The 55,954-nt window shown below is 68.9% G+C and carries 54 protein-coding genes and 1 riboswitch (2 of these 55 running past the window's edge); of the genes, 27 read left to right on the top strand and 27 right to left on the bottom strand.

What is annotated here, in order from left to right; translation table 11 throughout:
• Positions 1-105: the end of a hypothetical protein gene (locus DEJ48_RS19745; RefSeq protein WP_150217466.1), read on the top strand. The gene continues 789 nt to the left of window position 1, outside the view; 105 of the gene's 894 nt are visible here — the last part of the coding sequence; the start codon falls outside the window, past its left edge; the stop codon is at positions 103-105.
• Positions 106-222: 117 nt separating this feature from the next.
• Here DEJ48_RS19745 and thiC read toward each other — a convergent pair whose 3' ends face one another.
• Positions 223-2,010 (bottom strand): phosphomethylpyrimidine synthase ThiC, encoded by a 1,788-nt coding sequence (thiC, locus tag DEJ48_RS19740; protein WP_055565764.1) that lies wholly within the window; start codon positions 2,008-2,010, stop codon positions 223-225.
• A riboswitch (TPP riboswitch) is annotated at positions 2,003-2,158 on the bottom strand. Its footprint overlaps the gene before it by 8 nt.
• A 71-nt stretch (positions 2,159-2,229) precedes the next feature.
• On the opposite strand from thiC, the gene DEJ48_RS19735 reads away from it, so the two are divergent.
• A complete protein-coding gene (locus DEJ48_RS19735; RefSeq protein WP_150217465.1) occupies positions 2,230-3,624 on the top strand; it encodes a YibE/F family protein in 1,395 nt (464 codons plus the stop codon).
• 57 nt (positions 3,625-3,681) lie between these two features.
• On the opposite strand, the gene DEJ48_RS19730 is transcribed toward DEJ48_RS19735, so the two are convergent.
• From DEJ48_RS19730 to DEJ48_RS19715, 4 genes are all read right to left on the bottom strand, one after another.
• Positions 3,682-4,119: an SsgA family sporulation/cell division regulator gene (locus tag DEJ48_RS19730; protein WP_150217464.1), complete on the bottom strand. Its 438-nt coding sequence runs from the start codon at positions 4,117-4,119 to the stop codon at positions 3,682-3,684.
• Positions 4,120-4,231: 112 nt separating this feature from the next.
• Complete coding sequence (locus tag DEJ48_RS19725; RefSeq protein ID WP_190538018.1) at positions 4,232-4,945, bottom strand: IclR family transcriptional regulator; 714 nt, start codon at positions 4,943-4,945, stop codon at positions 4,232-4,234.
• Between the two features lie 274 nt (positions 4,946-5,219).
• Complete coding sequence (locus tag DEJ48_RS19720) at positions 5,220-5,441, bottom strand: DUF5326 family protein (protein WP_150169850.1); 222 nt, start codon at positions 5,439-5,441, stop codon at positions 5,220-5,222.
• A 231-nt stretch (positions 5,442-5,672) separates the two neighbouring features.
• Positions 5,673-5,990, bottom strand: a complete 318-nt coding sequence (locus DEJ48_RS19715) for a cupin domain-containing protein (protein ID WP_055565768.1) — start codon at positions 5,988-5,990, stop codon at positions 5,673-5,675.
• 133 nt (positions 5,991-6,123) lie between these two features.
• Here DEJ48_RS19715 and DEJ48_RS19710 point away from each other — a divergent pair, with 133 nt between their 5' ends.
• The 4 genes from DEJ48_RS19710 (at position 6,124) to DEJ48_RS19695 (ending at position 9,519) form a co-directional block, all read left to right on the top strand.
• Positions 6,124-6,501, top strand: a complete 378-nt coding sequence (locus DEJ48_RS19710; RefSeq protein ID WP_150217463.1) for a phage holin family protein — start codon at positions 6,124-6,126, stop codon at positions 6,499-6,501.
• A 91-nt stretch (positions 6,502-6,592) separates the two neighbouring features.
• Positions 6,593-7,810: a cystathionine gamma-lyase gene (locus DEJ48_RS19705; RefSeq protein ID WP_150217462.1), complete on the top strand. Its 1,218-nt coding sequence runs from the start codon at positions 6,593-6,595 to the stop codon at positions 7,808-7,810.
• A 249-nt stretch (positions 7,811-8,059) separates the two neighbouring features.
• Positions 8,060-8,977 carry a LysR family transcriptional regulator gene (locus tag DEJ48_RS19700; RefSeq protein WP_150217461.1) on the top strand — a complete coding sequence of 306 codons (918 nt, stop codon included), beginning with the start codon at positions 8,060-8,062 and terminating at the stop codon, positions 8,975-8,977.
• A gap of 59 nt (positions 8,978-9,036) precedes the next feature.
• Complete coding sequence (locus tag DEJ48_RS19695) at positions 9,037-9,519, top strand: NUDIX domain-containing protein (protein ID WP_150217460.1); 483 nt, start codon at positions 9,037-9,039, stop codon at positions 9,517-9,519.
• 6 nt (positions 9,520-9,525) lie between these two features.
• Here DEJ48_RS19695 and DEJ48_RS19690 read toward each other — a convergent pair whose 3' ends face one another.
• Both DEJ48_RS19690 and DEJ48_RS19685 read right to left on the bottom strand, forming a co-directional pair.
• Positions 9,526-10,836, bottom strand: coding sequence for a globin domain-containing protein (locus DEJ48_RS19690; RefSeq protein WP_223832106.1), 1,311 nt, complete (start codon positions 10,834-10,836; stop codon positions 9,526-9,528).
• A gap of 427 nt (positions 10,837-11,263) precedes the next feature.
• Positions 11,264-11,896, bottom strand: coding sequence for an HAD family hydrolase (locus DEJ48_RS19685; RefSeq protein WP_150217458.1), 633 nt, complete (start codon positions 11,894-11,896; stop codon positions 11,264-11,266).
• 140 nt (positions 11,897-12,036) lie between these two features.
• Between DEJ48_RS19685 and DEJ48_RS19680 the strand changes: the two genes are divergently transcribed.
• Positions 12,037-12,915: a GNAT family N-acetyltransferase gene (locus DEJ48_RS19680; protein WP_150217457.1), complete on the top strand. Its 879-nt coding sequence runs from the start codon at positions 12,037-12,039 to the stop codon at positions 12,913-12,915.
• 120 nt (positions 12,916-13,035) lie between these two features.
• Here the strand turns inward: DEJ48_RS19680 and DEJ48_RS19675 are convergent, their stop codons facing one another.
• Positions 13,036-13,464: a GlcG/HbpS family heme-binding protein gene (locus DEJ48_RS19675; RefSeq protein WP_150217456.1), complete on the bottom strand. Its 429-nt coding sequence runs from the start codon at positions 13,462-13,464 to the stop codon at positions 13,036-13,038.
• A gap of 125 nt (positions 13,465-13,589) precedes the next feature.
• Positions 13,590-14,798 carry an MFS transporter gene (locus tag DEJ48_RS19670; protein ID WP_150217455.1) on the bottom strand — a complete coding sequence of 403 codons (1,209 nt, stop codon included), beginning with the start codon at positions 14,796-14,798 and terminating at the stop codon, positions 13,590-13,592.
• A 139-nt stretch (positions 14,799-14,937) separates the two neighbouring features.
• Here DEJ48_RS19670 and DEJ48_RS19665 point away from each other — a divergent pair, with 139 nt between their 5' ends.
• Together DEJ48_RS19665 and DEJ48_RS19660 are read left to right on the top strand one after the other, a co-directional pair.
• Positions 14,938-15,390, top strand: a complete 453-nt coding sequence (locus tag DEJ48_RS19665) for a MarR family winged helix-turn-helix transcriptional regulator (protein WP_150217454.1) — start codon at positions 14,938-14,940, stop codon at positions 15,388-15,390.
• Positions 15,391-15,444: 54 nt separating this feature from the next.
• The gene (locus DEJ48_RS19660) at positions 15,445-15,897 is read left to right on the top strand and encodes a GNAT family N-acetyltransferase (RefSeq protein WP_150217453.1); all 453 of its coding nucleotides are present in this window, start codon (positions 15,445-15,447) and stop codon (positions 15,895-15,897) included.
• Positions 15,898-16,020: 123 nt separating this feature from the next.
• On the opposite strand, the gene DEJ48_RS19655 is transcribed toward DEJ48_RS19660, so the two are convergent.
• The 3 genes from DEJ48_RS19655 to DEJ48_RS19645 all read right to left on the bottom strand — a co-directional run bounded on the left by DEJ48_RS19655 (position 16,021) and on the right by DEJ48_RS19645 (position 18,456).
• Positions 16,021-17,397, bottom strand: a complete 1,377-nt coding sequence (locus DEJ48_RS19655; protein ID WP_150217452.1) for a serine hydrolase domain-containing protein — start codon at positions 17,395-17,397, stop codon at positions 16,021-16,023.
• A gap of 51 nt (positions 17,398-17,448) precedes the next feature.
• A complete protein-coding gene (locus DEJ48_RS19650) occupies positions 17,449-17,913 on the bottom strand; it encodes a carboxymuconolactone decarboxylase family protein (protein WP_150217451.1) in 465 nt (154 codons plus the stop codon).
• A gap of 63 nt (positions 17,914-17,976) precedes the next feature.
• Positions 17,977-18,456 (bottom strand): MerR family transcriptional regulator, encoded by a 480-nt coding sequence (locus DEJ48_RS19645; protein ID WP_150217450.1) that lies wholly within the window; start codon positions 18,454-18,456, stop codon positions 17,977-17,979.
• Between the two features lie 70 nt (positions 18,457-18,526).
• On the opposite strand from DEJ48_RS19645, the gene DEJ48_RS19640 reads away from it, so the two are divergent.
• Positions 18,527-19,480 (top strand): SDR family NAD(P)-dependent oxidoreductase, encoded by a 954-nt coding sequence (locus DEJ48_RS19640; RefSeq protein ID WP_150217449.1) that lies wholly within the window; start codon positions 18,527-18,529, stop codon positions 19,478-19,480.
• Between the two features lie 35 nt (positions 19,481-19,515).
• Here the strand turns inward: DEJ48_RS19640 and DEJ48_RS19635 are convergent, their stop codons facing one another.
• Entirely contained in the window at positions 19,516-20,148 is a 633-nt protein-coding gene (locus DEJ48_RS19635) for a TetR/AcrR family transcriptional regulator (RefSeq protein ID WP_150217448.1), read from the bottom strand.
• A gap of 71 nt (positions 20,149-20,219) precedes the next feature.
• Between DEJ48_RS19635 and DEJ48_RS19630 the strand changes: the two genes are divergently transcribed.
• Both DEJ48_RS19630 and DEJ48_RS19625 read left to right on the top strand, forming a co-directional pair.
• Positions 20,220-21,131 carry an NADP-dependent oxidoreductase gene (locus DEJ48_RS19630; RefSeq protein ID WP_150217447.1) on the top strand — a complete coding sequence of 304 codons (912 nt, stop codon included), beginning with the start codon at positions 20,220-20,222 and terminating at the stop codon, positions 21,129-21,131.
• Positions 21,132-21,183: 52 nt separating this feature from the next.
• On the top strand, positions 21,184-22,110 hold the full coding sequence (locus tag DEJ48_RS19625) for an NADP-dependent oxidoreductase (RefSeq protein ID WP_362822106.1): 927 nt from the start codon (positions 21,184-21,186) through the stop codon (positions 22,108-22,110).
• A 51-nt stretch (positions 22,111-22,161) separates the two neighbouring features.
• On the opposite strand, the gene dnaB is transcribed toward DEJ48_RS19625, so the two are convergent.
• On the bottom strand, positions 22,162-23,643 hold the full coding sequence (gene dnaB, locus DEJ48_RS19620) for a replicative DNA helicase (protein WP_150217445.1): 1,482 nt from the start codon (positions 23,641-23,643) through the stop codon (positions 22,162-22,164).
• 460 nt (positions 23,644-24,103) lie between these two features.
• Between dnaB and DEJ48_RS19615 the strand changes: the two genes are divergently transcribed.
• Positions 24,104-25,441, top strand: a complete 1,338-nt coding sequence (locus DEJ48_RS19615) for an MATE family efflux transporter (protein ID WP_150217444.1) — start codon at positions 24,104-24,106, stop codon at positions 25,439-25,441.
• A 190-nt stretch (positions 25,442-25,631) separates the two neighbouring features.
• Here DEJ48_RS19615 and rplI read toward each other — a convergent pair whose 3' ends face one another.
• The 4 genes from rplI to rpsF all read right to left on the bottom strand — a co-directional run bounded on the left by rplI (position 25,632) and on the right by rpsF (position 27,373).
• Complete coding sequence (gene rplI, locus DEJ48_RS19610) at positions 25,632-26,078, bottom strand: 50S ribosomal protein L9 (RefSeq protein ID WP_150217443.1); 447 nt, start codon at positions 26,076-26,078, stop codon at positions 25,632-25,634.
• An 18-nt stretch (positions 26,079-26,096) separates the two neighbouring features.
• Positions 26,097-26,333 (bottom strand): 30S ribosomal protein S18, encoded by a 237-nt coding sequence (gene rpsR / locus DEJ48_RS19605; RefSeq protein WP_003949403.1) that lies wholly within the window; start codon positions 26,331-26,333, stop codon positions 26,097-26,099.
• 74 nt (positions 26,334-26,407) lie between these two features.
• Positions 26,408-27,004, bottom strand: a complete 597-nt coding sequence (locus DEJ48_RS19600) for a single-stranded DNA-binding protein (protein WP_150217442.1) — start codon at positions 27,002-27,004, stop codon at positions 26,408-26,410.
• A gap of 78 nt (positions 27,005-27,082) precedes the next feature.
• Positions 27,083-27,373: a 30S ribosomal protein S6 gene (gene rpsF, locus DEJ48_RS19595; protein ID WP_016644628.1), complete on the bottom strand. Its 291-nt coding sequence runs from the start codon at positions 27,371-27,373 to the stop codon at positions 27,083-27,085.
• Between the two features lie 266 nt (positions 27,374-27,639).
• Here rpsF and DEJ48_RS19590 point away from each other — a divergent pair, with 266 nt between their 5' ends.
• From DEJ48_RS19590 to DEJ48_RS19580, 3 genes are all read left to right on the top strand, one after another.
• Positions 27,640-27,954, top strand: a complete 315-nt coding sequence (locus tag DEJ48_RS19590) for a hypothetical protein (protein ID WP_150217441.1) — start codon at positions 27,640-27,642, stop codon at positions 27,952-27,954.
• 147 nt (positions 27,955-28,101) lie between these two features.
• Positions 28,102-29,223, top strand: a complete 1,122-nt coding sequence (locus DEJ48_RS19585) for a lipid II:glycine glycyltransferase FemX (protein WP_055565790.1) — start codon at positions 28,102-28,104, stop codon at positions 29,221-29,223.
• Between the two features lie 66 nt (positions 29,224-29,289).
• On the top strand, positions 29,290-30,321 hold the full coding sequence (locus tag DEJ48_RS19580; protein WP_150217440.1) for an alanine racemase: 1,032 nt from the start codon (positions 29,290-29,292) through the stop codon (positions 30,319-30,321).
• An 89-nt stretch (positions 30,322-30,410) separates the two neighbouring features.
• Here the strand turns inward: DEJ48_RS19580 and DEJ48_RS19575 are convergent, their stop codons facing one another.
• Together DEJ48_RS19575 and DEJ48_RS19570 are read right to left on the bottom strand one after the other, a co-directional pair.
• Complete coding sequence (locus DEJ48_RS19575) at positions 30,411-31,937, bottom strand: glycosyltransferase family 87 protein (protein ID WP_150217439.1); 1,527 nt, start codon at positions 31,935-31,937, stop codon at positions 30,411-30,413.
• 137 nt (positions 31,938-32,074) lie between these two features.
• Entirely contained in the window at positions 32,075-34,840 is a 2,766-nt protein-coding gene (locus DEJ48_RS19570) for a transglycosylase domain-containing protein (protein WP_150217438.1), read from the bottom strand.
• Positions 34,841-35,213: 373 nt separating this feature from the next.
• Here DEJ48_RS19570 and DEJ48_RS19565 point away from each other — a divergent pair, with 373 nt between their 5' ends.
• The 4 genes from DEJ48_RS19565 (at position 35,214) to DEJ48_RS19550 (ending at position 39,017) form a co-directional block, all read left to right on the top strand.
• Complete coding sequence (locus tag DEJ48_RS19565) at positions 35,214-35,900, top strand: PadR family transcriptional regulator (protein WP_150217437.1); 687 nt, start codon at positions 35,214-35,216, stop codon at positions 35,898-35,900.
• 59 nt (positions 35,901-35,959) lie between these two features.
• The gene (locus DEJ48_RS19560; RefSeq protein ID WP_150217436.1) at positions 35,960-37,042 is read left to right on the top strand and encodes an inositol-3-phosphate synthase; all 1,083 of its coding nucleotides are present in this window, start codon (positions 35,960-35,962) and stop codon (positions 37,040-37,042) included.
• 79 nt (positions 37,043-37,121) lie between these two features.
• A complete protein-coding gene (locus tag DEJ48_RS19555) occupies positions 37,122-38,378 on the top strand; it encodes an MFS transporter (protein ID WP_150217435.1) in 1,257 nt (418 codons plus the stop codon).
• A gap of 114 nt (positions 38,379-38,492) precedes the next feature.
• A complete protein-coding gene (locus tag DEJ48_RS19550) occupies positions 38,493-39,017 on the top strand; it encodes a hypothetical protein (RefSeq protein ID WP_150217434.1) in 525 nt (174 codons plus the stop codon).
• Positions 39,018-39,126: 109 nt separating this feature from the next.
• Here the strand turns inward: DEJ48_RS19550 and DEJ48_RS19545 are convergent, their stop codons facing one another.
• Complete coding sequence (locus tag DEJ48_RS19545; protein WP_150217433.1) at positions 39,127-40,569, bottom strand: CCA tRNA nucleotidyltransferase; 1,443 nt, start codon at positions 40,567-40,569, stop codon at positions 39,127-39,129.
• Positions 40,570-40,759: 190 nt separating this feature from the next.
• Between DEJ48_RS19545 and DEJ48_RS19540 the strand changes: the two genes are divergently transcribed.
• The 7 genes from DEJ48_RS19540 (at position 40,760) to trxA (ending at position 50,798) form a co-directional block, all read left to right on the top strand.
• Positions 40,760-43,168: a DUF6049 family protein gene (locus DEJ48_RS19540; RefSeq protein ID WP_150217432.1), complete on the top strand. Its 2,409-nt coding sequence runs from the start codon at positions 40,760-40,762 to the stop codon at positions 43,166-43,168.
• A gap of 46 nt (positions 43,169-43,214) precedes the next feature.
• Positions 43,215-45,668: a murein biosynthesis integral membrane protein MurJ gene (gene murJ / locus DEJ48_RS19535; protein ID WP_150217431.1), complete on the top strand. Its 2,454-nt coding sequence runs from the start codon at positions 43,215-43,217 to the stop codon at positions 45,666-45,668.
• 118 nt (positions 45,669-45,786) lie between these two features.
• The gene (locus tag DEJ48_RS19530; RefSeq protein WP_150217430.1) at positions 45,787-47,499 is read left to right on the top strand and encodes a protein kinase family protein; all 1,713 of its coding nucleotides are present in this window, start codon (positions 45,787-45,789) and stop codon (positions 47,497-47,499) included.
• Between the two features lie 42 nt (positions 47,500-47,541).
• Complete coding sequence (sigM, locus tag DEJ48_RS19525) at positions 47,542-48,288, top strand: RNA polymerase sigma factor SigM (RefSeq protein ID WP_150217429.1); 747 nt, start codon at positions 47,542-47,544, stop codon at positions 48,286-48,288.
• The gene (locus DEJ48_RS19520) at positions 48,285-49,295 is read left to right on the top strand and encodes an anti-sigma factor family protein (RefSeq protein WP_150217428.1); all 1,011 of its coding nucleotides are present in this window, start codon (positions 48,285-48,287) and stop codon (positions 49,293-49,295) included. Before sigM ends, DEJ48_RS19520 begins: the two co-directional genes overlap by 4 nt.
• Before the next feature lie 171 nt (positions 49,296-49,466).
• Complete coding sequence (gene trxB, locus DEJ48_RS19515) at positions 49,467-50,426, top strand: thioredoxin-disulfide reductase (RefSeq protein ID WP_150217427.1); 960 nt, start codon at positions 49,467-49,469, stop codon at positions 50,424-50,426.
• A gap of 42 nt (positions 50,427-50,468) precedes the next feature.
• Entirely contained in the window at positions 50,469-50,798 is a 330-nt protein-coding gene (trxA, locus tag DEJ48_RS19510) for a thioredoxin (RefSeq protein WP_150217426.1), read from the top strand.
• Between the two features lie 67 nt (positions 50,799-50,865).
• On the opposite strand, the gene DEJ48_RS19505 is transcribed toward trxA, so the two are convergent.
• From DEJ48_RS19505 to yidC, 6 genes are all read right to left on the bottom strand, one after another.
• Positions 50,866-51,483 carry a GNAT family N-acetyltransferase gene (locus DEJ48_RS19505; protein WP_150217425.1) on the bottom strand — a complete coding sequence of 206 codons (618 nt, stop codon included), beginning with the start codon at positions 51,481-51,483 and terminating at the stop codon, positions 50,866-50,868.
• A 306-nt stretch (positions 51,484-51,789) separates the two neighbouring features.
• Positions 51,790-52,908, bottom strand: coding sequence for a ParB/RepB/Spo0J family partition protein (locus DEJ48_RS19500; RefSeq protein WP_150217424.1), 1,119 nt, complete (start codon positions 52,906-52,908; stop codon positions 51,790-51,792).
• A complete protein-coding gene (locus tag DEJ48_RS19495) occupies positions 52,905-53,981 on the bottom strand; it encodes a ParA family protein (protein ID WP_150217423.1) in 1,077 nt (358 codons plus the stop codon). The genes DEJ48_RS19500 and DEJ48_RS19495 overlap by 4 nt, the downstream gene beginning before the upstream one ends.
• 262 nt (positions 53,982-54,243) lie before the next feature.
• A complete protein-coding gene (gene rsmG / locus DEJ48_RS19490; RefSeq protein WP_150217422.1) occupies positions 54,244-54,960 on the bottom strand; it encodes a 16S rRNA (guanine(527)-N(7))-methyltransferase RsmG in 717 nt (238 codons plus the stop codon).
• A 99-nt stretch (positions 54,961-55,059) separates the two neighbouring features.
• Complete coding sequence (locus DEJ48_RS19485; RefSeq protein WP_150169934.1) at positions 55,060-55,575, bottom strand: protein jag; 516 nt, start codon at positions 55,573-55,575, stop codon at positions 55,060-55,062.
• A gap of 14 nt (positions 55,576-55,589) precedes the next feature.
• Positions 55,590-55,954, bottom strand: the final stretch of a protein-coding gene (gene yidC, locus DEJ48_RS19480; protein ID WP_150217421.1) for a membrane protein insertase YidC. The gene runs 958 nt beyond the window's last position; the window shows 365 of its 1,323 coding nt (coding positions 959-1,323); its start codon lies beyond the right edge, outside the window; it ends in the stop codon at positions 55,590-55,592.

Below are 55,954 nucleotides of genomic sequence, written 5' to 3'. Positions count from 1 at the left end.
GGGTTCAGCAGCCCGGACGGCGGCCCGGCGGGACCGCGCCCGAGCTACTCGAGCCCCGACTTCTCCAGCCCCGACTTCGGCGGTCCCGACCACAAGCCGGAGTAGCGGACCGGCCGAACCGAACCGCTTCGGGGCTGTACCACCGCTTCGGGGCTGTACCACCGCTTCGTGGCCCCGCCGCCCATCAGGGGCGGGACCACGGAGCCATGGGTCACGGGTGCCTCAGTCGGCGATCGGCAGGTAGACCCGGTTGCCCGCGGCTGCGAACTCCTTGGACTTCTGCTCCATGCCCGCCTCGATGTCCTCGGAGCCGAGGTCGCCGCCGTGCTGGCGCCGGATGTCCTGCGAGATCTTCATCGAGCAGAACTTCGGCCCGCACATCGAGCAGAAGTGCGCCGTCTTCGCGGGCTCGGCCGGCAGCGTCTCGTCGTGGAACTCCCGCGCCGTGACCGGGTCGAGGGCCAGGTTGAACTGGTCCTCCCACCGGAACTCGAAGCGCGCGTCCGAGAGTGCGTCGTCCCAGTCCTGTGCGCCGGGGTGACCCTTGGCGAGGTCCGCCGCGTGCGCCGCGATCTTGTACGTGATGACGCCGGTCTTCACGTCGTCGCGGTTGGGCAGGCCCAGGTGCTCCTTCGGCGTGACGTAGCAGAGCATGGCCGTGCCCCACCAACCGATCATCGCGGCGCCGATGCCGGAGGTGATGTGGTCGTAGGCGGGCGCGATGTCCGTGGTCAGCGGGCCGAGCGTGTAGAACGGCGCCTCCTCGCAGATCTCCTGCTGGAGGTCGATGTTCTCCTTGATCTTGTGCATCGGGACGTGACCGGGGCCCTCGATCATCGTCTGTACGTTGTGACGCTTGGCGATCGTGTTGAGTTCCCCGAGCGTCCTGAGCTCCGCGAACTGCGCCTCGTCGTTGGCGTCCGCGATCGAGCCGGGGCGCAGGCCGTCACCGAGCGAGTACGTCACGTCGTACGCCGCGAGGATCTCGCAGAGCTCCTCGAAGTGCTCGTAGAGGAAGCTCTCCTTGTGGTGCGCGAGGCACCAGGCGGCCATGATCGAACCGCCGCGCGAGACGATGCCGGTCTTGCGGCGCGCGGTGAGCGGTACGTACGGCAGGCGCACGCCCGCGTGGACTGTCATGTAGTCCACGCCCTGCTCGGCCTGCTCGATGACCGTGTCCTTGTAGATCTCCCAGGTCAGTTCCTCGGCCTTGCCGTCGACCTTCTCCAGTGCCTGGTAGAGCGGGACGGTACCGATCGGCACGGGAGAGTTGCGCAGGACCCACTCGCGGGTGGTGTGGATGTTGCGGCCGGTGGAGAGGTCCATGACCGTGTCGGCGCCCCACTGGGTCGCCCAGGTCATCTTGTCCACCTCCTCCTCGATGGAGGAGGTGACCGCGGAGTTGCCGATGTTCGCGTTCACCTTCACCAGGAACTTCTTGCCGATGATCATCGGCTCGATCTCCGGGTGGTTCACGTTGGCGGGGATCACCGCGCGGCCCGCGGCGACCTCTTCCCGCACGATCTCCGGGTCCATGCCCTCGCGGATCCCGATGAACTCCATCTCGGGCGTGATCTCGCCGCGCCTGGCGTACGCGAGCTGCGTCACCGCCTGTCCGTCGCGGCCGCGTCGCGGCTGGCGGGGGCGGCCGGGGAAGACCGCGTCGAGGTTCTTGAGCCCGCCGCGGGGCGAGGTGTGCTTGATGCCGTCGTCCTCGGGGCGCGGCGGGCGGCCCACGTACTCCTCCGTGTCGCCGCGGGCGATGATCCAGTTCTCCCGCAGCGGCGCCAGTCCGCGGCGGACGTCGGTCTCGGCCGACGGGTCGGTGTACGGGCCCGAAGTGTCGTACAGGGTGACGGCCTTGCCATTGGTGAGGTGCACCTGGCGGACCGGCACACGCAGGTCGGGGCGCGAACCCTCGACATACGCCTTGTGCCAGCCGATGGACTTCCCGGCCTCGTCGCTCTGGTTCTGCGTCGAGGCAGGCGTGCGTGCGTCCGATGTGGTCATGAGACCTACTCCCTACGCCGGCATTACCCGGTAACAGGTTCGGCGGTCGACGCAGCGAATCCCGTACGGCTCGTGCACTTTTTGTGCCGCTTCGTACGGAGGTCAGCGCCCTCTCAGCCCGGTGCTCCGAGCTCCCGCGATTGCAAAGGTGGCTCCACGCTAGCGTCATGTCGGGCGCGCTGAACAGAGGGCCCCTCCCGTTCTTGCGATGATCGGGCAGTGACCACCACAGAGCCGCCGCCCCCGCAGCCCCCGCAGCCGCCCGTCTCCGGGACGCCTCCGGAGGGTCATGGACACGGCCACGGACACGGGCATTCGCACAGCCACGGCCCGGCCGCACCGGTCTCCCGGCACCTGCGCAAGGTCATCGCCGCCGTACTGATTCCCTTCGCCACCGCGGTCGTCGTCGGCCTGGTGGTGCTCTGGCCCGGTGGCACGCCGAGCCACGAACGCACCGGCGTCGGCTTCGACCGGCAGACCCAGTCGGCGAAGGTCACGAAGGTGCAGGAGCTGCCTTGCAAGGACCTCAGCCCCTCGCAGACCCCGCCCAACGGCGACACCTCCACCGCCGAGGGCCAGTCCGCGCAGTCCACGGCGACGGGCACCTGCAAGAAGGCGACGGTCGAGGTCGCGAGCGGCGAGGACAAGGGCCGCACCTTCACGGAGATCATCCAGCCGGACTCGCCGCGCCAGCTGAAGCAGGGCCAGGAGGTGGTGGTCGCCTACGAGCCCAAGGCCCCCGAAGGGCTGCAGTACTCCGTCACCGACGTGAACCGCAAGATCCCGATGGCGCTGCTCGCCGGCATCTTCGCGCTCGCCGTCGTCGTCGTGGGCCGGCTCCGCGGCGTGATGGCTCTGGTCGCCCTCGCCATCAGCTTCATGGTGCTCACGTTCTTCATCCTGCCGGCGATCCTCCAGGGCTCGAATCCCCTGGTCGTGGCGGTCGTCGGGGCGAGCGCCATCATGCTGATCGCGCTCTATCTCTGCCACGGCCTGACAGCCAGGACCTCGGTCGCGGTACTCGGCACGCTCATCTCCCTCCTCCTCATCGGCCTGCTCGGCTCGCTCTTCATCGGCTGGGCCGCACTGACCGGCAACACGGACGACAACACCGGTCTCATCCATGGCCTGTATCCGTCCATCGACATGAGCGGTCTGCTCCTCGCGGGCGTCATCATCGGCTCGCTCGGTGTCCTCGACGACGTGACGGTCACCCAGACCTCGGCGGTCTGGGAGCTGCATCAGGCCAACCCGACGATGGGCTGGCGCGGCCTGTACCGCGCGGGCATCCGCATCGGCCGCGACCACATCGCCTCGGTCGTCAACACCCTCGTCCTCGCCTACGCGGGTGCCGCCCTGCCCCTGCTGCTCCTCTTCTCCATCGCCCAGTCCAGTGTGGGCACGGTGGCCAACAGCGAGCTGGTCGCCGAGGAGATCGTGCGCACCCTGATCGGCTCCATCGGCCTGGTCGCCTCGGTACCGGTGACGACCGCGCTGGCCGCCCTGGTCGTCTCCGCGGACCGCTCCAGCTCGCCCGTGGGCGCCGCGGCGGGCGGTGCGGGCGGGGCGACCCGGGCTTCCCGCGGCGGGAAGGGCCGACGCCGCAAGCGTTAGCGTCGGCTCGCGAAATGCACCAAAATGCCGTCAACCCTGGCCCGTTGAGCCAGCGGGTCAACCCGCGTTCTGCTCCTCCGCGAGGATGCGGTCGAGCGTCTCGTCGAGGTGCGCCTCGAAGTCGGCGAGCGCCCGCTCCTGCCCCAGCGGCACCAACTTGTCCGTACGGTCGAGGAAGGCGAGCAGCGGCGGGATGCCCACCCTGAACAGCGCCTGATCAGCGCCGACCTGAAGCCTGATCAGGGCCTCGTCCAGCATCAGGGAATCGGTGGGCTCGACGCGCACATCCCCGTCCCCACATGGCCTGCCCACCCCGTCGATCAACAGCTCCCGCCCGAAGGCCCAGGTCACCGGGGCGTCCCCCGGCAAGTGAAACGTCAGCCGCACGGCATAGGGATCCCCGAGCTCGTAGCGCAGCTCCACCGGGATGCGAAACGACAGCTCCTCGGAAACAAGGAAGCTCATCATGACCTCTGCCTGAACCGTCTCGCCCATCGCGCCCTACCCCGTCACTTGGCCCCTGGGGCCATCGAGTCGCCAGGAACCAGCTCCCTGACACCCCTCGCATCTTGCTTAACGTGAGCACCAGATCACAAGGAGTGAGTTTTCAGATGCTGATAGAGAAAGCGAGTGTCCCTAGTAGCTTTCCGATCTCCCGCTGCAACTTCTCGGCTGCCGGAAGCAGTCGGTCGGCCTGCGCGGAGGGGACGGAAATGGCCATGGTCGCCGCGGTGTCGCCGGCCATGATCGGGACGGCCGCGCACAGGGTCCCGAGCGCGTACTCCTGACGCTCCACGACGGGCCGCATGCGCTCCATCGAGTCGAGCCGCCGCAGGAGCGTGCGGTCGTCCCGGACCGAGTAGCGCGTGATCGACTGGACCGGGTAGCGATCGAGGTGGTCCTGTCGTGCCTCGTCGTCGAGCTGGCCCAACAGGCACTGCCCGATGGCGTGGGCGTGTCCGGTCTCGCGGAAGTCCGCCCACTCCTCGACGGCGGGGTTGCCCGGGGTGTCCGCGACGGACACGACGTCGATCTCCCCCTCTCGATAGACGGCGAAGTACACGGGGACGCCCAGGGTGTCGCGCAGGTGGGCCAGGGACTCGTTGATGCGTGCGCGCCGATTCTGCTGTGCTCCGCTGCTGCTCAGCCGCTCGGCTGCCTCGCCGAGCACGAACAGACCCTTGTCCCTGCGCAGATATCCCTCGTGGGTCAGGGTGCGGAGCAGGTGGTAGGCGGTGGGGAGCGCGAGGCCCGCTTCCCTCGCCAACTGCTTTGCGGGTGCCCCGCTCTGGTGCGAAGCGGCGGCTTCCAGGAGCCGCATCGCCCGCTGCACGGAACCGATGAGGGTGGGGCCGACGGCGGGGTCGGTGCTGGTGTCGACCGATGAGCTGGTGGTGTCGACCGCGGCCAAGGTTCACTCCCGAAGCGCGTGGAAGCCCGCCCGTGCCCGGGTAGCGAGGGAAGAGCGGTGCACGTACGTACGCCCGTCCGCGGGGATCGACCCCCACGTCGGATTCCGGACTCTAATCCTCGGCAACCGTCCTACGGCGCCCCACCGGGAAACTTCCCCCGCCCGAGGGAACTCTCACGAAAATTCACCAGTCCGTGCGCGACGAGGACGAGCCGGATATGAACTTCCGTACGACATAGATGAGTCCGCCGACCAAGGCCACAAATATGAGCGCCTTGAAGAGCAACCCGACCACGAATCCGACCACGGTCGCAATCAAGCTGCCGAACACGACGAGTGCGACGACCGGAACGGCCACCCACTTCACCCACCACGGCATTCCCGCAAAGATCTCCTTGGTTGCCATCGTCCTTACCTCACTCCGCTCTGTTTCCTGAATCTCCGCAGGTTCCCGGCTTCTTGCATTCGATGCTAGAGCGCCGAAGGGCTCCGCGGGGGCCTCGGAGCCCTTGTCCCCCCCTGATCCGACCCCTAGGGAACCCCGAGGTCGCAGCCCTGATGAGGTCAGCCTGCGGGGGGAGGGGAACGGGCTGGGGAGGGGGAGGAGGAACGGGCTGCGGTGGGCGCGGCAGAGCGGTCAGGACTCCGGGGGAGAGAACACCACGAGCACCCGCAAGTCCTCGCTGATGTGGTGGAACTTGTGGGCGACACCGGCCGGCACATAGACGACGCTGCCCCGCGCCACCTGCGTCGTCTCCATGCCGACGGTGATCGCCGCACGGCCGCTGACGACCATGTACACCTCGTCCTGCCCGTGCGGCTGCTGCGGATCGGTGTCCCCGGCATTGAGCGCGTACAGCCCGACCGACATGTTTCTCTCGCGCAGGAACTGCAGATACGCGCCGTCGTTCGCGGCACGCTCCGCCTCCAGCTCGTCCAGTCGGAAAGCCTTCATCGCCTTCGTACACCCCTTGCTGGTGACCGTGTTGCCGCTGCTCGCCCGGGCTGCCCGCCCGTGGCTTCTCGCGGTCCTTGGTGGGTCTTCGCGGGCCGACCGTTCCCGGCCCGTGTCTGCCACGATCAGACACATGAAGAATTTCGTAGTCAAGACGATCGCCAACGCCGCGGCCCTGGCCGTCGCCGTATGGCTGCTCGACAAGATCACTCTGACCGGGGACAGCACGGGCAAGAAGGTCGGCACGCTCATCGTCGTCGCCCTGCTCTTCGGACTGGTGAACTTCCTGGTCAAGCCGTTGGTGAAGGTCCTCACCTTCCCGCTGTTCATCCTGACCCTCGGCCTGATCACCCTCGTGGTCAACGCCCTGATGCTGCTGCTCACCTCGTGGCTCGCCGACAAGCTCGACGTCAGCTTCCACGTCGAGGGCTTCTGGACCGCCGTTCTGGGCGGCCTGATCATCTCGATCGTGTCCTGGGCCATGAACGTCGTCCTGCCCGACGACGACTGATCGAGCAGCCCGGGGCGTGTCCGAGAATGGTGGAGGCGTCGAGCGAAGGCCTGCTCGACGCTGTACGTGCAGCAGTGGAAAGGCGGGCGGCATGACGGAATCGGGACGCGTGGACGGCAGCGGAGCCGGTATCGGTGACGGCGGCGGAGCCGGCGTCGGCCACGTCAGCGGAGCCGGTATCGGTGACGGCACGCGGGCCGTCCGGGTCGGGCTGCCCGAGCCGGTGAAACACGAGCCGACGCTTCCGGGACCGGTCTTCGCCGCGCACTTCCACCTGCCGGGTGACCCCACGGGCGGCTACGCGTACGGGCGCGACGAGAACCCCACCTGGACGCATCTGGAGCGGGCCATCGGCGAGCTCGAGGCTCCGGACTCGGAGTCGGACGTCGAGACTCTCGTCTTCGCCTCCGGCATGGCGGCGATCTCGGCGGTCCTGTTCTCCCAGCTGCGCGCGGGAGACGTGGTGGTGCTGCCGGACGACGGCTACCAGGTCCTTCCGCTGGTCCGCGAACAGCTCACGGCGTACGGCATCGAGGTGCGCACCGCCCCGACGGGCGACGACGCGCAGCTCGACATCCTGGACGGCGCCAAGCTGCTGTGGATCGAGACGCCGTCCAACCCCGGCCTCGACGTGTGCGACGTGCGGCGGCTCGCCGAAGCGGCGCACGCGCGTGGCGTGCTGGTGGCGGTCGACAACACCCTGGCGACGCCACTCGGCCAGCGCCCTCTCGAGCTCGGCGCGGACTTCGCGGTGGCCAGCGGCACCAAGATGCTCACCGGTCACGGCGACATCCTCCTGGGGTACGTCGCCTGCCGTGACGCGGAACTGACGGCGTCGGTGCGGCGCTGGCGCAAGATCGTCGGGGCGATTCCGGGCCCGATGGAGGCCTGGCTCGCGCACCGCTCGCTGGCCACGCTGCAACTGCGTGCCGACCGGCAGAACGCGAACGCCCTCGTCCTCGCCGAGGCCCTGCGCGGGCGCGCCGAGGTGACGGGGCTGCGTTATCCCGGGCTGCCCGACGACCCCTCGCACCAGGTGGCCTCGCGGCAGATGCGCCGCTTCGGGTGCGTGCTCTCGTTCACACTGCCCACGCGCGCGCGTGCCGAGCGCTTCCTCGAAGCGCTGCGACTGGTCGACGACGCGACGAGCTTCGGCGGTGTGCGGTCGACGGCCGAGCGCCGTGGACGCTGGGGCGGCGACGCCGTTCCGGAGGGCTTCATCCGCTTCTCCGCGGGCGCCGAGGACCCCGACGACCTCGTGGCGGACGTGCTGCGCGCGCTGGACGAGGCGGCCGCAGCGGACGGCTGACCGGCAGCGGCGTCCTCGCGCCGTCCGGCGAGGTTGCCGATCGGCGCGGGGCACCCGCCCCGGCTACGTACAACGAACGGCCCGAGCCTCCCCCCTCGTGGCTCGGGCCGTTCCGGTTCTGCGCGCGAAGAACCGCGCCAACTAGGCTAGTTGACTCTGTGTCAGTGTCCAATCACAGTAACGACAGAAAGCTATCGGCATATTTATAGTTGGGCGCACCCTGTGGGCACGAAGGGGAGGCGCGTCGCCATGGACCTGGCCCTGCTGCGCACTTTCGTGACGGTGCACCGGGCCGGGTCCTTCACGCGTGCCGCAGCTCTTCTGGGGCTCTCCCAGCCCGCGGTCACGTCACAGATACGCACGCTGGAGCGGCAGTTGGGGCGGCCCCTTTTCCTGCGACAGGCCCGTGGGGTGACTCCCACGACCATCGGCGACGAACTCGCGCACAAAGCCGCGCCCCATCTGGACGCCCTGGTCGAGATCGCCGAGACCGGACTCGACGAGGACTCGTCCGTACGCACCCTCCACCTCGCGGGCCCCCCGGAGTTCACCGCCGAGCGTGCCCTGCCCGCGCTCACCGCCCTGACCGGCCAGGACGGCCACAGCCACGCCCTGCGCGCCTCGTTCGGCAATGCGGAGGAGGTCCTGGAAGGACTGGCCGCCGGCCACCACGACCTGGCCATCGCCACGGTCCGGCCCCGCGGTCCGCTGCTCACCACGACACCGCTCTGCGACGAGGAGCACGTCCTGGTCGCGGAGGAGCGGTGGGCGGCCCGTGTCGCGGCCCGTGCCGAAGGCGGCGGGCTGCGACACCGGACAGCGGCGTCGTTACGGGACATCCCCGTGGTCGAAGTCCACGAGTCACTGCCGTTCGTCTCCCGCTACTGGACCGCCGTCTTCGACGCCCGGCCCACGGCGTCGGGCGCCGTCATCGTGCCGGATCTGCGAGCTGTCCTCGCCTGCGTGACCGCTGGTGCCGGTCTCGCCGTTCTGCCCCGCTACCTGTGCGCACCAGCCCTGGCACGCGGCGACATCGTGACTCTGCTCGACCCCGCCGTACCCCCTTTGCGTACGTACTTCTTGGCAGTGCGCACCGGGACACTCGTCATGCCGCACATTGCGCGGGCGCACGAGTGGTTGGTGCGTGCCGCCGTCGACTGGGCTTGATGGGGGGCGCGGCTGGTTCACGATGTTTCACGTGGAACAGTCCGGGCCACATTTCCCCCATGACCGTCCGACCCGTGGTCAAGCGCACCGCACGCGCCGTCCTGCTGGACGGCGACGACCTGATTCTGATCAAGCGCAGCAAGCCGGGCGTCGATCCGTACTGGATCACACCGGGAGGCGGGGTGGAGGCAGAGGACGACTCCGTCGTCGACGCACTCCATCGTGAGGTGCACGAAGAACTCGGTGCCAAGATCACCGACGTCGTACCGTGCTTCGTCGACACCGTCGAGCACATCGGCGAGGACGGCGGCGCGACCGGCGTCAAGGTGCAGCACTTCTTCGTCTGCCGCCTGGAGTCCATGGACCTCGACCAGCGGCACGGCCCCGAGGTCGAGGAGCCGTGCGGCGAGTACGAGATCGTGCACGTGCCGTTCACCAGAGTCGGCATCGCATCGGTCCACCTCGTGCCGCTGTCCCTGCGGCACTACTTGGACGGCAACATCGAGGGCGTCCGCGCGATGCACGCCCCCGATCTGGGCTAGGACCGCCTAGTCCGAGGCCACCAGTTCCTCTACCGAGTCGTGACGGATCCGGCCCTCCGGGATGCCGATGTCCCGCAGGGCGTCCACTCCGTTCCGGATCATGCCGGGCGGTCCCGAGAGGTACGCGTCGTACTCGTTCCACGGTCCGTACTCACGTACGGCGTCCGGCAGTTGTGCCCGCTGGTCGACGATCGGCCGGACGGCGAGCCAGGGGTGGGACTGCTGAAGGCGGAGCATCGTGTCGATGTCGTACAGGTCGTGGTCGGTGCGTGCTCCGTAGAAGACCTCCATGGGGCGCCGTCTGCCGTGCTCGGCGACGTCCTCGACGAGGGCCTTGATGGGGGCGATGCCCGTGCCGCCGCCCAGGCAGAGAAGGCCGCTGTCGGTGGTGTGGTCGACGGTCATCGAACCGGTAGGCGGGCCCAGCCGCAGGATGTCGCCGGGGCGGGCGTGGTGAACCAGGGCGTTGGAGACCCAGCCGGCCGACACGGCCTTGACGTGGAAGGAGAGCAGCCCGTCCGGGCGCGGGGCAGAGGCGAAGGAGTAGTGGCGCCAGACCCGGGGCCACCAGGGGGTCTCCAGGCTGGTGTACTGCCCCGCGAGGAACGGGTACGGCTGGTCGGGCCGGACCGTGACGACAGCGATGTCAGGCGTCCTGAGGTCGTGCGAGACGACTTCGGCGAACCACCAGGCGGGGGCGCGCATCTCGTCCTCGGCAGCCGCGTCGATCATGGTCTGGGAGATCGTCGTGTACGTCCGGACCCAGGCGGCCTCGGTCTCCTCGTCCCACGTCGTACTCGCGTACCGGCTCAACGAGCCGATCAGGCATTCGCCGACGGCCGGGTAGTGCTCGGCCTGGGTGCCGTACTTGCGGTGTCCGCGCCCGAGGTTCTTCAGGTAGGCGACGAGCACGTCGGTGTGGTCGATGTGCTCGGCCGCGGTCAGCAGCGCCTTGAGGATGCGGTCCCGCTGGGTGTCCATCGCCGCGGGGAACAGGGCGCGGAGCTCCGGGTGACGGGTGAAGAGCAACGCGTAGAAGTACGACGTGACCTTGTCGGCGACAGGCGCGATCTCGGCCATCGTGCGCTGCACCAGCAGGGCATCGGCGGAGGCCTTCCGTGCCGGCTTCGCCTGCTCGACGGATATCGGGGGCGCGGTGGACTGCGCGTGCGGGGGCGGCGCCTGGTGCTGAGACGCTTCCGGACCGGTGGGTATTCGCTCGTCCTCCGGCCCCTTCGGCGGCTTGCGCGGAGTGAACCAGCCGCTTCCGTCTCCGGACGTGCCGTCATCGGCCGACGTGGTGGTCGGAGCGTCCATGTTGTGCCTCGCCTCGAACATCTCTCGGTCGGTCTGGGCACTCCCTGACGGAAGCTGCCTGCTGTCCCCGCTCTGCGCCAGTTGCCGCTCTGCGCCTGTCCTCGCTCTTCTGCCTCGATGGCCGATATGGCCACATTGAACCCCGGCTCCCCGGACCCTACGGACAAGTAGGTGGAGAATGTGACATTGGCCGCAGTCCCCTCATCGCAGCATCCCATTGCTCGCAGCCGCGTCAGCCGCATAACAGGAAGTACGGGTTCTGGATCTCTCTGCCCCGTTAGGCTTCATTCACCTGCGCGCCGCGCTCCGGAGTGTGGAGGGACCCACCCGGCGCGGACCTTGATCGACCATACCGGCAGCCGCCGAACGCACAAGTCCCTCTCCCCTGGGCCCCGAATTCGCGGGGCTCGCCTGCCAATTGCCTCAATTACCGGTCGTGCCGGACCAATTCGTACGCCTTACGCAGATCACGCCCGACATAAGAGTGGGTGGCCAGGCTCACCAGCCGTTGATCCGCATTGACGGCCACCGATAGCGGCACCGCTCCGAACAACTCCAGGTCGGAAAGCGAGTCCCCGTACGCGACGCAGTCGCTCCTGTCCACCCCGAACTCTTCACAGAGACGGTCCGCGATCTTCACCTTGGCCGCGGCGTCGAGAATGCCCGTCGGATTCACGGGTTCGGTGAACGGCACGGCCGGGAAGAGCGACCCGTGCGCGGCGTGCGCACCCCACCCGGCGAGCCGCTCCACGAAGAAGGACGGCGAGAGGGAGATCACCGCGCAGTAGTCTCCGCCGTCACGGATCTCGGCCCAAGTCTCCTGGATGCCGTCGAGCCAGGGTGCCCCCTCGAAGGCCGCCGTCACGTGCGCCTCCGTGAGCTCCGCCCACAAGGCGTGCACCCGCTCCGCGTACTCGGGCGATCCCAGATGCCCCGCCACGAACTCGCGCTCGAGTTCGGCGATCTCCGTGTCCAGACCGAGTTGTCGCGATATCTCCACCGGGGCTGCCGTGCCGTGCAGCAGCGTCCCGTCCAGGTCGAAGAGGTGTAGGCGTGCCATGTGGCCGAGGCTAGTGCCCGTGGCTACCGCTCGTCGGCGTGTTTCACGTGAAACGAGAAGCTGAACCGTGGCCGAAAGCTACGTGCTTCTGCCCACAAACGGCTGGACGCCGAGGATGTACGTCAGACAGCCTGGCCCGCGTGTCGACACCTTCCCTCTCCGCACCGCCCATCCGCCGACTGACCCCCCGCGATCTGCAGGTCTGCGCCGATCTGTCCGAGGACCGGGGCTGGCCGCGTGAAGAACACAAGTGGGGCCTGTTGCTGTCGGCCGGAACGGGCTACGGCATCGACGCCCCTGACGGCAACGGCCTCATGGGTGCCTACGTAGTGACCCAGTACGGCCCTCCCGGGCGCCCCGCCCTCGCGGCGATCGGCATGGTCCTCGTAGCCGAGCGGTACGCCCGCCAGGGCATCGGACGCAGACTGATGCGGAACGCCGTCGACGAGGCGGGCTCCACCCCTCTGACCCTCCACGCGACCCCGAACGGCCGGCCTCTCTACGAACAGCTCGGCTTCAAGGTGATCGGTCGGGCCGAGATGGTCATGGGGCGCTTCACCCCGGCGGGCGGTCCAGGAGCTCTGCCCGCTGTCGCCACCCGTCCGGCCACCGCGGAAGACCTGACTTCCATCCTTCGGCTCGACACCGAGGTCTTCGGCCACGACCGCATGCATGTGATCACCAGACTCCCCGCCTTCACGGACCAGCTGCGGGTCGCGGAGGCCGACGGAGAAGTCATCGGATACGCGGGGGCCTGGCCCAACATGGCAACTCACGTCGTGGGCCCGCTCGTCGCACGGGACACCGAGACCGCGAAGGCCCTCATCGCCTCCCTCGGCGCCGGTACCGACCGGCCGCTGCGCACCGACATCGACGTACGGCACGAGGAGCTGCTGGCCTGGGTGAAGGAGAGCGGCCTGGAGACCGTCGCCTTCAACGCCGTGATGGCATACGGCGTGCCGGAGCTGCCGGGTGACTGGACGCGCCGTTTCGCACCGCTGACCGTCGCGGCGGGTTGACCCACCGCGGACCGCGAACCACTGCAGACCGCGAACCACGGACCACCGCAGAAAGGCCCGCTCCCGGCGTTGCCGGGAGCGGGCCTTCTCGTACGCCCGTACGCGTACGCCTCGGACCGACTACACGAGGGTCTCGACGGCCGCCGTCGCGAAGCCGTGGTCCTGCTCGGGCGCGCCGCCGCCGACGCCGACCGCACCGATCAGACGGCCGTCACGGTGGACGGGGACGCCGCCCGCGATGAAGAGCAGGGGGCGGTCGAGCGCGGTGGGCAGGGTGTGGAAGAGGCCACCGGGCTGAACCGCGTCGACCAGATCGGCGGTCGGGGCGTTCAGCTGGAGGGCGGTGTACGCCTTGCGGGTGCTGGTCTCACCGGAGATCAGGACGGCCCGGTCGTCGCGCCGGAAGGCGAGGAGGTGGCCGCCCGCGTCAAGAACGGTGACGCTGACCGTGACACCGGCTTCCTCGGCTGCCCGGCGGGCCGCGGTGACGAGGGCCTCGGCGTCCCCGATGGTCAGGGGGGCGACGGCGGTGGGGTTGGTGGTGCTCATGAGGGGGTTCTCCTTGCGGGGTTGTGCTTGGGGGCTTGAAGGGGGATGGGGGATGGGCGCCCAGGGGATTGGGGGTAGGCGCCCAGGAGGTTGGAGGCAGGCGCCCAGGGGGCTGGGTGCCTGGGTCAGTGGTGGACGGGTGTCCGCTGCTCGACAGGGGCCACGCTCGCCACAGCCGGGGCGGGGGGCGCCGGGCGACGCTCCAGGGCGGCCGACACGAAGGCCAGGACGAGGGCGGAAGCGGCGAGCACCGCGCCGACCCAGTTGGGGGCGGTGTAGCCGAGGCCCGCGGAGATGACGAGGCCACCGAGCCAGGCCGACAGCGCGTTGCCCAGGTTGAAGGCGCCGATGTTGACGGCCGAGGCGAGCGTCGGGGCGCCCGATGCGTGGTCCAGGACGCGCTTCTGCAGCGGCGGCACCGTGGCGAAGCCCAGCGCTCCGATCAGCAGCACCGTCACGGCGGCCGCGACCTTGTTGTGCGCGGTGAGGGTGAACAGGGCGAGGACCAAGGCGAGGGAGCCGAGCGTCACGTACAGCATCGGCATCAGCGCACGGTCCGCGAACCGGCCCGCGACGAGATTCCCGCCGACCATGCCGAGCCCGAAGAGAACGAGCAGCCAGGTGACGGAGGAGTCCGCGTAACCGGCGACGTCCGTCATCATCGGCGTGATGTAGGTGATGGCCGCGAAGACGCCGCCGAAGCCGAGCACGGTCATCGCCATGGCGAGCAGCACCTGTACGTTGCGGAAGGCGCCGATCTCGTCGCGCAGCCGTACGCCTTCGGGCTTGGGCAGGTCCGGTACGAGCCGGGCGACGCCGAACAGGCCGACCACGCCGAGGGCGGCGACGATCACGAAGGTGATCCGCCAGCCGATGGCCTGGCCCACGAGCGTGCCGAGCGGCACGCCGACGACGTTGGCGACCGTGAGGCCGGAGAACATCATGGCGATCGCTCCGGCCTTCTTCTCGGGTGCCACCAGCTCGGCCGCGACGACCGAGCCGATGCCGAAGAAAGCGCCGTGGGCGAGGGAGGCGACGACGCGGCCTGCCAGCATCACGCCGAAGACGGGAGCCACGGCGGAGAGCAGGTTGCCGACGACGAAGAGGCCCATCAACAGCATGAGCATCCGCTTGCGCGGGATCCGCGTGCCGAGGGCGGTCATCAGGGGGGCGCCGAGCACGACGCCGAGGGCATAGCCGGTCACGAGGAAGCCGGCCGTCGGGATGGAGACACCGAAGTCACCCGCGACCTCGGGAAGCAGCCCCATGATCACGAACTCGGTGGTTCCGATTCCGAAAGCCCCGATCGCGAGGGCCAGAAGCGCGAGAGGCATGGATCTACCTTCCAGACGATTGCAGGTGCGCTTAACGTGCGTCCACAATAGTTGCAGACGCGGGCTATATGCAACCGCCGGATATTGCACCGGTGGACTACCCTGGGTGCAGCCGCTCCGGGACGGAGGACCAAGAGCCATGACAGCGACAGACCCCGCACTGACCGCGCTCGCCCAAAGCTGGTGCGCCCTCTCCCTGCTCCACGGGAAGATCGAGGCCCACGTCGAGCGCGCCCTGCAGGCCAAGCACGGCCTGAGCGTGCGGGAGTACGGCCTTCTGGACGTGCTCAACCGCCAGCACGACGGCGAAGGGGGCCATCTGCAGATGAAGCAGGTCGCCGACGCCGTGGTGCTGAGCCAGAGCGCGACCACGCGCCTAGTGACCCGGCTCGAGGAGCGCGGTCTGCTGGCCCGGTATCTGTGCCCCACGGACCGTCGCGGCATCTACACCGACGTCAGCGAGGCCGGTGCCGCGCTTCTCGCCGAGGCGCGTCCCACGAACGACGCGGCCCTGCGCGAGGCGCTCGACGAGGCGGCACGGAACCCGGAGCTCGCCCCGCTGGTCAACGCCGTCGAAACGCTGCGCGCGTAGAGGGCGCGCTGTGCGCGCACAGGGTCCGTACTGTGCGCGCATAGGCTGGGTCGCATGGGAGATCTTGAGATACGCCCCGCCATCGCCGCGGATCTGCCCGCCATCGTGGGCATGCTCGCCGACGATCCTCTGGGCGCGACACGTGAGTCGCCGGACGACCTCGCTCCGTACGTCACGGCGTTCGAGCGCCTTGACGACGACCCCAACCAGCACCTGGTCGTCGCCGAACGCGAGGGCCGCGTCGTGGGCACGCTCCAGCTCACGATCATTCCGGGGCTCTCCCGGAAGGGCGCCACGCGCTCGATCATCGAAGGCGTGCGCGTGCATGCCGACGAGCGGGGCAGCGGGCTCGGCACGCAGTTCATCGAGTGGGCCGTAGCGGAATCCCGGCGTCAGAACTGCCAGTTGGTGCAGCTGACGTCCGACGCCACGCGTATCGATGCCCACCGCTTCTACGAGCGACTCGGGTTCCAGGCATCGCACGTGGGCTTCAAGTTGCCCCTCTGAGGCTGCGATCCACCGCGATCGGCTTATGGCCGGGGCCTGTTTCACGTGAAACAGGCCCCGGCCTCCGGTCCCTAGCCCTCAGCCCTTATCTCTCAACCCTCTTCCGCGAGTCGATCGAGAGAACTAGAAGCCGCGCCATCCCTGCGGGTCCACGCCGCCCGGGATCGGCGCTCCTTCGTCGTACGGCTTGCGGGTGAAGACGAACGACCCCAGGTCAAGGTGGCTCACCGATCCGTCGGGGCGCCGCACTGCCTTCAACAGCTCCCCCGCGTAGTACCCGTTGAGCCCCGTCCAGGTGCCGTCACCGTTGGGCCGGAACCGGGCCTGCCGCCCCCACCCGGACAACGGCCCCAGCTCCACACCGCCATCGGCCGTCAGGCGCAGCACGAGCACCTGAGTCCCCCAGTACCAAGGGCCTGCCAGCTCCAGCACCTTCTGGTCGACTTCGGGCAGCGGCCGCCACGGCTCGGGAATCCGGGGCTCGGCCTCGGAGAGGATCTTCACCAGGTCGATGGCCAGCGCCGCCACCGGCGGCCCGGACGTGCAGTTGGCGAGCGCGACCGCGGCCACCCCGTCCGCCTCACTCACCCACAGGGCGGCCAGGAAGCCCGGCAACGACCCGCCGTGCCCCGCCAGGCTGCCCTTGTCCCACCGCAGCAGGTCCACCCCCAGGCCGTACGCCCTGTCCCATTCACCCGTCGGCAGCGGCGCCGACGGAGTCCGCATCTCCCGTACGGAATCCGCACCGAGAACCCGGTCGTCACCCACGACCAGGAAGTGCCCGAACCGCACCAGGTCGGCCGTCGTGGACCACAGCTGTCCGGCCGGAGCCATCAGGCCCAGGTCCTCGGCGGGCTCCGGCATCATCACGTCCGCCCACGGGTGCACGGCCCAGCCGCCGGCGTGCGGAGCCTGCGGCTGCGCACTGGTACGGGTCAGCCCCAGCGGTTCGAGCACTTCGCGGCGCAGCACGTCCTCCCAAGGGGCGCCCCGCAACGTCTCGACGAGTGAACCCAGGAGCGTATAGCCGGGGTTGGAGTAGTGGTGGCGCCTGCCGACGGGGTGCTTGAAGGGCTCCTCACCGAGGACATCCGAAAGCTCCGGGCGGGTCGTCCCCGGTGTGCGCTCCCACCACTCCCCGGGTGTCTCCGCCGCCAGCCCACCGGTGTGGGCGAGGAGTTCGGCGATCGTGGCCTCGCCCGCTCCGGTGCCCGGCAGGTGCTTCTCCAGCGGGTCGTTGAGATCCAGTACGCCCTCGTCGCGCAGCCGCATCACGAGTACGGCCGTGAAGGTCTTGGTGATCGAACCGATGCGGTACTGGACGTTCTCGTCCGGCTCGTGCCCGTCCACCATGCTGCGGCCGCCGGCCCAGACCAGTTCGCCGTCCCGGGCCACCGCGGCCACCAGCGAGGGGGACCGGCCTTCCGTCTGAGCGGTGGCGAGGCGGTGCAGCAGGGCGCGGCGGGTGGAGGGGAGCAGCTCTTCACGAGGTGTTGTCATGGGTCCAGTTCACCTGGGAGGCGCCCGTGCGTCGAGTGAATTCGACCCCTGTCAGCACTCCCAGGGCTGCGAGCCCGCGTGGCGCCGCGTGATGATGTTGATCCTGTTGAGCATGTTCGCCACGCCGATGGCGAGAACGAGTGCCGCCAGTTCCTGCTCGGTGAAGTGCCGCGCGGCCTCGTCCCAGATCTCCGCCGGCACCGGATCGGGCCGGTCGGCGAGCCGGGTGGCCGCCTCGGCGAGGGCGAGGGCGGAGCGTTCCGCGGCCGTGAAGCAGGAGAGGTGCCGCCAGGCGGCCACCGACGCACACTGCTCGTCCGTGGCACCCGCCGCCACGGCACTGCGTACGTTCCCCTCCACGCAGACGCTGCTTCCGTTGATCTGGCTTACGCGCAGTTGCACCAGCTCGATCGTCGCCTGAGGCAGTCCCTGCCTCCTGGAGACCCCGGACAGGCTGAGGACGGCCTTCATGGCCTCAGGGAAGATCGTGGCGGGGTTCTGCATACGAGCCTGCATGAGTGTTCTCCTCAAGCGTCTGCCCGACGCCGCTGTTGGCCGCAGCGGCGTCGTTTTGGTCCGTCATTCCACCGACGAATCGCGGCGCGGAGTTGTGAGCGGACGCGGCGACCAGAGGCCGGCGGCCGTCCCGTCGCGCAGGTGCTGCTCGTAGGTGGTGACCTTGCCGTGGATGACCTCCAGGCAGGCGTTCAGGTCGTCGATCTTCGCGCGTACGTCGCGCTCGTGCTCCTGGAGCAGCGCCAGCCGCTCCCGCTCGTTGCCGGGTCCGGATCGTACGAGCGCCGCGAACCTCTTGATCGTGGCGATCGGCATGCCCGAGACACGCAGCCGCCCGCACAGCAGGAGCCAGTCCACATCCGCCTGTTCGTAGAGCCGCTGTCCTCCACCGGTCCGCGGGATCTCGCGCAGGAAGAGCTCTTCCCGCTCGAAGAACCGCAGGGCGTGCACGCTCAGGCCGGTCGCCTCGGCGACCTTCCCTATGGACAGCCCGCCCCCGTTACCGCCGCTCTCCTCGGGCACAGCGCCCGGACGCTCACTCATGACGAGACCGTACGCCGCGTGGCAATCGAGGCTTGACCTAGCGCACGCTCTAGGTTTTAGCGTCGAAATCATGATCACCGAACAGCGGAAGCTCGGCACGGGCTTCGGCGCCCACAGCACGGCCGACGACGTCCTCGCAGGCATGGATCTGGCGGGCACAACGGCCCTCGTGACCGGCGGCTACTCCGGTCTCGGGCTCGCCACGACCCGCGCTCTCGTCCACGCAGGCGCCCACGTCGTCGTGCCGGCCCGACGCCCGGAAACCGCCGAGAACGCTCTGCGCGATCTCCCCCGGACCGAGGTGCACGCCCTCGACCTCGCTGACCTGGTGAGCGTTCGTGTTTTCTCGGAAGGCTTCCTCGCCACCGGCCGTTCGCTCGGCATCCTCATCAACGGCGCGGGGGTGATGGCCTGCCCGGAGACACGTGTCGGCCGTGGCTGGGAGGCGCACTTCGCCATCAACCATCTCGGGCACTTCGCGCTGGCCCACCGCCTGCGTCCCGCCTTCGCGCCGGAGGGCGCCCGCGTCGTCGCCGTCGCCTCCTCCGGACACTTCCTCTCCGACATCCGCTGGAGCGACCCGCACTTCGACACCGGCTATGACCGTTGGCTGGCCTACGCCCAGTCCAAAACCGCCAACGCCCTCTTCGCCCTGCACCTGAACGGCCTCGGCGCCGACCACAACCTGCGCGCCTTCGCCGTACACCCCGGCAGCATCCTCACTCCGCTGCAGCGCCACATCCCGCGGGACGAGTGGCTCGCGCAGGGTTGGATGACTCCGGACGGAACACCTGCCGTCGGTTTCAAGAGCCCCGAACAGGGCGCGGCCACGGCTGTGTGGGCGGCGACCTCGCCGCTGCTGGAGGGCCGGGGAGGGGCCTACTGCCAGGACTGCGACATCGCAGAGCCGGCCACCAGCGACGACATGCTGGTCGGCGGCGTCAAGCCCTGGGCCGTCGACCCCGACGCGGCGGCGCGACTCTGGGACCTCTCCTGCGAACTCACCGGGCTCAGCGCGTTCTGAGCCCTCAACGGCGTCTCCAGGACTGAACACCCAGGTCAGGCGGCGTCCCAGGCCGCCTCGATCATCCGGAAGATCTCGTCCACGGCGGCCTGCGGGTCGGACGCCTCGCGAGCCAGGGCGTAGGCGTCGACCACGAATCGCGCGATCGTGCGGCATGCCGTCGTGGTCCGGGCGAACTCGGGATCGGCGGCGATGGCTGTCGCCAGGGATTCCGCGTAGCGCAGCCGCATCGACTCCTCGTACTCCCGCAGGGCACGGGTCTCGTCGATCATGCGATAGATCGCGGCGGAGCCGTCCGCCGTGCAGTGCCGGACCATCGCGTGGACCTCGTCGCGCAGCGCGGGGATGAGCGGCTCGTGCGGCGTCCTGCCGGTGACCGTCTGCGTGAGGCGCTGCTCGAAGTGGTCGTCCTGCTCGAAGACCAGGGCCTCTTTCGAGGCGAAGTGGGAGAAGAGCGTGGTGACGGCGACGTCGGCCTCGGCCGCCACGTCCCGGATGCCCACCGAGTCGTACCCCCGCTCCAGGAAGAGCCGCATGGCGGTGTCGGCGATCCTCTGACGGGTCGCGGCCTTCTTGCGTTCCCGGCGCCCGGGCGGCGTGCTCGGGCCGGGGGGCGTGGCTGATCCGGTCGGCGAGTTCGGTTCGGTCGGCGTCGTCGGGACGGTCATGAGGCTGACGCTATCAAATCCAAAGGTGTAACGGTTCCAAAAAGCTAACCGTTAGTGTTAAGTTCGGCGGCATGAAGAGAGTGAGCTTCGCCGAGTACGGCGGCCCTGACGTCCTGCACCTCACCGAGGCCGAGGAGCCCCACGCGGGCCCCGGCCAGATACGTGTCGCCGTACGCGCGGCGGGCGTGAACCCCGTCGACTGGCGGATCCGCGAAGGCCAGTTCCGTCAGGCCCAACAGTTCCCGCAGACCCATTTCTCCGAGCTGCCCTCCGGGACAGGGCAGGACGCCGCCGGCGTGGTGGACGAAGTCGGCCCGGACGTCACCACGGTCGAGGTCGGCGACCGTGTGTTCGGGCGAGGATCCAGCACGTACGCCGAGTTCGCCGTGCTGTCGGCCTGGGCCCGGATACCCGAAAGCCTGACCTTCGAGGAAGCAGCCGGTTACCCCTCCGTGGTGGAGACCGCGCTGCGCATCATCCGCCAGTCCGGCGTGCAGTCCGGGCAGACGCTGCTGGTCAGTGGCGCGTCCGGAGGTGTCGGGTCGGCGGTGCTGCAGATCGCCCGCGACCGCGGCATCAAGGCGATCGGCACGGCCGGGGCCGCCAGCCAGGACTACCTGCGCGGCCTGGGCGCGCTCGCCACGACGTACGGAGAGGGCTGGGTCGAGCGGGTCCGACAGCTCGGCCAAGTCGACGCCGCGCTCGATCTGGCCGGCTCCGGCGTGATCCCCGACCTCGTCGAACTGACCGGCGATCCGCAGAAGGTGATCTCCATCGCCGACCTCACCGCGCCGGAACACGGCGTCCGCTTCTCCGGCGTGACCGGGAACGTGCCGCAGGCCCTCGTCGAGGCCTGCGACCTGATCGCGCGAGGACGACTCCACATCCCGGTCGCGAAGACGTACCAACTCACCGAGGCGGCCGCGGCACAGGCGGACAGCCAGGCCGGACACACACGCGGACGCCGGGTCATCGTCATCTGAGCCGCTGCCCGCCGCGCATCCCGAAGCAAGCATTCCCGCACGGAGGTTGTCTGTGTTTGCCATGCGCTATCACCGCTACGGCGGCCCCGAAGTCCTCTGCCTGGAGGAGGCCGAAGAGCCGCACGCGGGGCCCGGCCAGGTCCGCGTCGCGGTGCGGGCCACCGGCGTCACCCCCGCCGACTGGTACCTGCGTTCAGGGATGCTGCGGGACATCGCACCCCTGGACTTCCCCCACATTCCCGGGATGGATGCCGCCGGGACGGTCGACGAGGTGGGAGAGGGGGTGGTCGGCACCGCCGTGGGAGACGCGGTCTTCGGGCTCGTCCCCTTCGCCGATCGGGGAGGGGCCGCGGCCCGGTACGCCGTCCTGGAGGCCTGGGCCCACAACCCCCGGGCGTGGTCCTTCGAGGAAGCGGGCGGCGCCGCGGGCAATGTCGACACGGCCACGCGCGTGCTGGAGGCCCTCGAAGCCACCGAGGGCATGACCCTGCTGATCGAGGGCGCCGCGGGAGGCGTCGGGACCGTCACCGCGCAACTCGCGCGGGCTCGCGGCCTCTCCGTGATCGGCACGGCGAGCGAGGGCAACCACGGCTTCCTCGACCGGCTCGGCGTCGTTCCGGTCACTTACGGGCCCGGGCTCGCCGAACGCGTCGCCCCGCTGGCTCCGCACGGCATCGATGTGGTGCTGGACGCGGCCGGCAAGGGCTCGCTCGCCGAACTGGTGGCGATCACCGGCGACCCTCGTCGCGTGATCACCATCGCCGACTTCGACGCGGACCGGCACGGAGTGCGGTTCTCCCGCTCCGAGGCAGGAGCGTCACCGGGCTGGGCCGGGCTGCCACTGGCGGCCCGGCTCGCGGATCAGGGCCAACTCACCATCCCGCTGCACGCAGTGTTCGCGCTGAAGGAGACGGCATCGGCGCACGAAGCCAGCGCCGCCGGTCATGCCCGCGGAAAGATCGTCATCACCGTGCCCTGAACCGCCGTGTGGCCCCTGGACCGGGGTGGTCCGGGGGCCGTGCGGGGCCCGTCAGGTCTGTGCCATGTCCACGAAGCGCGAGTAATGGCCCTGGAAGGCGACGGTGATCGTCGCCGTGGGGCCGTTACGGTGCTTGCCCACGATGATGTCCGCCTCGCCCGCGCGCGGCGACTCCTTCTCGTACGCGTCCTCGCGGTGCAGCAGGATCACCATGTCCGCGTCCTGCTCGATCGAGCCGGATTCACGCAGGTCGGAGACCATGGGCTTCTTGTCGGTGCGCTGCTCGGGACCACGGTTCAGCTGCGAGAGGGCGATGACCGGCAGCTCCAGTTCCTTGGCGAGGAGCTTCAGGTTTCGCGACATGTCCGAGACTTCCTGCTGGCGGCTCTCGGACCGCTTGGATCCGCCCGACTGCATCAGCTGCAGATAGTCAATGACGACGAGCTTCAGGTCGTTCCGCTGCTTGAGGCGGCGGCACTTCGCACGGATCTCCATCATCGACAGGTTCGGGGAGTCGTCGATGTAGAGCGGGGCGGCCGAGACGTCCGGCATGCGGCGGGCGAGGCGCGTCCAGTCCTCGTCGGTCATCGTGCCGGAGCGCATGTGGTGCAGGGCCACGCGTGCCTCGGCGGAGAGCAGACGCATGGCGATCTCGTTGCGCCCCATTTCGAGCGAGAAGATCACGCTCGGCATGTTGTGCTTGATCGAACAGGCCCGCGCGAAGTCGAGGGCCAGCGTCGACTTACCCATGGCGGGACGGGCCGCGATGATGATCATCTGGCCCGGGTGCAGACCGTTGGTGAGCTGGTCGAGGTCGGTGAAGCCGGTCGGCACGCCGGTCATCTCGCCCGACCGCGAGCCGATCGCCTCGATCTCGTCGAGAGCACCCTCCATGATGTCGCCGAGCGGAAGGTAGTCCTCCGTGGTGCGCTGCTCGGTGACCGCGTAGATCTCGGCCTGGGCGCTGTTGACGATCTCGTCGACGTCGCCGTCGGCCGCGTATCCCATCTGGGTGATCTTCGTGCCGGCCTCGACGAGGCGGCGCAGCACCGCCCGCTCGTGGACGATCTCCGCGTAGTACTCCGCGTTCGCCGCTGTCGGCACCGTCTGCACGAGCGTGTGCAGATACGATGCGCCGCCGACCTTGGTGATCTCGCCCCGCTTGGTGAGCTCGGCCGCCACGGTGATGGGGTCGGCCGGCTCGCCCTTCGCGTAGAGGTCGAGGATCGAGGCGTAGATCGTCTCGTGCGCGGGCCGGTAGAAATCGTGGCCCTTGAGGACCTCGACGACGTCGGCGATCGCGTCCTTGGAGAGCAGCATGCCGCCGAGCACCGACTGCTCCGCGTCGAGATCCTGCGGGGGAACGCGCTCGAACGACGAGCCCCCACCGTCCCAGCCGCCCTCGCGGCCACGATCGTGCTGTTCGTCGCGGCTCCGGCCACCACCGCCGTCGCGGCGCTGGCGGGAGACGGGCAGACGGTCACTGGGACCGCTGTCGGCCCAGGGGTCGTCCAAAGGCTCGGAGATACTCACCGGGCCACCTCCTCCCGTCCGCCGCGCGGACCTCGCCGTGCCTCTCTTTCGTACGGCACGACACTGACAAATAAGCGGGCCCAACTCCGGTTCTGACGCGTCGGTTTTCCGGGGTTTCCGAGGTCGTACGACGAGGCGGGCGCCGGACCACGGTAGGCCTGTGGGCACCGTCAGCCAATCTGGTTATCCACAGGCGGTGTGGATGACGGGCCCGATGCTGTGGAGAACTCCGCCAAACCTGTGCACGGGCCGGTGGACAGGCCTGTGAACAAGCCCTCAGCAGGTTATGGAAACATCACCTGACCTGCACCTTTCCCGTCCACCGGCTGTGCAGAAGAAAAACTTTCCCAGTCGGACCAAGATCTCCGCAAACGGCTCGTGACGGCGCACCCGGCAGCCGGTCAGGTAAGGGTCCCAATAGCATTGCATCTCTTACCTGTGGAAGATTAGATTGGTGTGCATGACACAGGCTCCCGCGGCACCCAAGGCCGCACGGCGAAGGCATGACCGAGAGATCATCGCACTCGCCGTCCCCGCTTTCGGCGCGCTCGTGGCCGAGCCGCTCTTCGTGCTCGCCGACAGCGCCATCGTCGGGCATCTCGGCACCGCACAACTTGCCGGCCTCGGCGTCGCCTCGGCGCTCCTCACCACCGCGGTGAGCATCTTCGTCTTCCTCGCGTACGCCACCACGGCCGCCGTCGCCCGCCGAGTCGGCGCCGGAGATCTCCAGGCGGCCATCCGGCAGGGCATGGACGGCATCTGGCTCGCGCTGCTCCTCGGCGCCGCCGTCATCGCCGTCGTCCTGCCGACCGCCCCCGCTCTCGTCGACCTCTTCGGCGCCTCCGACACCGCGGCCCCGTACGCCGTCACCTATCTGCGGATCTCCTCGCTCGGCATCCCCGCCATGCTCGTCGTGCTCGCCGCCACCGGCGTACTGCGCGGTCTGCAGGACACCCGCACCCCGCTGTACGTCGCCATCGGCGGCTTCGTCGCCAACGGCGTCCTCAACGTCGGCCTCGTCTACGGCGCGGACCTCGGCATCGCAGGATCCGCCTGGGGCACCGTCATCGCCCAGTGCGGCATGGCTGCCGTGTACCTCTACGTCGTCGTACGGGGCGCCAAGCGCCACGGCGCCTCCCTGCGTCCCGACGCCGCCGGGATCCGGGCCTGCGCACAAGCCGGTGCACCGCTTCTCGTCCGTACGCTGTCGCTGCGCGCCATCCTGATGATCGCGACCGCCGTCGCCGCCCGCCTCGGCGACTCCGACGTGGCCGCCCACCAGATCGTGCTGTCCCTGTGGAGTCTGCTGGCCTTCGCGCTCGACGCCATCGCAATCGCCGGACAGGCGATCATCGGACGCTACCTGGGCGCCGACGATCCTGACGGAGCCCGCGCCGTCTGCCGACGCATGGTCCAGTGGGGCATCGCCTCGGGGGTGGTCCTCGGCCTGCTGGTCGTCCTCGCCCGGCCCGTGTTCATCCCGCTCTTCACCGGTGACGGCGACGTCCAGGACGCGGCCCTGCCGGCTCTCGTCGTCATCGCGCTCGCCCAGCCCATCTGCGGGATCGTCTTCGTTCTGGACGGCGTCCTGATGGGCGCGGGCGACGGCCCGTACCTCGCCTGGGCAATGATCGTCACGCTGGCCGCCTTCACCCCCGTCGCCCTGCTCGTACCGACCTTCGGCGGCGGTCTGACCGCGCTGTGGGGAGCGATGACGCTGATGATGGCGGTCCGGATGCTGACCCTGTGGCTGCGCTCCCGCTCCGGCCGCTGGCTCGTCACGGGCGCCACGCGCTGAGGACAGCAGGCGCGGTCGGCAAGCCTCAGGCAGCGAGCGGCAGGCGGTGTGCGGCGAGCGGCAGGCAGCGGCGGCCTGGCTCTGTTTCACGTGAAACAAGCCGCGCAGCACGCACGCTCCACAAAGCGCGTTGGGCCGCACCCCGGAGGGTGCGGCCCAACGTTTGCTTCAGCTCTGCCAAGCGCAGTGCTTAGGCGGAGACGACCTCGACGTTGACCTTCGCGGCAACCTCGGGGTGCAGACGCACGGACGTCGTGTGGGCGCCCAGGGTCTTGATCGGCGAGCCCAGCTCGACACGACGCTTGTCGACCTTCGGACCACCGGCAGCCTCGATCGCCGAAGCGACGTCGGCCGGGGTGACGGAACCGAAGAGACGACCGGCGTCGCCGGAGCGGACGGCCAGACGGACCTTGACGCCCTCGAGCTGGGCCTTGATCTCGTTGGCCTGCTCGATGGTCGCGATCTCGTGGATCTTGCGAGCACGACGGATCTGCTCGACGTCCTTCTCGCCACCCTTGGTCCAGCGGATCGCGAAGTTCCGCGGGATCAGGTAGTTGCGGGCGTAGCCGTCCTTGACGTCTACGACCTCGCCGGCGGCACCGAGGCCGGAGACCTCGTGGGTGAGGATGATCTTCATTAGTCGGTCACCCTTCCCTTATCGCGCGGTGGACGTGTAGGGCAGCAGCGCCATCTCACGGCTGTTCTTCACGGCCGTGGCGACGTCACGCTGGTGCTGCGTGCAGTTGCCGGTCACGCGGCGGGCACGGATCTTGCCGCGGTCGGAAATGAACTTCCGCAGCATGTTCGTGTCCTTGTAGTCCACGTACGTGACCTTGTCCTTGCAAAAAGCGCAGACCTTCTTCTTAGGCTTGCGCACAGGCGGCTTCGCCATGGTGTTTCTCCTGTGTGATCAAGAAGTGGGGTTACGGCCCACCCTCGGCCCGAAGGCCTGAAAAGCCCTGGGGCTTAGAAGGGGGGCTCGTCCGAGTAGCCGCCACCGGAGCCGCCGGAGCTTCCGCCCCAGCCGCCACCGCCGCCGCCCTGCTGCTGACCGCCGCCGGCCGGCGCACCGGTCGCCCAGGGGTCGTCGGCGGGAGCACCGCCGCCACCCTGCTGCTGACCGCCGCCGGAGCCACCGCCCCAGCCGCCGCCCTGCTGGCCGCCGCCACCGCCGCCGTAACCGCCCTGGCCGCCTCGGCCGGTGGTCTTGGTGACCTTGGCCGTGGCGTTCTTCAGGCTGGCGCCGACTTCCTCGACGTCCAGCTCGTAGACCGTGCGCTTGATGCCCTCACGGTCCTCGTAGGACCGCTGCTTCAGTCGGCCCTGCACGACGACGCGCATGCCTCGCTGAAGCGACTCCGCGACGTTCTCCGCCGCCTGACGCCAGACCGAGCAGGTGAGGAAGAGGCTCTCGCCGTCCTTCCACTCGTTCGTCTGGCGGTCGAAGGTGCGGGGGGTGGACGCGACACGGAACTTCGCGACCGCCGCACCGGAGGGGGTGAAGCGCAGCTCGGGGTCGTCGACAAGATTGCCGACGACCGTGATGACGGTCTCGCCTGCCATGGGGGAACCTCTCGGCGGGTTTGCTGCTGGCTGCTTGTTGCTGCTACTCGATTCCCGGGTGCTGCTGAGCTAGAAAGCTCAGTGCATCTCGGGACGGAGGACCTTGGTCCGGAGGACCGACTCGTTCAGGTTCATCTGTCGGTCGAGCTCCTTGACGACCGCAGGCTCGGCCTGCAGGTCGATGACCGAGTAGATGCCCTCGGGCTTCTTCTTGATCTCGTAGGACAGACGACGACGGCCCCAGGTGTCGACCTTCTCGACCTTTCCGTTGCCCTCACGGACGACGGAGAGGAAGTTCTCGATCAGCGGGGAGACAGCGCGCTCCTCGAGATCGGGGTCGAGGATGACCATCACTTCGTAGTGACGCATGTGGAACCCACCTCCTTTGGACTCAGCGGCCACGGTCGTTCCGTGGCAGGAGGGTCGTGATGCGTACGCAACGGTATCGGCCGCCACTGACAATCGACTCCCGCGAGCGGGGGTTCATGACGTGGCCAGGGCAGACACCGGTGCAGACGGTACAGAGTACCCGCACCGAGGCTTCCGGTTGAAATCCGGCGGGGGACGGGCAGAATCTGTACACATCGGGTGTCTATGGCGCTACGATGCGCCGCCTTCCGCAGGAGGTGCCTCTCATGGCACAGGCAATGCGACCGAACTCCGCCACTTCCCTCTTCGCCACGGATGGAAAGGCCCATCCGCTCCAGGACACGCTGCTCGGCGTGACCCTGGTGCTCGGCGCCATCGCCTTCGTCACGGCGATGTTCCACAACCTGCATCTGATCAGCTCGTGGACAGGCCTGGCCGGGATCGCCACGGGTGCGTACGGCCAGTTCATCTCGGTGACCACGCGTGAACGCTTCGGTCTGATCCTGGGCCTCGGAGCCTCCGCCGTCGGCTTCTTCTTGGGCATGGCACACGGCGGACTCTTCGGCGGCGTCGTCGGCTGACGCCCTCGACGCACCCCCGGTCGTGCCTGCGGCCGGGGCCTTACTTCCGTACGCCCAGACGGGTCGCTCGCAGGGCGCAGTAGGCTTCGGCGCGAGAGCCGGAGCCCCTGAACCCATGGGGACACACCAGCCCGAGGAGCGCCCCGAATGAGTCTGACCCTGAGGACCATCAGTCGCGAGCAGCATCTGGCGTATATCCAGACACTGCCGTCGGCAAGTCATTGCCAGGTCCCGGCATGGGCTGACGTGAAGAGCGAATGGCGCTCGGAGAACCTGGGTTGGTTCGACGACCGGACCGGCGAGCTGGTCGGTGCGGGCCTGGTGCTCTACCGGCAGCTGCCCAAGCTCAAGCGTTATCTCGCGTACCTCCCCGAGGGCCCGGTCATCAACTGGTACGCCCCGAACCTCGACGAGTGGCTGCAGCCGATGCTGGCGCATCTGAAGCAGCAGGGCGCCTTCTCGGTGAAGATGGGTCCGCCGGTCGTGATCCGCCGTTGGGACGCTCCGGCGATCAAGGCGGGCATCCAGAACCCCGACGTGAAGCGGCTGCGGGACACCGAGGCCACGTACATCGAGCCGCGCGCCTTCGAGGTCTCCGACCGGCTGCGCCGGATGGGCTGGCAGCAGGGCGAGGACGGCGGCGCTGGCTTCGGTGACGTGCAGCCCCGCTTCGTCTTCCAGGTGCCGCTGGCCAACCGCTCCCTGGACGAGGTCCAGAAGGGCTTCAACCAGCTGTGGCGGCGCAACATCAAGAAGGCCGAGAAGGCCGGCGTCGAGGTCGTCCAGGGCGGCTACCACGACCTTCCCGAGTGGCAGCGTCTCTACGAGATCACCGCGGTGCGCGACAAGTTCCGCCCGCGGCCGCTCGGCTACTTCCAGCAGATGTGGCAGGCCCTCAACTCCGAGGACCCGAACCGCATGCGGCTGTACTTCGCGCGGCACAACGGCGTGAATCTGTCGGCCGCCACGATGCTCGTCGTCGGCGGGCACGTCTGGTACTCCTACGGCGCCTCGGACAACATCGGGCGCGAGGTCAGGCCCTCGAACGCGATGCAGTGGCGGATGCTCCGCGATGCGTACGCCATGGGTGCCACCGTCTATGACCTGCGCGGCATCTCCGACTCCCTGGACGAGACCGACCACCTCTTCGGTCTGATCCAGTTCAAGGTCGGCACCGGTGGCGAGGCCGCCGAGTACATCGGCGAGTGGGACTTCCCGCTCAACAAGCTGCTGCACAAGGCGCTGGACATCTACATGTCGCGCCGCTGATCCCGCACAATTTCCTTCCATAACTCTGATACACCGCAGACACGAGAAAGGTTCCGGGATCCAGCCATGGCGCTCACGCTCTATGTCGACACCGCGCGCTGGCGGGCACACCAGAAGCACATGCTGGAGCAGTTCCCGGGCATCGTCCCGGTCTGCAAGGGCAACGGCTACGGCTTCGGTCATGAGCGCCTCGCCGAGGAAGCCACGCGCTTCGGCTCCGACGTGCTCGCCGTGGGCACCACCTATGAGGCCGCTCGGATCAAGGACTGGTTCAGCGGCGACCTGCTGGTCCTGACCCCGTTCCGGCGGGGCGAGGAGCCGGTGCCGCTGCCCGACCGCGTCATCCGTTCCGTGTCGTCGCTCGACGGCGTGCACGGCCTCGTGGGCGCCCGCGTCGTCATCGAGGTCATGTCCTCGATGAAGCGTCACGGCGTCAGCGAGCAGGAGCTTCCGCAGTTGCACGCCGCCATCGAGGACGTACGCCTCGAAGGCTTCGCGATCCACCTGCCGCTGGACCGCACCGACGGCTCCGACGCCGTCGAGGAGGTCATCGGCTGGATGGACCGCCTGCGCGCGGCCCGCCTGCCGCTGCACACGATGTTCGTCAGCCACCTCAAGGCCGGTGAACTGGCCCGTCTGCAGCAGCAGTTCCCGCAGACGCGCTTCCGTGCCCGCATCGGCACGAAACTCTGGCTCGGCGACCACGAGGCCACCGAGTACCGCGGTGCCGTCCTCGATGTCACCGCCGTCGCCAAGGGCGACCGCTTCGGCTATCGCCAGCAGAAGGCCGCCTCCGACGGCTGGCTGGTCGTCGTGGCGGGCGGCACCTCGCACGGAGTGGGCCTGGAGGCCCCGAAGGCGCTGCACGGCATGATGCCGCGGGCCAAGGGCGTGGCGCGGGCAGGTCTCGCGACCGTCAACCGCAACCTCTCGCCCTTCGTCTGGGCGGGCAAGCAGCGCTGGTTCGCGGAGCCGCCGCACATGCAGGTCTCGATCCTCTTCGTGCCCTCGGACGCCCCGGAGCCGAAGGTCGGCGAGGAGCTGGTGGCGCATCTGCGGCACACCACCACGCAGTTCGACCGCATCATCGATCGCTGAGGCGGATCGATCCAGCAGGCGCGTCCAGCACGCGGAAGGGCCGGTACGACGACGTCTCGTACCGGCCCTTCCGCGTGTGTGCGGCTGCCTCAGCGCGGCGCGTCGGCCGCCGACCCCCACTTCACGGTGGGGGCCTGTGCGGTGTGCAGGGCGGCCCTGCCCGCGTAACGGGCGGTGCCCAGCACGAAGACGTCCCGCGAGCCGTCCAGGACGCCTCCAGAGGGGTCGTCGTCCCCGGACGACCGCACGACGTCCCGCTCAGGCATCAGAACGTCTCGCACCACCACGGCGCACAGGTACAGCGTGCCCAAGAGGTGCACAACGATGGCGAGCTGGTACCCCTCCGTCGGGAGTCCCTTGTGGGCGTCCCCGCTCGTCGTGTACGCCAGGTAGAGCCAGATCCCCAGGAAGTACGCGACCTCGCACGCCTGCCAGATCAGGAAGTCGCGCCAGCGCGGCCGGGCCAGAGCGGCGAGCGGGATCAACCACAGGACGTACTGCGGCGAGTAGACCTTGTTGGTGAGGATGAAGGCGGCGACCACCAGGAAGGCCAGCTGTGCGAAGCGCGGGCGGCGTGGCGCGGTGAGTCCCAGGGCGCCGACGCCCAGACAGGCGACGAGCATCAGCGCGGTGGCCAGGGTGTTCACCGTGTCGGTGCTCAACGGGGAGTCCATCCGCTGCGAGAGGATCAGCCAGAAGGATCCGAAGTCGACGCCGCGTTCCTGGCTGAACGTGTAGAACTTCGACCATCCGTCGCTCGCGAGCAGCATCACCGGCAGGTTCACGACCAGCCAGGCGCTCACCGTGCCCAGCAGCGCGGTGCCGAAGGCCCGCCATCTGCCCGCACGCCAGCACAGGATCAGCAGCGGTCCCAGGATCAGCACCGGATACAGCTTGGCGGCCGTGGCGAGCCCGAGGAGCACGCCGAAGGCGACGGGGCGCGAGCGGGACCACATCAGCATCGCGGCGGCCGTGAGCGCCACGGCGAGCAGGTCCCAGTTGATGGTGGCGGTCAGCGCGAAGGCCGGCGCTAGGGCGACAAGGAGTCCGTCCCAGGGGCGGCGCCGGTGGGTGCGGGCCACGCACACGGCGACGACCGCGGTGCAGGCCATCAGTATCCCGGCGTTGACCATCCAGTAGATCTTCTCCTGGTGCTGGATGGATCCGCTGCCGGGCGTCACCCAGGACGCCATTTCCATGAACACGCCGGTGAGGACCGGGTACTCGAGGTACTCCATGTCGCCTGGCAGCCGGTCGAAGTACGGCACCAGGCCGTCGGCGAAACCGCGTCCCTGATAGAGGTGCGGGATGTCGGAGTAGCACGCGTGCGTGTACTGCGAACTGGCGCCGAGGAACCAGGCGCCGTTGTAGCACGGCATCTTCTGGACCATCCCGAGCGCGAACATCCCGAGCGCGACGAGAGCGATGATGCGCACGGGGGTCCACCAGGACGCCGCGAACAGCACTCTTCGGCCGACCGGGCCGCCCATCAGCTCACTGCCGGACCGGGCTACCTCGTCCTCCCTCGTGGGACGGACCGGTTCCTGCTCCTGCGGGCTCACAGGCTCGTACGCGCTCGTGCGCGGCGTCTCTGCGCTGGGGTCTGCACTGGGCATGCCCGACATCCTGCCGTACGCGACTGGGAACGCGGAGAGGGTCGCCGCACCCATCGGTGCGACGACCCTCGTTTCACGTGAAACATCCGCGGGGGAGCGCCCCTGTCGGCCCGCCGGGGTGTCCCGGCGGCCTCGGCTCAGTCCGATGGCCCGCCGAAGATTCCGCCCCCTCCGTTGCCATTGCCATTGCCGTTGCTGCCGCCACCGCCGACCGGATCCTCTGTCGGAGGTGGCGACTCCCCACCGGGCCCGCCGTCGACGCCACCGTCGGCTCCGCCGTTCTGCTGGCCACCGTCGTGGTTGCAGTCCCAGTCGAACGGGTCGCAGGTATCGGTGGGGTCGGGCGAGTGCGTCGGCGGCTTCGAGGGCTCGGTTTCCGTGGGCGTCGGAGAGGTGGTCTCCTCCGGCTCCTCGGTCTTCGTCGGGGTCGGCGGCGGAGGCGGCGTCTCACCGACGACCTTGCCGATCGGACCGGGCACCGGGAAGTTCACGACGGACTTCCCCTTGAGCGCCTGCTCCATGTAGTCCTGCCAGATCTGCGCGGGGAACGAGGCACCGTGGATCTTCTCCTCGCCACCCGTGCCGAACATCTCCAGGAACTTGCGCTTCTTGTTGGTCTCGTCGTCGTCGAGCCGGTACATGCTGACCGCCGTCGACAGCTGCGGGGTGTAGCCGACGAACCAGGCGGACTTGTTGCCGTCGGTCGTGCCGGTCTTACCGGCGACCTGGCGGCCCGTGAGCTTGGCGGAGGTACCGGTGCCCTTCTCCACGACGGTCCGCAGCACGTCGGTCACGTTGTCGGCGACCTCGGCGCTGAACGCCTGCTTGGTCTCCTTCTCGTGCCGGAAGACCGTGTCGCCCTCGTGCTCGACCTCGCTGACCGAGTACGGCTCGTTCTGCTTGCCGCTCGCCGCGAACGTGGAGTACGCGCCGGCCATCCGGATCGCGCTCGGTGACGAGGTGCCCAGCGAGAAGGACGGGTAGGTGGCACCGGCCATCGAGCTGTCGTCCTTGAGGCCGGCCTCCATGGCGGCCTGCTTGACCTTCTCCAGGCCGACGTCCATGCCGAGCTGCACATAGGCCGAGTTGACCGACTCCCTCATCGCCTCACGAAGATCGATCTGGAAGCTGGGACGGTTGTAGGACTGGTTGCCGTCGTTCTTCTGGTTCCACTGCTTGCCGTCACGGTCCGTCCAGATCTGACCGTTGTACTTCTGGATCTTCAGCTCGTTCTTGCCGCTGTAGAGACTCTTCGGGTTGACGATGGTGCGCTCGGCCTCGGACTGCTCCTCCGGCCCGTCCGGGTCACGCACGCCGTACTTGAACGCCGCGGCCAGCACGAACGGCTTGTACGTCGAACCGACCTGGGCACCGGTCTGGTCGGCGTTGTTGGTGAAGTGCTTGGTCGCGTCCTCACCGCCGTAGATGGCCTTGATCGCGCCGGTCTTCGGGTCCACGGAAGCCCCGCCGAACTGAACGTGCGTGTCCTTCTCCGGACGCACCTTCGGCTTGATCTTCTCCTTGCGGACCTTGTTCACCGCCTTCTCGAGCTCGTTGACCTTCCTCCGCTCGAAGGTCGTGTGGATCTCGTAGCCGCCCCGCTGGAGCTGCTCGGCAGTGATGTTGGTGTTCCTGATGACGTACGCCTTGGCCAGGTCCACGAGGTAACCGGTCTGGCCCGCCAGGTCCATGTTCGACCGCGGGTTCTGGAGCTTCGGGAACTTCGTGAACTGGGCCCGCTGCTCGCTCGTCAGACGGCCGTCCTTGACCTCCTCGTCGAGGATCCACGCCCAGCGCTTCTTCGCGCGCGCGGTGTTGTCCTGCTTGTTGGCCGCGGGATCGATCTCGGGGTAACCGGCGGGGTCGTAGTACGTGGCGCCCTTCAGCACGGTCGCCAGGAAGGCACACTGGCTCGGGTCCAGCTTGCTGGCTTCCTCGTTGAAGTACGCCCGGGCCGCCGCCTGGATGCCGTAGGCCCCACGACCGTAATAAGCGGTGTTGAGGTAGCCGGCCATGATGTCCTCCTTGGACACCGTCCGGCCGACCTTTATCGAGATGAAGAGCTCTTTGAACTTCCTGGTGAAGGTCTGCGACTGATCGCCGAGTCGCGCGTTCTTCACGTACTGCTGGGTGATCGTGGAGCCACCCTGCGTCTGCCCGCCCTTGGCCATGTTGACCACGGCCCGGGTGATGCCCATCGGGTCGACGCCCTTGTCCTTCTCGAACGTCTTGTTCTCCGCCGACATCACGGCGAAGCGCATCTCCTTGGGGATGTCGTCGTAGTCGATGATCTGGCGGTTGCGCTCACCACCGGTCGCGACCATCTGCTTGCCGTCGGCCCAGTAGTAGACGTTGTTCTGGGCCTTGGCCGCCTTGTCGACCTCCGGCACCTCCACCAGGGCGTACGAGATGCCGGCGACCGCCATCAGACCGCCGAAGAAGCCCAGGAACACGCCGGTGACCAGACGCCACGAGGGGACCCAGCGGCGCGCTCCGGACTTGCCCGCTCGCGGGTAGTCGATGAAACGCTTCTTGCGGGGCGGCTCCGCGCCACGGCCCCTGCCACGGCCGGGACCGGACGATCCGCCGGACCCGCCGCCGCGACGGCCGCCACCGCCGCCCGCGCGTCCGCCGCCGTCCGGCGCCCTGCGGCGTCCGCCGCCCGCGCCGACCGAACCGCTGCGCTGTGCGGCGCGCCGGGCCTCGGCCCTGCCGCCATAGGGGCGGTCACCGTCGTCGGGTGCCCCGGAACCGGGCCCCGGTCCTCCGTAGGAGGCAGAGGGTGATCCTGTGTCGCCCCGTGGTGCCGCGCGTCGACCGGACGGCGCCCCTGGGGTGCCGCGCCTGGCCGCGGCGCGTCCGCCGCCCTGCGGCTGCGGCGGTTTGCGACGGTGCTCGCTCATCGAACGATTACTCCTCGGGCAGGCGCAGCTGTCCACGCCTGGAAACGGCGGCTGGTTTCCGGTCCCCCCGAAGTGCGGAGGCGCCCGTTCCTGAACGCGCCCGCACTACACCGGGGACCACGACGCTCCCTGACGTCACTTGGTTCCCGGCGGCATGCATGGCGCACAGACTACGCACCGTCAAAACCCTCCTAGAGCCGAAGTTCACCCCAAATCAGGCAAGTTACTTCCTACGAATCGGTGATGTGACGCCGTTCACCGTGCCCCCTCTTGTCTCAACCGGATCGCCGTTCTATCGTCTCGATGTATCGAGTCGATACATCAGCTCGGCATAAAGGCCGTACTGAGGGACCGCGGCAGACGGGAGGCGAAGATGAGCAGGCGCTCCGGCATCCTGGAATTCGCTGTCCTCGGTCTGCTCCGCGAATCCCCGATGCACGGCTATGAGCTGCGCAAACGACTCAATACGTCGCTGGGAGTGTTCCGCGCCTTCAGTTACGGGACGCTCTACCCCTGCCTCAAGACGCTGGTCGCCAACGGCTGGTTGATCGAGGAATCGGGCGGCACTCCCGAAGACGCCCTCGCGGCTCCGCTCGCGGGACGTCGCGCCAAGATCGTCTATCGGTTGACGGCGGAAGGTAAGGAGCACTTCGAGGATCTGCTCTCGCAGACCGGCCCCGACGCGTACGAGGACGAGCACTTCGCCGCCCGTTTCGCCTTCTTCGGGCAGACCTCGCGAGATGTCCGGATGCGGGTGCTCGAGGGCCGCCGCAGCCGCCTCGAAGAGCGCCTGGAGAAGATGCGCGCCTCCCTGGCCCGTACCCGGGAGCGCCTGGACGACTACACGCTTGAGCTGCAGCGGCACGGCATGGAGTCCGTGGAGCGCGAAGTGCGCTGGCTGAACGAGCTCATCGAGAGCGAGCGAGCGGGACGGGACCAGCAACGGTCCGCTCCCGGCAGCTCCGCTCAGCAGAACAGCACATCTGGGGAGTCGGCGGGCCTGCCCCGGCGGCGGGAGAACGACCCGCCGCCGGATCCGTCCGATGACCCCGCCAAGTGAGACCCAGCGTTCCGCAGGGTTTCATCCGGAATACCGAGATCACACAGGGAGCAACCGGAATGGGTTCGGTTCGCGTAGCCATCGTCGGCGTGGGCAACTGCGCCGCCTCGCTGGTCCAGGGCGTCGAGTTCTACAAGGACGCCGACCCGGACACCAAGGTCCCGGGTCTGATGCACGTCCAGTTCGGCGAGTACCACGTCGGTGACGTCGAGTTCGTCGCCGCGTTCGACGTCGACGCGAAGAAGGTCGGCCTCGACCTCTCGGACGCCATCGGTGCCAGCGAGAACAACACCATCAAGATCTGCGACGTGCCGAACTCGGGCGTGACCGTCCAGCGCGGCCACACCTACGACGGCCTGGGCAAGTACTACCGCCAGACCATCGAGGAGTCCGACGAGGCCCCCGTGGACGTCGTCCAGATCCTCAAGGACCGCCAGGTCGACGTCCTCGTCTGCTACCTGCCCGTCGGTTCCGAGGACGCCGCGAAGTTCTACGCGCAGTGCGCCATCGACGCCAAGGTCGCGTTCGTCAACGCTCTCCCGGTCTTCATCGCCGGCACCAAGGAGTGGGCGGACAAGTTCACCGAGGCCGGTGTCCCGATCGTCGGCGACGACATCAAGTCGCAGGTCGGCGCCACCATCACGCACCGCGTGATGGCGAAGCTGTTCGAGGACCGCGGTGTCCGTCTCGAGCGCACCATGCAGCTCAACGTCGGCGGCAACATGGACTTCAAGAACATGCTCGAGCGCGACCGCCTCGAGTCCAAGAAGATCTCGAAGACGCAGGCCGTCACCTCGCAGATCCCGGACCGCGAGCTGGGCGAGAAGAACGTCCACATCGGCCCGTCCGACTACGTCGCGTGGCTCGACGACCGCAAGTGGGCGTACGTCCGCCTCGAGGGCCGCGCCTTCGGCGAGGTCCCGCTGAACCTGGAGTACAAGCTCGAGGTCTGGGACTCCCCGAACTCGGCCGGTGTCATCATCGACGCCCTGCGCGCCGCGAAGATCGCCAAGGACCGCGGCATCGGCGGCCCGATCCTCTCCGCGTCCAGCTACTTCATGAAGTCCCCGCCGGTCCAGTACTTCGACGACGAGGCCTACGCGAACGTCGAGAAGTTCATCAAGGGCGAGGTCGAGCGCTAAACAGCTCTCTCCTTGTTGCTTGTCGAGGGTCCCCGGGCATTCCGCCCGGGGACCCTCCTCGTATGTGAGGCTGTGATCCATGGCTGTCGTCGGTGACCTGCGGATACTGCTGCGGCTGCGGGACTTCCGGCGGCTGCTCGCCGTACGGCTGATCTCCCAGGGCGCGGACGGCGTCTACCAGGTCGCGCTCGCCACGTACGTCGTCTTCTCCCCCGAGAAGCAGGCCTCGCCCGGAGCGATCGCCTCCGCCATGGCCGTACTGCTCCTCCCGTACTCCCTGATCGGCCCCTTCGCGGGCGTCCTCCTGGACCGCTGGCCGCGCCGCCAGGTCTTCCTCCACGGCAACCTCCTGCGGGCCGCCCTGGCGTCCCTGACCGCCGTCCTGATGCTGAGCGGCGTACCCGACTGGCTCTTCTACGCCTCCGCCCTCTGCGTCACGGCCGTCAACCGCTTCGTCCTCGCGGGGCTCTCCGCCGCGCTGCCTCGGGTGGTCGACGCCGACCGCCTGGTCATCGCGAACTCCCTCTCACCGACCGCGGGCACGCTCGCCGCGACGCTCGGCGGCGGCCTCGCCTTCGTGATCCGTCTCGCGGCCTCGGACTCGGATGCGGCCGTGGTCCTCTGTGGCGCCACGCTGTACCTCTGTGCGGCGCTCGCCTCGCTCCGCATGGCGCGCGAACTCCTCGGACCCGACCCGGACCTGGTCCAACCGCGCCTGACGACCGCCCTGGCCGGCACGGCACGCGGTCTGAGAGCGGGGGTGCACCATCTGACGCAGCGCCCCGCGGCCGCCCGCGCGCTGGCCGCGATGACGGTGCTGCGGTTCTGCTACGGCGCGCTGACGGTCATGGTCCTGATGCTGTGCCGGTACGCCTGGACGTCGACGGAAGCCGACGGGCTCGCGCTGCTCGGACTGGCCGTGGGGATCTCCGGCGCGGGGTTCTTCGTGGCGGCCGTGGTGACGCCGGCGGCGGTGGGGCGGCTGGGCCCGGGCGGCTGGATCGTCACCTGCGCGGCCACGGCGGCGCTCCTCGAACCCGCACTCGGCCTCCCCTTCGAACCCGTCCCTCTCCTCATCGCCGCGTTCTTCCTCGGCCTGACGACCCAGGGCGCGAAAATCGCCACGGACACGGTGGTGCAGTCCTCGGTGGACGACGGCTTCCGCGGGCGGGTCTTCTCGATCTACGACGTGCTCTTCAACATCGCGTTCGTGGGCGCGGCGGCAGTGGCGGCCCTGATGCTGCCACCGGACGGCCGATCGGTCCCGCTGGTCCTGGTGGTGGCTCTGCTCTACGCGGCGGTTGCTGGCGGTATGGGCCGTTTCGGCGCGCAATAAGTGTCACATCAGTGACACAGAGCCCCTCTGGACTACAGAGATGTCGGTGGACCCGGATAACTTACGGGCGTCGTATTCGCGCCATCGCGCTCTCGTTCGAGGGGGACCCCCAAAGTGACCACTCCGCCGCCCCAGGGCCAGACTCCGTACCCGCCCCAGGGCCAGAACCCCTATGGCCAGCCCCAGGGCGGCGCCGCTCCGTACGGCCAGGCTCCCCCGGCCCCGTACCCGCCGCAGCAGGGCCAGCCGGGCGGCCCGACGGCCCCGTATCCGGCCTTCAACCAGGGCGGCCCCGTGCCCCCGCCGCCCGCCCCCCGTCGCGGTGGCGCCAAGAAGCTGCTCCTGCGCATCGGTGGCTTCATCCTGGTCGCGATCCTCATAGCCGTCGGCAAGTGGTACATGGGCAAGAGCGATGCCGAGTCCACCAGCGTCGGCAGCTGCATGCACAACAAGGGCACCGAGATTCGGCCGGATCTGGAAGAGGTCGACTGCTCCTCGAGTGACTCCGAGTTCGAGGTCGTCGAGAAGTTCGACGGTACGAGCGACAGCTCCAAGTGCGAGACGGTCAAGACGTCTGAGATCGCCTACTACCAGTCCGGCAAGGGCCACAACGTCGTGCTCTGCCTGAAGAAGGCATAGCAGGCAGCAGGAACCATCGAGGGGCGTTGTTTCACGGTTTCACGTGAAACAACGCCCCTCGGCGTATCCAGCCAGCGGGTGTTTCACGTGAAACACCCGCCGGTTCAGCTCAGTTCTGCGCCGCCCACCACTCCTTGAGCGCCGCGACCGCCGCGTCTCGCTCCATCGGGCCGTTCTCGAGGCGCAGCTCCAGCAGGAACTTGTAGGCCTGGCCGATGACCGGGCCCGGTCCCACGTCAAGGACCTTCATGATGTCGTTGCCGTCCAGGTCGGGGCGGATCGAGTCCAGCTCTTCCTGCTCCTGGAGGCGGGCGATGCGCTCCTCCAAGCCGTCGTACGCCTGCGACAGGGCATTCGCCTTGCGCTTGTTGCGGGTGGTGCAGTCGGATCGGGTCAGCTTGTGCAGGCGCTCCAGGAGAGGGCCCGCGTCGCGTACGTAACGGCGTACGGCCGAGTCCGTCCACTCTCCCGTGCCGTAGCCGTGGAAGCGCAGGTGGAGCTCGACCAGGCGCGAGACGTCCTTCACGAGCTCGTTGGAGTACTTGAGCGCCGTCATGCGCTTCTTGACCATCTTGGCGCCGACCACCTCGTGGTGGTGGAAGGAGACTCGGCCGTCGCCCTCGAAGCGCCGGGTCTTCGGCTTGCCGATGTCGTGCAGCAGCGCCGCGAGCCGCAGCGTCAGATCGGGGCCGTCCGTCTCCAGAGCCATCGCCTGTTCGAGGACGATCAGCGAGTGGTCGTACACGTCCTTGTGACGGTGGTGCTCGTCCCGCTCCAGACGCAGGGCGGGGAGCTCGGGGAGGACCCGCTCGGCGAGGCCCGTGTCGACGAGGAGAGCGAGGCCCTTGCGCGGGTGAGCGGAAAGGAGCAGCTTGTTCAATTCGTCCCGTACGCGCTCCGCGGAGACGATGTCGATGCGCTCGGCCATCGCCGTCATCGCGGCGACGACGTCCGGAGCCACCTCGAAGTCCAGCTGCGCGGCGAAGCGCGCGGCCCGCAGCATGCGCAGCGGGTCGTCGGAGAAGGAGTCCTCGGGGGTGCCGGGGGTACGCAGAACACGGTCCGCGAGGTCATCGAGCCCGCCGTGGGGGTCCACGAACTCCTTTTCGGGCAGCGCCACGGCCATCGCGTTCACGGTGAAGTCACGGCGCACGAGGTCTTCCTCGATCGAGTCGCCGTAGGACACCTCGGGCTTGCGCGAGGTCCTGTCGTACGCCTCCGACCTGTAGGTGGTCACCTCGATCTGGTAGCCGTCCTTCTGGCTGCCGACCGTGCCGAAGGCGATCCCGACCTCCCAGACCGCGTCGGCCCACGGCCGGACGATCTTCAGTACGTCCTCGGGGCGGGCGTCCGTCGTGAAGTCCAGGTCATTGCCGAGCCGGCCCAGCAGGGCGTCCCTGACCGAGCCGCCGACCAGGGCGAGGGAGAACCCGGCCTCATGGAAACGGCGGGCGAGGTCGTCCGCGACAGGGGACACACGCAGCAGTTCGCTGACCGCGCGGCGCTGCACCTGGCTCAGGGCGTTGGGATTGTCTTCGTTGGCGTTCGGCACAACAGAAAAGGGTACGTGCCCCGCGCGCCCCCGGCCGACCCGATTACCTTCCGCCCGCCGGTACCGTGCGGCCGCCCCGGCGCGTCTTCCGATCACGTGGAGCAGTCCGCGGCACTTCGCCACAGCGCGCATCGTTACCATGCGTGGACGCACAACCGACGACCACTGACGACGAGGGACGGGCGAACGCGTGGCCGAGGCGGCAGACTTTCCGGGGACGAGCCCCTCACCTGCCCGCCGGTGGCTGCGGCGCACCGCAGCACTGCTGGTGGGTACCCCTTTGCTGGCCGGGCTGCTGCAGGCACCGGTGGGCCCCGTGGCGCATGCCACAGGGCCCGGCGCGAAGGCGGAAGCCGCCGCGTCGCGCGTGAAGGCCGACGCCACCGGGTCCCGCACGGTCGACGTCTCCCTCGACGCACTCACCCCCACCGCTCCCGGTGAGGACGACACCCTCACGGTCTCCGGCACGGTCACCAACAACAGCAAGCAGACGGTGACGGGGGCGCAGGTCGGGCTCCGCGTCGGATCGCCCCTCGGCAGCCGCAGCGAGATCGACAGCGCCGCGAAGCGCACGGGCTTCCAGCCGGGTGCCGACGGCTCGGAGGTCGGCGGGAAGTACGTCGAGAAGATCGCCAAGCTCACACCCGGCGTGCGACAGGACTTCAGCATCTCCGTGCCGGTGAAGGCGCTGTCCCTCAGCACCAGCGGCGTCTACCAGCTGGGTGTCACCCTCACCGGCCAGAGCGCCGCCCAGCCCTACCCGCAGGTGCTCGGCATCGAGCGGACCTTCCTGCCGTGGCAGCCCGACGCCGCGGACACGAAGACGAAGACCACGTACCTGTGGCCGCTCACCACCACCACGCACCTCACGGCGAGGACCGGCTCCGACGAGCTGCAGACGCCCGTCTTCAAGAACGACGACCTCGCCGACGAGCTGGCCCCGGGCGGACGTCTGGAACAGCTCCTGTCCCTCGGCAGCCGCCTGGACGTGACGTGGGTCATCGATCCGGACCTGCTCGCCTCGGTGGAGGCGATGACGAAGAGCTACCGGATCGAGAACCCCGACGGAAAGACCACCAGGGCGGGCAAGCAGCAGTCGGTCGCCGGCCAGTGGCTCAACGACCTCCAGACCGCCGTCAAGGGCAAGAAGGTCGTCGCTCTCCCCTTCGCCGATCCCGACCTCGCCTCCCTCGCGCACACCGGCAAGTCGGTCAGCGGCTCCCTCGGTCACCTCAAGGAAGCCACCGACGCGGGGTACAAGGCGGTCACCACGATCCTCCAGGTGAAGCCCAGCACGGACTTCGCCTGGCCCACCGACGGAGCCATCGACCCGTCCATCGTCGATGTCGCCACCTCCGCGGGCGCGCACACGGTGATCGCCCGCAGCGACAGCCTGCGCGAGACCAATGGCCTTCAGTACTCACCGTCCGCGGCCCGGCCCATCGGCGGCGGTACCACCGCGGTCGTGGCGGACGCGCGCCTGTCCACGGCGTTCGAGGGCGACATGACCGGGGCCGAGAGCTCCACGCTCGCCGTCCAGGAGTTTCTCGCCCAGAGCCTGATGATCAACCTGCAGGACCCCGACAGGCAGCGGAGCATCGTCGTCGCTCCGCAGCGCATGCCCACGGCCAGCCAGGCGCAGGCCATGGAGAAGGCGCTCAGCTCTCTCGCGGGCGGGAAGTGGTCGCAGTCGCAGGACCTGGCAGCCGCCGCGAAGGCCAAACCGGACCCGCAGGCCACCACGCGGGTGCCTTCGGCCGCCGCCTACCCCGCCGCACTGCGCAAGCAGGAGCTCCCGCGCACGGCCTTCGAGAAGATCCAGAACACCAAGAGCGCGCTCGAACGCTTTCAGGTGATCCTCAGCGAGAGGGACCGCGTGGTCACCCCGTTCGGGAGGGCCATAGACCGTGAGATGTCGACGTCCTGGCGCGGCCGCCCGGCGCAGGGGGAGGCCTACCGGCAGAGCGTCTGGGCGTATCTCCAGGAGCTCACCCGGCAGGTATCGTTGATCAAGCGGTCCGACGCGAAACTCTCCGGCCGCAGCGCGACCATTCCGATCTCGGTGCAGAACAACCTGGTGCAGCCCGTCGACCACCTGGTCCTGCGCCTCTCCTCCAAGAACCCCACCCGTTTGAAAATCGGCGACGGGCAGTTCGAGGAGAAGCAGATCAAAATCGCGGGCGGTCATTCCCAGTCCGTGAAGTTCACCACCACGGCCAACGCCAATGGCCCGGTCCCGGTGTACGCGCAGCTCTTCACCGAAGACGGAGAGCCCTACGGCGAGGCCGTGCGCTTCGACGTCAACGTCACCGAGGTCACCCTCACCGTGATGCTGGTCATCGCCGGCGGACTCCTGCTGCTCGTCCTCGCGGGCTTCCGGATGTACACCCAGCGCAAGCGCGCGGCCCGCAAGCGCGCCGAGGAGGGCCCGGACGCAGGCCCGGAACAGGGCTCGGAGGACGGCCCGGACCACGGTCCCGAGGGTGAATCCGGTGACGGTCCCGGAACGGGCGACCCCGAGCACCCGAGTGACCCGACACCGGACACCGCACCGGAAAGCACCGACCCGTCGGACACGGGTGAGAGAGTGGACCGTTGAGCGATGTCGTGGCCGGTGGGCCCGGGGACGATGAGGTGGGGTAACCATGAACGCGCCGTACGACGGTGACCGTGGCCAGGGTTCGGGCGGCTCCGCCTCGCCCGGAGGCCCGCCGCCCGGCTCCCCCGAGCACGGGCAGGTACCCCCGCAGCCCGCGCCGGACATCTATCTCCAGGACGCCTACGACCAGGATCCCTACCGGGCGCAGGACCTCTCCGCCCAGGACCCGGTGGCCGAGGCGCTCTACGACCGTGCGGCGCACCCTCCGCCGCCGCCCGGCACCTATCAGCAGCAGCCTCCGCTCTACGCCCAGCCGCCCTCCCCGCACCACGCCCCCGACCCGCGCGTGTGGGCGCAGACCCCGGCCCCCGAGCCGGAGGGCCCGACCCGCCACCTCCCGTACGGCGACGACGCCCGCACGACGCAGTTCGTGGGCGTCGACGACCTGGTCACCCAGGCCGGCGAGGAGCACCACGAGCCGGACGCGTTCGCTCACCTCTACCGCGACCAGCAGCCGGGCGGATACCGCGGCCAGCAGTCCGCCTACCAGCAGGACGAGTACCAGCAGGGCGGCTATCAGCAGGCCGGGTATCAGCAGGGCGGCTACCCGCAGGGCGCGTACCAGCAGGGCGGCTACCCCGAGAACGACGGTTACGGGCAGGGGGACGGCAACGGCTCCCCCCAGAACAACGGCTACCCCCAGGGCAACAGCTATCAGCAGGGCAACGGCTACCAGCAGCCCGCCCAAGGCGGATACCCGCCGGCCGACCAGCCGATGGTCCCGAACCCCGCGGGCGCCCCGGCAGCCGCCCCCGTGGCCACCCCCGCTCCCGCGGCCGCGCCGGCACCCGCGGCCAAGGCGGGCGGGCGCGCGTCGAGCCTGCTGAAGTCGAGCGCGCTCATGGCGGCGGGAACGATCGTCTCCCGCCTCACCGGCTTCCTGCGCACCCTCGTCATGGCCGCCGCGATCGGCGTCGGCACGCTCAACGACTCGTACCAGGTCGCCAACGTCCTCCCGACGATGATCTACGTACTCGTCGGCGGCGGCGCCCTGAACGCCGTGTTCATCCCGCAGCTCGTGCGGGCCATGAAGAACGACGAGGACGAGGGCGAGGGCTACGCCAACCGCCTCCTGACCCTCGTGATGGTCCTGCTCGCGGCCGTCACCGTCATCTGTGTGATCGCGGCACCCGCACTCATCCGCATGATGTCGCCGACGATCGCCGACAACCCAGCGAAGATGGACGTCGCCGTCACCTTCGCCCGGTACTGCATCCCCACGATGTTCTTCATGGGTCTGCACGTCGTGCTCGGTCAGATCCTCAACGCCCGCGGCCGCTTCGGCGCGATGATGTGGACCCCGGTCCTCAACAACATCGTGGTCATCGCGACGTTCGGCGCCTTCATCTGGGCCTTCGGCAGCTTCACCGACTCCGACGTCAACGCGGGCAGCATCACGCCCGACGGGGTGCGGCTCCTCGGCATCGGCACCCTTCTCGGCCTGACCGTGCAGGCTCTCTCGATGCTGCCGTACCTGCGCGAGGCGGGCTTCAAGCTGCGGCTCCGGTTCGACTGGCGCGGGCAGGGCCTCGGCAAGGCCGCGCGCCTCGCCAAGTGGACGTTCTTCTTCGTCCTCGCCAACCAGCTCGGCATGATCGTCGTGACCCAGCTGGCCACCAGCGCCGGCGCGACGGCCGAGGACCACGGCCACTCGGGCACCGGCATCACCGCGTACAACTACGCGCTGCTGCTGTGGCAGATGCCGCAGGCCATCATCACGGTCTCCGTGATGACCGCGGTCCTGCCCCGCATCTCCCGCTCCGCGAACGACGACGACCCCGCCGCCGTCCGGGACGACATCTCGTACGGCCTGCGGACCTCCGCCGTGGCGATCGTGCCGTGCGCCTTCGCCTTCCTCGCCCTCGGCGTCCCGATGGCCACGCTGCTGTACGCGGGCTCGGGCTCGGGCGCGCAGAACATCGGCTACATCCTGATGGCGTTCGGGCTTGGCCTGATTCCGTACTCGGTCCAGTACGTCGTCCTGCGCGGCTTCTACGCCTACGAGGACACCCGCACGCCGTTCTACAACACCGTCATCGTGGCGGCCGTCAACGCGGCGGCCTCTGCTCTCTGCTTCTTCGTCCTGCCCGCCCGGTGGGCCGTGGTCGGCATGGCAGCCTCCTACGGCCTCGCCTACGCGGTCGGCGTCGGCGTCGCCTGGCGGAGGCTGCGCGTGCGGCTGGGCGGCGATCTGGACGGCGCCCAGGTGGCACGCACGTACACCCGGCTCTTCGGTGCCTCCATCCCGGCGGCGATCGTCGGCGGCGGCATCGGCTTCGCCATCCTCAGGGTGATGGGTACCGGGGCGTTCAGCTCCTTCGTGGCGCTGGTCGTCGGCGGCATCGCACTTCTCGGTGTCTTCTTCGTGGCCGCCCGCAAGATGCGGATCGCGGAGCTCAACTCCATGGTCGGCATGGTCCGCGGCCGTCTCGGTCGGTGAGATGAGCGGGTCCGCACAACCATCGTCGGCCACCGTGTGTCGTGCATAGCGCCGGACTGTGGGCACAATTGGCTTTGGCGTCCGACGAAGCGCAATGGATGGGGAGGCAGGAACGACGGTGGCGGAACGGAGCACGGCTGCCGTCGACGTGGCAGACAACAGCGGCGACGAGCCGCTGACCGCGAAGGCGGAACAGGCCACGGCCGACGGGGTGGCCCAGACCCGGGAGCGGGACACGGCAGCAGAAGAAGAGGCGGCGAAGACCGACAAGTCAGAGAGCCGCGGGGCCTCCTCACCCCCAGAACTGCACAGTGGCCACAAGCTCGCAAGACGCTACCGGCTCGAGGAGTGCGTCACCCGTCTGGACGGTTTCAGCAGCTGGCGTGCGGTCGACGAGAAGCTCCGCCGGGCCGTCGGCGTGCATCTCCTGCCCGCCGACCATCCGCGGGCCCGCTCGGTCCTCGCGGCGGCCCGTTCCTCGGCGCTGCTCGGCGACCCGCGCTTCGTGCAGGTCCTGGACGCCGTCGAGGAGAACGACCTCGTCTACGTGGTCCACGAGTGGCTGCCGGACGCCACGGAACTCACCGCGCTCCTCGCCGCGGGACCGCTCGAGGCCCACGACGCCTATCAGCTGGTCAGCCAGGTCTCCCAGGCCATGGCCGCGGCGCACCGAGAGGGTCTCGCGCACCTGCGCCTGACGCCGGGCGCCGTCCTGCGCACGTCCACGGGGCAGTACCGCATCCGCGGCCTCGCCGTGAACGCGGCGCTGCGCGGCATCAGCTCCGAGACGCCCCAGCGCACGGACACGGAAGCGATCGGCGCTCTCCTGTACGCCTCGCTCACCCAGCGCTGGCCGTACGAGGACGATGCGTACGGCCTCTCCGGGCTTCCCAAGGACATCGGCCTCATCGCCCCCGACCAGGTGCGCGCGGGCGTCCACCGCGGCCTGTCGGAGCTCGCCATGCGCGCGCTCGTCAACGACGGCGCGACCGCCTCCCGCCAGGACCCTCCGTGCACGACGCCGGAGGAACTGGTGAAGGCGATCGGCGAGATGCCCCGCATCCGCCCGCCTGAGCCGGTGTTCACCGCACCCCCGGAGTACCAGCGCACCACGTACCAGCAGGGCACGTACGGCCGTCCTGCGGCCCACCCCGGAGCCACCCAGCCTGTACCCGCCCCGCCGCCCCCGCTGCAGAGCCGCACCGGCAGGGCCCTGAAGTGGGGTGTCTCGGCGCTGCTCATCGCCGCACTGGGCCTCGGCAGCTGGCAGCTGGCGGATGCCCTGATGGACCGGGAGAACTCCGGGGACTCCGGTACGTCGCACACCAACGACGGTGGGGACAAGGGGCAGCCGAAGCCGGCGAAGCCGATCAGCATCGAGAACGGCCAGGAACTCGTCGTCGGGGGCAAGACCCAGGACCCGTCGAGCGTCCGTCACACGTACGACAAGGACGCGTCCTCGCTCTGGCGCACGAAGACGTTCAGGGAAGGGCCGCGGCTGGCCCCCTTCAAGGCCGGTGTCGGTATCGTCTACGACCTCGGCTCGGAGCACGACGTCTCCGAGGCGTCGGTGGCCCTCCGGTACAGCGGCGACCGCACCAAGATCTCGCTGTACGCCACGGACTCGCTGACGCCGTCGTCGGACGTCGAGTCCCTGAAGGAGATCGGCACCGCCTCCACGACGAGCGGCACCTGGAAGCTCAAGGCGAAGAAGCCGGTGAAGACGCGGTACGTGCTTCTCTGGATGACCGAGGTGCCGAAGTCCCCCGTTGATGGGTACTACGGAGCGGGGTACAAGCAAGCCATCACGGACGTGAAGCTCAAGGGCTGAGGGATCGGCCCGCCACGGCTCACTGGGGGAGGGGGTTCGACGATGGACGGCACCGCACGCGGTGACATGAGCGATCAGGACCTCCTCGCCGCTCATGTCGCCGGCGACACCGACGCCTTCGGCGAGCTGGTGCGGCGACACCGCGACCGGCTGTGGGCCGTGGCCCTGCGCACCCTCGGAGACCGTGAGGAAGCGGCTGACGCGGTGCAGGACGCTCTGGTGTCCGCCTACCGCGCGGCCCACACGTTCCGCGGGCAGTCGGCCGTGACGACGTGGCTGCACCGGATCACCGTGAACGCCTGCCTGGACCGGGCGCGCAAGGCGGCCTCCCGCAAGACCTCCCCCATCGACGACAACGAGCGTCTCGAGCAGCTCCTGGAGCCGGAGGAGTCGGCTGCCGCCCCCGTCGAGCGCGGCGACCTCCACCGGGAGCTGGTGGAGGCTCTGGGCACTCTCCCGCACGATCAGCGTGCCGCGCTCGTCCTCGTCGACATGCAGGGCTATCCGGTGGCCGAGGCCGCCCGTGTCCTGGAGGTGCCCACGGGCACGGTGAAGAGCCGTTGCGCCCGCGGCAGAGCCAGACTCCTGCCGCTGCTCTCCCACCTCCGCCCGAGTCCGACTCCTGGCGACAGGGACGGCAGCGACGAGGAGAGCGGCGACGGAAGACGAGGGAAACCCCGCTCAGGAAGGAACCGGACGCAGGGGACATCCGTCCCACCGGCAGCAGGGCCACGGGATACAGGACCAAGTGATTCAGCTGCCGTGAAGGGCGGAGGTGGACGAGCGTGACAGATACGACCGACTCGGCCGGACACCCGGACGTCGCTGAGATCTCGGATCTGAGCGAGGGCCTGCTCTCCCCGTCGCGCGCGAGCGACGTACGACGGCACTTGGAGAGCTGCGAGCTCTGCGCCGACGTCCATGCCTCCCTGGAGGAGATCCGCGGTCTGCTCGGCACACTGCCGGGACCGCCGCGCATGCCGGACGACGTCGCCGGGCGTATCGACGCGGCGCTGGCGGCCGAGGCGCTGCTCGACTCCACCACCTCCGAGGGCCTGCTCGCGGAGGACGAGGCGTCCGAACCGGTGTCCGTCGCCTCGTCGCCTTCGTCGTCCTCTCCCGCTTCTTCGTCCGTTTCGTCGTCCTCCCCCTCGCCCGCCACGGCGCGTGTTTCACGTGAAACAACGTCGGCCTCTGCCTCATCCGGGGGCGCCGATCGTCCCGCGGGTCATGCTCGTGCCGCCACCGGTCCGGGCCGCGGCAGCCGACCGCGCGGCACACGTCGGCGTACGGCAGTGCTCGGCGCTGTCTTCACCGCCGCCGCGATCGGTCTCGGCTCCCTGCTGATCCAGACGATGGGCGACGACTCCGACGGGACGACAGGGACGGCCTCCGAACGGCAGAACTCGGCGAGCAGCTCGTTCTCCGGGCAGAAGCTCGAGGGCCGCGTCTCCGATCTCCTCAAGAAGAGCGGCCCCGACAAGACCGGCGGGAAGTCGGACACCTCGACGCCGTCCTTCGACACTCGCTCCAGCCCTCAATCCCCTGAGAAGAACTCCCCGCGGACCGCGGTCCAGGTGCAGGTGCCGGAGTGCATTCAGCGCGGCATCGGTGACAGGACTCCGCTCGCCGCCGAGGAGGGTTCGTACGAGGGCAAGCGCGCCTACCTCGTCGTGGTGCCGCATGACTCCGACAGCACCAAGGTGTCCGCGTACGTCGTCGACGCGGCCTGTGTGGGCAAGTCCTCGCCGCCCGCCGGCAAGGTCCTCATGACCCACGCGTACCCGCAGAGCTGACGTTCCCCCTGTCCTTCCGGGGCTCTTTCTCCTGTCTGTTTCCGGTGGCTTCCGTGTGCGTGGACGCGGACGGGAATGCACGCCCCGTAGGATCCGTTGGGTGGGGTGAGAGTCATGAGACAGGCACCCACCAGCAGTACGTAGCAGTCCCCAGAGACGAGGAATCAAGCCGTGACCGACGTCCGTAACGTGATCATCATCGGCTCCGGGCCCGCCGGCTACACGGCGGCGCTCTACACCGCGCGCGCGTCGCTGAAGCCGCTGGTGTTCGAGGGCGCCGTCACCGCAGGCGGTGCGCTGATGAACACCACCGAGGTGGAGAACTTCCCCGGCTTCCAGGACGGTGTCATGGGCCCCGAGCTCATGGACAACATGCGCGCCCAGGCCGAGCGCTTCGGCGCCGAGCTCGTGCCGGACGACATCGTCGCCGTGGACCTCACCGGTGAGATCAAGACCGTGACGGACACCGTGGGCACCGTGCACCGCGCGAAGACCGTCATCGTCACGACCGGCTCCCAGCACCGCAAGCTCGGCCTGCCGAACGAGGACGCCCTCTCCGGACGCGGTGTCTCCTGGTGCGCCACCTGCGACGGCTTCTTCTTCAAGGACCAGGACATCGCCGTGATCGGCGGCGGCGACACTGCGATGGAGGAGGCCACCTTCCTCTCGCGCTTCGCCAAGTCCGTGACCATCGTGCACCGTCGCGACACCCTGCGCGCCTCCAAGGCGATGCAGGAGCGTGCCTTCGCCGACCCGAAGATCAAGTTCGTCTGGGACAGCGAGATCGCCGAGATCAAGGGCGAGCAGAAGCTCTCCGGTCTGACGCTGCGCAACCTGAAGACGGGCGAGACGTCCGAGCTGCCGGTGACGGGCCTCTTCATCGCGATCGGCCACGACCCGCGTACCGAGCTCTTCAAGGGACAGCTGACGCTCGACGACGAGGGCTACCTCAAGGTCGACGCCCCCACGACCCGGACGAACGTGCCCGGTGTCTTCGGCGCCGGCGACGTCGTCGACCACACGTACCGCCAGGCGATCACGGCGGCCGGCACCGGCTGCTCCGCCGCTCTCGACGCCGAGCGCTTCCTCGCTGCCCTCGTGGACAGCGAGACGGCGGCCGTCACCGTCTGACACCTCTTCCCTCACCGCACCACCGAGTAAAAGGAGCCTCCCGTGGCCGACCTGCAGAACGTGACCGACGACTCCTTCGAGGAGGTCGTCCTCAAGAGCGACAAGCCCGTACTGGTGGACTTCTGGGCTGCCTGGTGCGGCCCGTGCCGCCAGATCGCCCCCTCCCTCGAGGCGATCGCCAAGGAGCACGGCGACAAGATCCAGGTCGTCAAGCTCAACATCGACGAGAACCCCGGCACCGCCGCCAAGTACGGCGTGATGTCGATCCCGACCCTGAACGTCTACCAGGGTGGCGAGGTCGCCAAGACCATCGTCGGTGCGAAGCCGAAGGCTGCCATCGAGAAGGACCTGGCGGACTTCATCGCCGAGTAATCGGTGGCGATGTTTCACGTGAAACACGAATGGGCCAGTCCCTCCGGGGGCTGGTCCATTCGCCGTTTCACAACGGCCGAAGTGCTGGTTCCTTCTGTACCGCTCCCAGCAGCCGGTCGAGCGCGAGCTCGACGTCTTCCTTCCAGGAGAGCGTCGTACGGAGTTCGAGCCGCAGCCGCGGATACGAGGGATGCGGACGGACCGTCTTGAAGCCCACCGACAGCAGATGCTCCGCGGGGAGCACGCACGCGGGCTTCTCCCACCGTGCGTCGCCAAAGGCTTCGATCGCCTTGAAGCCCCTGCGCAGCAGATCCTTCGCGACCGTCTGGACGATGACGCGTCCCAGCCCCTGCCCCTGATAGCCCGGCATGATCCAGGCTGTCATCAGCTGGACCGCATCCGGCGACACGGGACTCGTGGGGAAGGCCGTGGAGCGCGGAACGTACGCAGGAGGGGCGTAGAGCACGAAGCCCACCGGTACGTCGTCGACGTAGACGACCCGGCCGCAGGAACCCCACTCCAGCAGAACGGCGGAGATCCACGCCTCCTTCTCCAGCTCGGGCGTTCCGGCTTTTACCGCGGCCTGGCCGCTGACCGGGTCCAGCTCCCAGAAGACACAGCCCCGGCACCGCTTGGGAAGATCCGGGAGGTTGTCCAGTGTGAGCGGTACGAGCCGACGCCCCATGTAGGCGGTTCCTCACTTCCGTCGGCCGCCGCGCTGCGGGCGGCTGTCAGCGCACTGCGTTCCCTGAGCAGGCTGCCGACGAAGCCGCCGACCGCCCCCAGCCCGAGGCCCGCGGTCATCAGTCCGGTGCGGCTCATCGTTCGCATGGCCCCCGCCTCCCCAATGAGGTGCCGTCAGGTGGATGCGCCATACCCGAACGCATCGTATCCACGATGAGATTGCATCGAAACCGTAGGAAAGCAAAGAGCGGGCCGTGTTCCGGACAGACCGGACACGACCCGCTCTCGCGGTGCTGACCTGTAGGAATCAGGCGCTGCCGTCCTCGGGACCGTCGTCCTCCGAGGTGTCGTCGGCCAGGCCGTTCTTCAGGACCGGCCCCTCGCCCGGCGCCAGCGTGCTGAGGATGCGCTCCAGGTCCTCCAGAGAGGCGAAGTCAACGACGATCTTCCCCTTCTTCTGCCCCAGATCCACCCTGACGCGGGTCTCGAACCGGTCGGAGAGGCGCGTGGCGAGCGTGCTCAGAGCCGGCGAGACACGGGTGCCGGCACGCGGCCCCTTGGCCTTCGGGGCGCTCTGGGGCCGGGAGCCCATGAGGGTCACGATCTCCTCGACAGCACGCACCGAGAGACCCTCGGCCACGATCCGATGGGCCAGCCGATCCTGCTCCTCCGAGTCCTCGACGGAGAGCAGCGCCCGCGCGTGGCCCGCGGAGAGAACTCCGGCGGCGACCCTGCGCTGCACGGCCGGCGAGAGCTTCAGCAGTCGCAGCGTGTTGGAGACCTGCGGACGGGACCGGCCGATGCGGTCCGCCAGCTGGTCGTGCGTGCAGTTGAAGTCCTTCAACAACTGGTCGTAGGCCGCAGCCTCTTCCAGCGGGTTCAGCTGGGCACGGTGCAGGTTCTCGAGAAGGGCGTCCAGGAGGAGCTTCTCGTCCTCCGTGGCCCGCACGATGGCGGGGATGCGCTCGAGGCCCGCCTCACGGCACGCCCGCCAGCGCCGCTCGCCCATGATGAGCTCGTAGCGCGCGGGACCCAGCTGCCGCACCACGACCGGCTGGAGAAGACCGACCTCCTTGATGGAGGTCACCAGCTCGGCGAGGGCGTCCTCGTCGAACACCACACGAGGCTGCTGCGGGTTCGGCGTGATGACGTCGAGCGGCAGCTCGGCGAAGTGCGCACCCGCCACGGTCTGGTTCTCGACCGGCTCCGCGGTCTGCTGAGGCGGCTCCACCGTTTCATGTGAAACAGGACTCTGCGGAAGCGAGGTCACCTTCGCGGCAGCCACGCCTCGCTCGGCGGTCAGAACCGGGACAGCCGAGGGGGAGGTCGATCCCCCGCCCACGCTCTGCGGGGCCTGCTTCTCCGTCGGGGCTGCAGGGATCAAGGCACCGAGGCCTCGCCCCAGTCCTCTGCGTCGTTCGCTCACTGCATCCCCTCCGTCATGCTGTGCTGGTCGTTCTGTGCGCCCATGTGGGCGTGCTGGACGTCGTAGTGCACCCCGACCCCGCGCAGCGCGATCTCACGTGCCGCTTCGAAATAGGAGAGGGCGCCGCTCGACCCCGGGTCGTAGGTGAGGACCGTCTGTCCGTAGCTCGGCGCTTCGGAGATACGGACCGACCTCGGAATGCTCGTCCGCAGAACCTCCTTGCCGAAGTGGTTGCGCACCTCGTCCGCGACCTGTGAGGCGAGCCGGGTCCTGCCGTCGTACATGGTGAGCAGGATCGTCGACACGTGCAGGTTCGGGTTGAGGTGTCCCCGCACCAGATCGACGTTGCGCAGGAGCTGTCCGAGTCCTTCCAGTGCGTAGTACTCGCACTGGATGGGGATCAGCACCTCCGCGCCGGCCACCAACGCGTTGACCGTCAGGAGGCCCAGCGACGGCGGGCAGTCGATGAGGATGTAGTCCAACGGCTGCTCGTACGCCTGGATGGCCCGCTGCAGTCGGCTCTCCCGCGCCACGAGTGACACGAGCTCGATCTCCGCACCGGCGAGATCGATGGTGGCCGGAGCGCAGAAGAGCCCCTCGACGTCGACGACCGGCTGGACCACGTCGGAGAGCGGCTTGCTCTCGACCAGCACGTCGTAGATCGACGGAACTTCGGCGTGGTGGTCGATACCGAGGGCCGTGGAGGCGTTGCCCTGAGGGTCGAGGTCGATCACCAGGACGCGTGCGCCGTGCAGAGCGAGCGAAGCGGCGAGATTGACGGTCGTCGTCGTCTTGCCCACTCCACCCTTCTGGTTGGCGACCACCATGACGCGGGTCTGCTCGGGGCGCGGCAGACCTTCGCCGGCGCGGCCGAGGGCCTCCACCGCCAGTTGGGCAGCTCGACCGATGGGTGTGTCGTCCATCGGGGTCGGTGTTTCACGTGAAACATCCTCCCCCGCCGACTCGGTACGGGGACCGGGGACCGGATCGGTCATCGGTCCCGCGATGTTGGCGTCGGACCGCAAGGATTCACTCTCCTCGACATCAGGCTCGCAATGAACAGAGCCTCCCATGCTTTGAGGGTCATGAACCAGCGAGGCCCGGTCTTCTGTGGACGAATCCACCTCTGTGGACAACTCCGTGCCCTTATCGAGGGAACCGAGTGGTCGACGGTCGCGGGGTTCCGCAGCGCGGCCGCGGCTGATGATGCCATGCAGCAGTGAGCGACGTTTCACGTGAAACACGATGCACGGCAGCCGGGGTGCCGCTGGTGCGACACCCCGGTATGGGTACGTTTGGCAGCTTTTGTGGAGTAGGTCTTACCGTCAGGATGGATCAGCGGCGGCGGCGCACACGACCGGTGCGCGCGGCCTTGGCGCGCTTCGCTGCGAAGCGCACACCGCCGGGGCTCTCCCCGACCTCGACCCGCACGACCGTCGAGAGCGGATCCACGACACCCTCACCGACATGCAGCACGGACGTGTCCACCGCACCGAGCTTGCTCAGGGAAGCGCCCGCTGCCTTCACTTCTTCCTCGGCGGTGTCGCCCTTGAGGAGCAGCATCTCCCCGTACGGACGCAGCAGCGGGACACCCCAGGCTGCCAGGCGGTCCAGTGGCGCGACGGCGCGAGCGGTGACCACGTGCACGGGCGGCAGCTTGCCGAGGACTTCCTCGGCGCGTCCCCGCACGACCGTCACATGGTCGAGGCCGAGGAGCTCCACGACCTCGGTGAGGAAGTTCGTGCGCCGCAGCAGCGGCTCCAGGAGCGTGATCTTCAGGTCGGGGCGGACCAGCGCCAGCGGGATACCCGGTAGTCCTGCACCGGAGCCGACATCGCAGACCGTGACCCCCTCGGGCACGACCTCGGACAGCACGGCGCAGTTCAGCAGATGCCGCTCCCACAGCCGCGGCACTTCCCGGGGGCCGATCAAGCCTCGCTGGACTCCCGCGTCGGCCAGCAGTTCCGCGTACCGGACCGCGTCCGGGAAGCGCTCACCGAATACCGTCCGGGCCTCTTCCGGCGCCGGGGGGAGCTCCGCTGCCTCCGTCACGGGGACCGTCCTTCCGTACCGCACTGGGGTGGCTGTCTATCAGGCTGACAAAGATCGGCCCCGCCTGCGAACAGACGGGGCCGGTTGACGCTGTGCCGATCAGGCAGGGAGCACGACGACGAAGCGCTGCGGCTCCTCGCCCTCGGACTCGCTGCGCAGGCCGGCGGCCTTGACCGCGTCGTGCACGACCTTGCGCTCGAACGGCGTCATCGGCTTGAGCTTGGCGGGTTCACCGCTGCTCTTCACCTCGGCCGCGGCCTTGGCGCCCAGCTCCGAGAGCTCCTCGCGCTTCTTGGCGCGGTAGCCCGCGATGTCCAGCATCAGGCGGCTGCGGTCACCGGTCTCGCGGTGCACGGCCAGGCGCGTGAGCTCCTGGAGCGCCTCCAGAACCTCACCGTCACGGCCGACCAGCTTCTGCAGGTCGCGGCTGCTGCTGTCGCTGATGATCGAGACAGCGGCCCGGTCGGCCTCGACGTCCATGTCGATGTCACCGTCGAGGTCCGCGATGTCCAGCAGACCCTCGAGGTAGTCCGCCGCGATTTCCCCCTCCTGCTCAAGGCGGGTGAGGGTGTCGCCGGCCTCAGCTGCGGCGGAGGTGGTGGTGCCTTCCGTCACTGGATGGGCTCCTTCTACTTCTTGGAGGACGGGTGCTTGGGCCGCTGCTGGCCCTTGCGCTGTCCCGACTTTGCTCGGCTGCGCTGACCGGAGCCGGGCTGGTTGCCCTGCTTGTTGTTGCCACCGGCCTGCTTGGTCTTGGGGGAGTCGTCCTCGGTTCCGGCCGCGGTCTTCTCCAGCGAGGGCTTCGCGTCGGAGGGCTCGTCCGCCCTGGTGGCACCGGCGTCACCGGCGGTCGCGCCCTGGACGGCGCCGGACTGGCGCTTGGCCTTGCTCTGGCGCTTGGGCTGCTGGCGCTTCGGACCGCCCGCGGGGGTGCCGTCCTCGGTCTCGGTGAGTACGGAGGACTCGCTCTCCACCACGGTGCCGTCGGCCTGGG

It is taken from the genome of Streptomyces venezuelae (assembly GCF_008642315.1).
GTDB classification, from domain to species: domain Bacteria; phylum Actinomycetota; class Actinomycetes; order Streptomycetales; family Streptomycetaceae; genus Streptomyces; species Streptomyces venezuelae_D.
Note: the sequence above shows the minus strand (reverse complement) of the source record. Positions and strands in the feature narration are given on the sequence as shown.

Bases quoted from the DNA above. Each gene is read 5' to 3' on its own strand.
- DEJ48_RS19575 (WP_150217439.1), bottom strand. From the start codon at position 31,937: ATGCCCAGTGCAGACCCCAGCGCAGAGACGCCGCGCACGAGCGCGTAC.
- DEJ48_RS19685 (WP_150217458.1), bottom strand. From the start codon at position 11,896: ATGGCACGCCTACACCTCTTCGACCTGGACGGGACGCTGCTGCACGGC.
- DEJ48_RS19715 (WP_055565768.1), bottom strand. From the start codon at position 5,990: ATGAAGGCTTTCCGACTGGACGAGCTGGAGGCGGAGCGTGCCGCGAAC.
- rplI (WP_150217443.1), bottom strand. From the start codon at position 26,078: ATGAAGATCATCCTCACCCACGAGGTCTCCGGCCTCGGTGCCGCCGGC.
- DEJ48_RS19705 (WP_150217462.1), top strand. From the start codon at position 6,593: ATGACGGAATCGGGACGCGTGGACGGCAGCGGAGCCGGTATCGGTGAC.
- DEJ48_RS19720 (WP_150169850.1), bottom strand. From the start codon at position 5,441: ATGGCAACCAAGGAGATCTTTGCGGGAATGCCGTGGTGGGTGAAGTGG.
- DEJ48_RS19690 (WP_223832106.1), bottom strand. From the start codon at position 10,836: ATGGACGCTCCGACCACCACGTCGGCCGATGACGGCACGTCCGGAGAC.
- rpsR (WP_003949403.1), bottom strand. From the start codon at position 26,333: ATGGCGAAGCCGCCTGTGCGCAAGCCTAAGAAGAAGGTCTGCGCTTTT.
- DEJ48_RS19495 (WP_150217423.1), bottom strand. From the start codon at position 53,981: ATGGGAGGCTCTGTTCATTGCGAGCCTGATGTCGAGGAGAGTGAATCC.
- DEJ48_RS19635 (WP_150217448.1), bottom strand. From the start codon at position 20,148: ATGACCGTCCCGACGACGCCGACCGAACCGAACTCGCCGACCGGATCA.
- DEJ48_RS19730 (WP_150217464.1), bottom strand. From the start codon at position 4,119: ATGGGCGAGACGGTTCAGGCAGAGGTCATGATGAGCTTCCTTGTTTCC.
- DEJ48_RS19590 (WP_150217441.1), top strand. From the start codon at position 27,640: ATGGCACAGGCAATGCGACCGAACTCCGCCACTTCCCTCTTCGCCACG.
- DEJ48_RS19665 (WP_150217454.1), top strand. From the start codon at position 14,938: ATGACAGCGACAGACCCCGCACTGACCGCGCTCGCCCAAAGCTGGTGC.
- DEJ48_RS19600 (WP_150217442.1), bottom strand. From the start codon at position 27,004: ATGGCAGGCGAGACCGTCATCACGGTCGTCGGCAATCTTGTCGACGAC.
- DEJ48_RS19565 (WP_150217437.1), top strand. From the start codon at position 35,214: ATGAGCAGGCGCTCCGGCATCCTGGAATTCGCTGTCCTCGGTCTGCTC.
- rpsF (WP_016644628.1), bottom strand. From the start codon at position 27,373: ATGCGTCACTACGAAGTGATGGTCATCCTCGACCCCGATCTCGAGGAG.
- thiC (WP_055565764.1), bottom strand. From the start codon at position 2,010: ATGACCACATCGGACGCACGCACGCCTGCCTCGACGCAGAACCAGAGC.
- DEJ48_RS19630 (WP_150217447.1), top strand. From the start codon at position 20,220: ATGAAGAGAGTGAGCTTCGCCGAGTACGGCGGCCCTGACGTCCTGCAC.
- DEJ48_RS19650 (WP_150217451.1), bottom strand. From the start codon at position 17,913: ATGCAGGCTCGTATGCAGAACCCCGCCACGATCTTCCCTGAGGCCATG.
- DEJ48_RS19505 (WP_150217425.1), bottom strand. From the start codon at position 51,483: ATGGGGCGTCGGCTCGTACCGCTCACACTGGACAACCTCCCGGATCTT.
- DEJ48_RS19710 (WP_150217463.1), top strand. From the start codon at position 6,124: ATGAAGAATTTCGTAGTCAAGACGATCGCCAACGCCGCGGCCCTGGCC.
- DEJ48_RS19580 (WP_150217440.1), top strand. From the start codon at position 29,290: ATGGCGCTCACGCTCTATGTCGACACCGCGCGCTGGCGGGCACACCAG.
- DEJ48_RS19555 (WP_150217435.1), top strand. From the start codon at position 37,122: ATGGCTGTCGTCGGTGACCTGCGGATACTGCTGCGGCTGCGGGACTTC.
- DEJ48_RS19560 (WP_150217436.1), top strand. From the start codon at position 35,960: ATGGGTTCGGTTCGCGTAGCCATCGTCGGCGTGGGCAACTGCGCCGCC.
- DEJ48_RS19725 (WP_190538018.1), bottom strand. From the start codon at position 4,945: ATGCGGCTCCTGGAAGCCGCCGCTTCGCACCAGAGCGGGGCACCCGCA.
- DEJ48_RS19645 (WP_150217450.1), bottom strand. From the start codon at position 18,456: ATGAGTGAGCGTCCGGGCGCTGTGCCCGAGGAGAGCGGCGGTAACGGG.
- DEJ48_RS19700 (WP_150217461.1), top strand. From the start codon at position 8,060: ATGGACCTGGCCCTGCTGCGCACTTTCGTGACGGTGCACCGGGCCGGG.
- DEJ48_RS19570 (WP_150217438.1), bottom strand. From the start codon at position 34,840: ATGAGCGAGCACCGTCGCAAACCGCCGCAGCCGCAGGGCGGCGGACGC.
- DEJ48_RS19585 (WP_055565790.1), top strand. From the start codon at position 28,102: ATGAGTCTGACCCTGAGGACCATCAGTCGCGAGCAGCATCTGGCGTAT.
- DEJ48_RS19655 (WP_150217452.1), bottom strand. From the start codon at position 17,397: ATGACAACACCTCGTGAAGAGCTGCTCCCCTCCACCCGCCGCGCCCTG.
- DEJ48_RS19660 (WP_150217453.1), top strand. From the start codon at position 15,445: ATGGGAGATCTTGAGATACGCCCCGCCATCGCCGCGGATCTGCCCGCC.
- DEJ48_RS19695 (WP_150217460.1), top strand. From the start codon at position 9,037: ATGACCGTCCGACCCGTGGTCAAGCGCACCGCACGCGCCGTCCTGCTG.
- murJ (WP_150217431.1), top strand. From the start codon at position 43,215: ATGAACGCGCCGTACGACGGTGACCGTGGCCAGGGTTCGGGCGGCTCC.
- DEJ48_RS19640 (WP_150217449.1), top strand. From the start codon at position 18,527: ATGATCACCGAACAGCGGAAGCTCGGCACGGGCTTCGGCGCCCACAGC.
- DEJ48_RS19670 (WP_150217455.1), bottom strand. From the start codon at position 14,798: ATGCCTCTCGCGCTTCTGGCCCTCGCGATCGGGGCTTTCGGAATCGGA.
- sigM (WP_150217429.1), top strand. From the start codon at position 47,542: ATGGACGGCACCGCACGCGGTGACATGAGCGATCAGGACCTCCTCGCC.
- DEJ48_RS19615 (WP_150217444.1), top strand. From the start codon at position 24,104: ATGACACAGGCTCCCGCGGCACCCAAGGCCGCACGGCGAAGGCATGAC.
- DEJ48_RS19675 (WP_150217456.1), bottom strand. From the start codon at position 13,464: ATGAGCACCACCAACCCCACCGCCGTCGCCCCCCTGACCATCGGGGAC.